We start from the raw sequence: 54,751 nt of genomic DNA on the forward strand, positions 1-54,751 counted from the left end.
TCAGTAACAAGGCGGTGGGATTACTGGAAATCCATTATTTTAAGCGACCGCTGAGCATGGAATATGCGGCGTGGCTGAGGGTGATGTGTGCCGGTTTGTTGTTTATTTTTATCCAGATGGCCCCGGCATTCACGTTTCTGTATACGCTTAAGCTGGTGGCACTGTTAAACTTGGGTGTGCAAACTATGAAGCTTAACGGCGTTTATAAAATGAAACGCACAGGTATGCTGCCGCCGAAAGACGCCCTTCAGGATCTGAACCGGTTTAATCCTTTCCGTAAGAAATAACCCTCAGCAGCGCCCGCATGGGCGCTACTCATCCAGCGCTCCGCGCATGAATTGCGTCATCGCTTTTTTACCAGCTTCAATGTTACGGATATAGCGTGAAACCATCTCCGCGTTGCTCCAGTTACCCATCTCCATGATCTGCAAGAGCGTATACCCGGCATGAGCAAGTTCGATGGCACCGCCTACGCGGACGCTGTGACCGGTCCAGCATCGGGTGCCCGTTTCCTGCGGATGAAGCTCTTCCCAAAGCGCTTCAAAGGCCCGGAGTAGCGTGTTCTTACTAAGCATACCCTCATCCTCGACGGGAATGGGTTCGCCATTTCCCCCGAGCGGGGTTCGGGTAGGCAGATAGGGCATGTTATGGTTTCTCAGCAGCGCATTGATTTCGTTACCCTGGCTTCGTAAACCCCATTCAGGTGGCATATATCCGTTATCCTGAAAGTTAACGGCCTGAAAGAGATAGTCCTTCGGATGGCTGTATTGATCCCTTCCGACCATACCCATCAGCCTTCTCAGTGTGGCTGTGAGGTTAGGGGTCAGATGATAGGTGAGCAGGGTACTGACAGTGGATTTTGTCCGGTATACCGTCAAGGTAAAGCTGCCGGTCTTTTCATCCAGCACAAGGTCTTCCATCCGAATTCGCCTGATCTCCGCTGAGCGAAGCAGTGTTTCAAACCCTGTCCAAATTAGGCAAAGGTCGCGGAGTTTGCGCACCGACTGCGTCGTACTGTGTGCTTTAATCAATGCCTTTAGATCCGTCACCATGAATGGCGTAGCCTGGCGGGTAACTTTCTGCTTTCGGGCTTCAGCCTGTTCGAGGGCCGCAAGAATATAACCCACTTCAGATGTGATGATCCCAGGCTGATCGAGTGCTTTCCTTTGGATACTGTTCAGGGCATGCAGGCACCCTTTAATACTGCTTCGTGACAGTGACTTCTGAAGATGGTCTAAATAGGCCAGCAGTGGAGTTTCAGTCACCGGGAGAGAGCTGGCGGGCCAATCTTCGTTCACCTCCTTTCCTGCATTTGCCTGATACCACTCATTCCAGGAACGCAGCCAATGGAGATACGTCTTAGCCGTATGGTATTTCAGGTGAGAAAAATAGCGGATGAGGCGCATCAGTTGCTTGTCATTAACTTTAACCGTAGACAATTGTTGATGGAGATCGTTGTCTGCAAACCGTCTGGTTACTGGCTGGCTATTCATTGTGTCCACCTGAATACACTGTTTTTATTTACAGCCATTTTAGCATTGCGGTACCTGCTTATGAACAGGTTCCGGGCAACAAAAAAGTGCCGGTGTCAAGTCTTTCGCGCAAATCAAGAAGGACTTGAAACCGTATATGGGACAGTAGGTTAGCTCCTTTCGGGGCCGCTTAGAAGAAGAGCGGCGTTGTCGGCTAGGAGCGACATAGGAGCGTTGGGAGAGAAAGCCGCATCGCACTGTGTAGTGCTGGATTGCCGAGGAACGGCGGGCCTGTCGCATCATCATAGCCCAACAGGCTCGGCGGCATCCAGAATGAAGAACGCGCAGCCTGGGCTGCGCGTTCGATGGATGCCGTTGAATAGCATGCGGTGCAATCATGGCGGCTTCGGTGGTGTGCTGCGGGTCGCCGTGCCCTTCCTGAATCCTCGATCCCCCGCCATGAACGCTTCCAGCATATGCGGGATCAGCGTCGCCGCATCAACGGCCTCGCCATACGCCTGCGCGTGTAGCGCGGCGTAGCGGTCGAGGTCGGCTTTCAAGCTGGTCGGGCAAACGAAAGTCAGCTTGGTGCTCTCGGTCTTCGGCAGCGGGCCGAGCCGCAGCTTCTTGGTCGTGCTCATCGTGAAGTCCCCCGGTTGAAGAACAGCGGCTGGTACCGCCGCAGCACCAGATCCCGGTTGACGATGATGCGAACCGGCAGGCCCGGCCGTTGCGTTAAGGTCGGCTGGATGTTGAGGTTGCGCCGGGTCATCTCCTGGCCGACCTGATTGATGCTGTCCTGCGCGCTGTCGCGCCCAGCGATGATGACGCGATCACCATCCTGCCGGTTCTCCGGCGCGGCCAGCTCGGCACCGACGCCCAGCAGCGTGGTGAGTGCCGCACCGGCAAAGATGCGGCCCCAGTGGTAGTCCACATCGTCCTCCAGCCCGGCATAGCCGGCTGGGTCGGTGCCGGCCAGGTTGTCGAGCGTGAGCGAAGACGTGTCCGGCAGGATGATCCGGTTCCAGACGACTTGAACGCGGCTCTGCCCGTAGCTGACCTGGCTGTTGTATTTGCCCAGGATGCGCGAACCCTGCGGAATCAGCAGGAAGCGCCCGGAGGCTGTGTCATAGACCGGCTCCGTCACCGTGGCGATCACGTCGCCGGGCAAGTCCGACTTAATCCCCGTCACCAAGGCACCTGCGACCACCGTTCCGGCCATGACCTGATACGGCGAAGTTGGCAGGGTCAGATTGCCGGAATTACGGGTTTCAGTGGAGCCACCTTTCAAGAAAGCCTCTTTATGGTCTTGCCGGTTTTGCACCGCTGTCGGGTCAGCAGGCTGGGCCGCCGTGGAGACCGGCCCGGCCGCCAGCGGGTCAAACACCGCATTGGCGGCGAAGCCCGGCGCAGCGGCCACCTGTGTCTGCGCCACCGGCGCCGCATTCTGCCCTCCCGAGCGGAAGAACACGGACGAGGCCGCGGCCGCTTCGGCTTCTTTGCGCAGAGCATCGTTCGGGTCGTGGCCGGGGGCCGCGTAGGCGGCCGTCGCCGGCTGCTGCGACTTCACGATGGCCGGGCCAAGATCGCCCGGCAGCGGCGGCCCCAGTTCGGGAACGGCAGGCGGCAACGCCGGCGGCAGCTTGGAGTAGTCCGTCGGCAGCGCATCCAGTCCTTCAGACTTCGAGACACGATCGACGTTGTAAAGCTCGGTCTGCTCGCCCGCACCGCGCCGCTGAGGTTGCAGCGACCACATCACCGCGCCGAGCACGGCCACCGCCAGGACGCCGGCGAGGATGGCCAGCGTGCGCCGATTCAGGCGCGTGACCGGGCGCGGCTGGGCGCGAAGCGCGACCGCCTCGGGAGCGATCTTGCCCGCCGCCTGCGGCGCGGCAAGGTCGGGAGTGTCATCCTGGCTCATGGTCAGTTCCTCCGCGCAACGCCATCGGTGCGCTCGATCCGCACCACGTCGCCGCCGTCGCCGCCCAGCCGCAGTTCGGCCGCGCCGAACAGGCGATCCACGACGTAGTACGGCGCGCGGAAACGGTAGTTCACCAATTGCCCGTCGCCCTGCGCGCCGATGACAAACAGCGGCGGCAACTCGCCCTGGGCGATGCCCGCCGGAAACTGGATATAGACCTTCTCTCCATCATCGAAGGCGCGTAGCGGCTTCCACGGCGGGTTGCTGCCCGATACCGCGTAGCGGAAGCGGATCTTGTCCAGCGACAGGCCCGTATCGACAGGCGTTGTCGCCTGCGCAGCCTGCGCCTGGCGCTGCAACGCGAGCATCCGGTCTTTCGGGTAGTCCCAGGATACCGACGCCATCCATGCCTTCTCGGTCGAGGTCAGCTCCAGCAGGTAGGTGCGCCGACTGGTGGTGATGACGAGATTGGTTTTCAGGCCGGAACGGATGGGCTTGACCAGCACATTGACGCGCAGATCGGCCCCGCCGCCGCTGGACGTGTCGCCCACGATCCAGCGCACGGTATCGCCGGCGGCGACCGTCACCAGTTCCTCGCCCGGTTGAAGCGAAACCACCGTCACGCGCCCCGGCGACGCATAGACCTGATAAAGCGCGCCATCGGTGAACGGCCACACCTGAATCGCGTTGACGTAGCCCTCACGGGTAGGCGCGATACGCGCTTCTGCATTGGCACGGGAAACGCGCACCTTTTCGTCGGCCGGCTCCGGCGCAACGGGGGCCTCATCGAGTTCCGGCAGCGGCTTCAACTGCGCCGGCAGCGCCAGCGGTTCAGGGACGGCGACGACTTCGACGGGCTTGGGCGGTTCGGGCAATGGCTGGGCCAGCACCGGCTCGTCGAGCGAGATGGACGGCGGCGGCTTGCCCTGCGAGGCGCAGCCCGCGAGGGCCAGCAGCGTCAAAGGAAAAACGTAAAGGCAGAAACGAAGTTTCATGGTTTGGCTCCTTCGGAAGAATCCAGTTCGCGGCTCCATGACAGGCCGTTGACGTAGATACCCAATGGGTTCTTGCGCAAGCGCTGTTCAGTACGCGGGGTTTGCAGGACGGTCGAAAGCACGGCGTTCCAGCGTTCGGTGCCGGCGGGCGCACCGTTGACATAGCGCTGCTCTGTCCAGCGCACGTTGAAAGACGTGTCGCTGGCGCGAACCACGCTGGTGATTTGCACCGTTACCGATTCCTTGCCGATGCGGGCGAATGGGTCATTGGTGCGGGCGTAGTCGTTGAGCACCGCCGCGCCCTTGTCGGTGGTGTAGTCGTAGGCATCGAGCCAGTTCTGCCGCACCACGATGGGGTCGATGGACAGCGAGCGAACCAGCGTCACGAAGCGCGCCAGGTGGTGCGCGATCTGCGCGTCGCCGGGCCGATACGGCGTAGCGGCCTTACCTACAGCGCGCACCTGCCCGGCCTGATCGACCTCGATGACATAGGGCGTCACGATGGACTGCGCCGAGCGCCACACCAGGCCGCCGGCCATCAACAGCGCGAGCACTAGACAGCCGAAGGCCATCAGGCGCCAATTCTTCGCCTGCACGCGGGCGGAGCCGATACGGTCGTCCCACACCTGGGCGGCGGCTTGATACGGGGTGGCAGGCTGCGGCGTATCGGCGTAGCGCACCTGCGGTCGTTTGAATCGCATGGGTGTTCTCCTTGAAGGTTAGGTATCGGAATCCCGCAGGCTCGGGCCTTGCCCGGAGCCGCCGCCGTCGCCCCCGCGCAGCGTGTGGGCGGCAGTGGTCGCGGCATGGGTAGCCTGCTGGCGGCGGTGCATCCGCTTGGCCCAGGCCGGTTGCTCTTGCTTCTGCGAGCCTGCGGTGCCGTCTGCGGTCTGGCCGCGGCCAGCACCGTCGCTGCCGGCTTCTGTGCCGTTCCAGCCAGCGCGGAAGGAGTCGGCCACCTTCTGCCCAACAGCGGAAGCACCAGAGGTGACGCTGCGGCCTGCGGCTTGTGCGCCGGTCTTGGCGACATTGCCGAGGCCAGCCGCCGCGCCCTTGGCACCGCCGCCGGCCGCAGCGGAACCGGCCTGGAACGCCGATCGGGCACTGCCGGCCGCCGAAGTCGCGGCACGCGCGCCGGCACCGGCCAGCTTTGCGGCCGCCGGGGCCATTCGTGCCCCAGCCATGACGGCGCCGCCCACTCCCGTTGCGGCGGCTCCGATGGCAACGCCGGTGCCGACAGCCCCGACCGCAGCACCAGCCATCGCGCCCGCACCAAGCTGTGGCGCACCGGACACCAGGCCGGTGGCGATACCGGGGCCGAAAATGCCCAGCGCCAGCAGCGCGAGCGAGGCCAGCATCACGACCAGCGCGTGGTCGATTGATGGTTCGTCGGGATGTACCTGGAACTCGGCAAACAGCCCGGAACCAATGCCGACGATGACGGCCAGCACCAAGACCTTGATGCCTGACGACACCACGTTGCCTAGCACCTTTTCCGCGAGGAACGAGGTCTTGTTCCAGAGTGCAAACGGGATCAAGACGAAGCCGGCGAGCGTAGTCAGTTTGAACTCGATCAGCGTGATGAAAAGCTGTACGGCCAGCACGAAGAAGCAGAGGATCACCACCAGCCAGGCGATGAACAGAACCACGATAGGGTCGATGTTCACGAACACCTCGGGGAACCCAGCCATGTCCCCGATCTGTTCCAGAATCGGCGCGGCTGCGTCGATGCCGGTCTTCGCCAGCCGGCCCGGCTGAAGAAAGTTCTCCATCGTGATGGCCGAGCCGGTAGCGGTGATTCCCAAGCCGGCGAACGAGCGGAACACGATGCTCGCCAGCCAGTTGAAGTTGCCGATGATGTAGGCGAACGCGCCGACATAGAGCACCTTGCGCAGCAGCTTGGCGATCACGTCGTCGCCCTGGCCGGTGGCGTGGCTCATGGCCCAATACAGGCCAGCGATCGTCATGTCGATGACGATGAGCGTGGCGGTGAGAAATGCCACTTCGCCCTGCAATAAGCCGAAGCCCGAGTCGATGTAGCGCGAGAACGTATCGAGGAAACGGTCGATGATGGTCACGTCGTTCATGGCGAATCCTCGGGCGGAGTGAGCGGAACGGCGCCCTCTGGCAATTCATCTGCGGGCGTATCGAAGCTCGGCGGAATCGGCGGGAGTTCAGCCAGCGAGTTGTATTCATCCGGCCCGGTATGGCCGGCGAAGAAGCGCCGCCGGAAGGCTTCGGCGGCGGCGCGGCAGGCATCCTCGCCCATGGCCTGCCGGTCGACCGCGCATTGCCCGCGCAACGCCTTGAGCCGCACCGGATCTGCGGCCAGGGCGTCGGCCAGGTTCTCGGCCGGCTGCTGGCCGCACGCGGTCAGCAGCACGGCCAGCAGGACGGAAGCGCATCGCATGGCCGCCTCCGGTCAGTTGTTGTAGAAGTTGACGGACTGCGGCGTGTACGGCGTGCCGGTGCCGAGGAAGCGCCGCCGCACTTCGCGGGCGCGCTCCATAGCCGCCGCTTGCCGCGCCAGTTCCAGCGAAGCGGCCCGGTCTTGCGTGATCTGGAGCTGCTGCGCCTGGATCGACTGCTTGGCCTGCAAAGCCAGGAGCTGGTTCGTCGCCTGCATCGCTTGCAGCGCGCCGGTGGCCGACTGGCTCTGGCTCACGAGGTCGGCCAGCGCGCTTTCGTCTTGGGCGAGGTTCTGCGACACCTGCGCCTGCATCCGCATCGCGGTGTGCAGGCCGTTCAAGGTGTTCTGCCAGCGTTCGCGGGCATCCTGTGCCATGCGGTCGCCGCTGATGGTGGAGGCGTACTGTTCCGGGTACAGGCGGGCGAACGTGGCATCCATGCTCTGCACGTCGTAGGCCAAGCCGCGCGCCTCGGCGATCAGGCGCTCGGTGGTGGCGAGCGTCGAGCGCAGGCGGTTGACGATGTTGAAGTCGAGATTTGCCAGGTTCCTGGCCTGGTTCATCAACATCTGCGCCTCGTTCTGGAGCTGGTTGATCTGGTTGTTGATCTGTTCCAGCGTGCGCACGGCGGTCAGCGTGTTCTGCACGAAGTTGGACGGGTCGAACACCGTCAGCGCGGATGCGGGCTGCACGGCCAACAGCGATACCGACAGCACAGCAGCGAGTGAGACAGAGAGCAAACGGGGCTTGGTCATCATGGCGAAACCTCCAGCGGTTGAGAAGCGAGAAAGGAAGCTGCCGCCGGAGCGGACGGCAGCAGGTCGGCGGCCCAGCCGAGGCCGCGATGGCGCAGCCACGCGCCGGCGAAGCCGGGAGCGCCGGCCTGCGTCAGCACGCGGTCAATGTCGCGTTGGTCTTGAGGGGTGGATGCGCTCGCGAATGCGAGCGCGACAGGCCCCAGGTCGAGGTCGAACAGGCGATTGCCGAGGCGCGACTGGTAGTAGTAATCGCGCTTGGGCTGGGCGGTCGCCACGATCTCAATCTGGCGGCTGCTCAAGCCGAAGCCTTCGTAGATCGTGCGAATCTGCGGCTCGGTGGCCTGCGGGTTAGGTAAGAAGATCCTGCTCGCGCAGCTTTCGATGATGGCTGGCGCGATGGTCGAGTCCTTGATGTCGGCCAGCGACTGCGTGGCGAAGATGACGCTGACGTTCTTTTTTCTGAGCGTCTTGAGCCATTGCCGGATGCGGGCCGCGAAGGACGGCTCATTGAGGAACAGCCACGCTTCATCGAGGATCAACAGCGTGGGCGCGCCGTCGAAACGTTCGTCGAAGCGGGCGAACAGGTAGCGCAGCACCGCTTGCACGGCGGCCGGGCTGTGCATCAGTTCTTCCATCTCGAAGCCCTGCACGTCGGCCATGCCCAGCCGGTCGTGGTCAGCGTCCAGCAGCTTGCCGTGTGCGCCGCCCAGCACATAGGGCGCGAGCGCTTGGCGCAGCGCGTTAAACTGCAATAACACCGACAAGCCGGTCATGGTGCGCTGCTCCACCGGCGCACCGGCAAGGCTTCTCAGCGCCGACCAGATGGCAGCCTTCTCGTCCGGGCCGACCGTCACGCCTTCGTGCAGCAGCCGGCCCTCCACCCATTCGGCGGCCCAGGTGCGGTAGCCCTCGTGGGCAATTCGCGCGAGTGGCTGGAAGGCGATGCCGCCATCGGCGCCGAGGTCATAGTGCTCACCGCCAAGGCCGAAGATGGTGGCGCGCATCGAGCGGCCCATGTCGAAGGCGAAGATCCGCGAGCCGAAGTAGCGCCGGAACTGCATGGCCAAGATGGCGAGCAGCACCGACTTGCCCATGCCGGTCGGCCCGGCGACAAGGGTGTGCCCCACGTCGCCGATGTGCGTCACCAGCCGGAACGGCGTCGCGCCATCGGTGCGGGTGACGATCAGCGGCGGGCCATCGAGGTGTTCGTTCTTCTCCGGCCCAGCCCATACCGCTGACATCGGCATCATGTGCGCCAGGTTCAGCGTCGAAACGATGGGCTGACGCACGTTCGCGTATGCGTTGCCGGGGACGGACGACAGCCAGGCATCGACTGCGTTGAGGGTTTCGGGGATGGTCACGAAACCCCGGCCCTGGATGACGCGCTCCACCATGCGCAGCTTCTCGTCGGCCACGGCCGGGTCGGCGTCGAGCACCGTCACCGTGGCGGTGAGGTAGCCGAAGGCGACTTGATCGCTGCCCAGCTCCTGCAAGGCGGCATCGGCGTCGGCGGCCTTGTTGCTGGCATCGGTATCGACCAGCGGGCTTTCCTGCTGAAAGATCGTTTCGCGCAGCAGCGCGATGACGTTCTTGCGCTTGGCGAACCATTGGCGCCGCAAGCGCCCCAATTCCCGTTCCGCCTCGGCTTTGTCCAGGCACAGGAAGCGCGTACTCCAGCGATACGCAAAGCCCAGGCGGTTGAGGTCGTCCAAGATCCCCGGCCAGGTCGAGGTCGGGAAGCCTCGTACCGACACCACGCGCAGGTGCTGATCGCCCAGCATGGGCGCCAGGCCGCCGACCAGCGCGGCATCGGCAAGCAGTGCGTCGATATGGAACGGCACGTCGGGCACGCCGACGCGATAGCGCCGGGTGGAGACTGTGGCATGCAGGTAGGTCAGCGTCTGGCTATCGTCCAGCCAGGCAATCTCCGGCATCACACCATCGAGCAGGTCGAACACGCGATCGGTCTCTGCCACGAAGGAATCAAGCCGACCACGCCAGTCCACACCCTCAGTGGGCCGGTTCTCGTACAGCATCCCAGCCGCACGGGCGCGAGACTCTTGCGGCGGTAGGTGTTGCAACGTGAAGTGATAGACGCTCTCGAAATGGCCATCCGACTCCTCGAACGCCGCGCGTCGCTCCTCATCCACCAGCCAGGACAGTGGTTCGGGAAAGGAGGATTGCGGATAGCTCGATGCCCGCATCCGCTCGGCCTCGATATAGAAGGCCCAGCCAGACCCGGTACGGCGAAGCGCGTTGTTCTGCCGCGCCGACGTGGCAATCAGCTCGCCCTGTGTCGCACTGTCCAAGTCGGGGCCGCGAAACTGGAACGTGCGTTGAAACGAACCATCTTTGTTCAGCACAACGCCCGGCGCGACCAGCCCGGCCCAGGGCAGCCAGTCGGCAAGCAAGGCCGGGCGCTGACGATATTCGGCAAGGTTCAGCATGGCGTCCTCCCCTCACACGTCCAGAAGCGGGCGGTGTTTGATATGCCGCGCGAAGACCTGCATGAACTGCGGATCGACGCGCGCACCCCATACGGCCAGCGAGTGGCCGACGATCCAGAGCACCACGCCGGGAATCCACAGTTGCAGGCCCAGCCCGACGGCGGCGGCCAGCGTGCCGTTGGCAATTGCCACGGTGCGCGGCGCGCCGCCCAGCAGGATTGGCTCGGTCAGCGAGCGATGCAGCGGCACCTCGAAGCCTGGAAGGTCGCTGGCCGTACTCATACGACGGCCCCGCCGGAGAACGAGAAGAACGACAGGAAGAACGAGGAAGCGGCGAACGCGATGCTCAACCCGAACACGATCTGGATCAGCTTGCGAAAGCCGCCGCTGGTGTCGCCGAAGGCCAGCGCCAGGCCCGTGGCGATGATGATGATGACCGCGACGATGCGTGCCACCGGCCCCTGGATCGACTCCAGAATCGACTGCAAGGGCCCCTCCCACGGCATCGAGGAACCGGCGGCTTGCGCCGTTCCGGCCAGCAACAGCAGCAGCGCGGCCAGCAGCAGCCCCTGCCTCGCAGGGCGGGTGAGGCTGCGCAGCCGCGCCAGGCCGGACAGGCGAGGAAGCGGATTTACGGAAAAGCGGAAAGAATCAACGTGCGTCATGGCAGTTCTCCAAGTTGGTTGGGGGACGGGAATGTGCAGCGGCGTCGGCTGCGAGAGGAACCGGCGTCAGCTCGGGAAACGGCGTTTCCAGTGCGTCCGCCAGGCGATAGCCGGTGCCGTCGAAGCCGACGACACGGGCGATGGTTTCGACGTGGCGCTTGCGGCCGCGTCCGGCGATGTTGATGACGACGTTGACCGCCTCGGCGATCAGCGCCCGCGGCGGATTCACAGCGACTTCGAGAATCAACTGTTCGAGGCGCAGCAACGCGCCCAGCGCGGAGCCGGCATGGATGGTCGCAATGCCGCCGGGGTGGCCGGTGCCCCACACTTTGATGAGGTCGAGGGCTTCGCCGCCGCGCACCTCGCCGACGATCACGCGGTCAGGCCGCAGGCGCATCGTGGCCCGCACCAGCTCGGTCATGGTGACGACGCCGGCGCGGGTGCGCAGCGGCACATGGTCGCGGGCCGCGCATTGCAGCTCGATGGTGTCTTCGAGCACCAGCACGCGGTCGCCTGTGGCGGCGATCTCGGCCAGCAGCGCGTTCGCCAGCGTGGTCTTGCCGGTGCTGGTGCCGCCGGCGATTAGGATGTTCTGCCGCTCGCGCACGGCGCGGCGCAGGAACTCGGCCTGCCCGGCGGTCAGGATGCCGTCGGCCACGTAGCGATCCAGGCCGATGATGCTCACGGCCCGCTTGCGTAGCGCGAAGGCTGGCCCCGGGGCGGCCGGAGGCAGGATGCCCTCGAAACGCTCGCCGGTTTCCGGCAACTCGGCGGTCAAGAGCGGCTGGCCGCGATGCACCTCCGCGCCGACATGCGCGGCGACCAGGCGGATGATGCGTTCACCATCGGCCTCGGGCATCTCCACGCCCAGCGGCGAGCGACCCGACGACAGCCGATCCACCCACAGGGTGCGATCGGGGTTGAGCATGATTTCCACCACATCCGGGTCTTCGAGCGCAGCGGCGATCAGCGGCCCCATTGCAGTGCGCAGCATCTGGATGCGGCGATCCTGGGACGCTGCTGCGGATGAGCGAGGTTCGGGCTGGATCTGTGGAACGGCACTCATGACGCACGCTCCGCAGTTCGTTCATGGGCGGAGGCCATCGCTGCTGCGTCATCCATCTGCATCGGATCGGGGTGCAGTTCCTCCACCACGTCGCGCACCAGACTGCGGCCACGCAGAAGGTGGCGACCCAACTGTTCGACGAACTGCTCGAAGCGCACCTTGCCCTGGGCGCGTGCCGCATCCTGATGGGCTTCGGGCACCGGCGTGCTGACGGTCAGGAAGTAGCGGATGAACAGCGCCAGCGTTTCGATCTGGATGTTCTGGTCGCGCTCCAGGCGTTCGGTCTGCCGCGACAGTCGATCCAACCGCTTGGCAATGGCGGCCTCGCGCTGGTCGCCAGCATCGGGCGACAGCCAGGACGCCAAGGCCGCTGCGACGATGGACGACTTGGACACGCCTTTCTTGGCGGCCAGTTCGTCCAGGCGCTGGGCGTGCTCGGGCTGGATGAAAAGATTGAGGCGGTATTGGCTCATAGGTCGATTCCGTCGTTGGGGTCGAGGGAAGCCAGCCGGGCCGTGCGCTGCATGGCCGGGTCGAGCTGGCCGGGAAGCGGCAGCGCCAGGTCGTCGTCATCGAGCAGCGCCAGGTCGTTCGCATGTGCGTCCGGCTCGGGGTCGTAGGCGACGGTTTCGGAGAGTTCGGGCTGGCGGCGTGGGCCGCCGTCATCGGTGCCGCCCAGGCCATCGGCGGATGCCGAGGCCGGCGCCGCAGGTACGGCCGGGATCGCCAAGCCGCTCCAGTCGTCGGGGCGGGCTGGCGGCGCGTCGGCGTACCTCCCGGCTACGAGCGCGGGCGGTGGCAGGACGCGATTCTTGAAATTGGCGTCGGCGTAGTAGCGCAGCTTCTTCGCGCGGATCGGGGCGACGCTGGACACCATGACCACGGCGTCATCAGGTGGAAGCTGCATCACCTCGCCGGGCGTCAACAGCGGCCGTGCAGTTTCCTGACGCGACACCATCAGGTGCCCCAGCCACGGAGCGAGCCGGTGGCCGGCGTAGTTGCGCTGCGCGCGAAGCTCGGTGGCGGTGCCGAGGGTTTCTGAAATCCTTTTCGCCGTCCTTTCGTCGTTGGTGGCGAAAGTCACCCGGACATGGCAGTTGTCGAGGATGGAATGGTTCTGCCCATACGCCTTGTCGATCTGGTTCAGGCTTTGAGCGATGAGAAAGCTGCGGATGCCGTACCCGGCCATGAAGGCAAGCGCGGACTCGAAAAAATCGAGGCGGCCCAGCGCCGGAAACTCGTCCAGCATCAGCAGCAGCTTGTGCCGGCGCGCGATGCCATCGCTGCCGTCGAGCGATTCGGTCAGCCGCCGCCCGATCTGGTTCAAGATGAGCCGGATCAGCGGCTTGGTGCGGCTTATGTCGGAGGGCGGCACCACCAGATAGAGCGATACCGGGTGCTCGGCGGAAATCAGGTCGGCGATGCGCCAATCGCAGCGCGATGTGACTTCGGCCACGGTCGGGTCGCGGTACAGGCCGAGAAACGACATGGCGGTGGAGAGCACGCCCGATCGCTCGTTGTCCGACTTGTTAAGCACTTCGCGGGCAGCGGATGCGACAACCGGGTGAGGCGCATCGCCCAGGTGCTTCGTCGTCATCATCCGGTGCAGCGTCAGCTCGAACGGACACGCCGGGTCGCTGAGGAAGTTGGCGACGCCGCGCAGCGTCTTGTCCTCGCCTGCGTACAGCACATGCAGGATGGCGCCGACCAACAGCGCGTGACTGGTCTTTTCCCAATGGTTCCGGCGTTCGAGTGCGCCATCGGGATCGACAAGAATGTCGGCCACGTTCTGCACGTCGCGCACTTCGTGCGCGCCGCGCCTCACTTCCAGCAGCGGGTTGTAGGCTGCCGACTGCGCATCCGTGGGGTTGAACAGGAGGCAGTGGCTAAACCGCGAACGCCAGCCTGCGGTGAGCGTCCAGTTCTCGCCTTTGATGTCGTGAACGACGACGGATGCGGGCCAACTCAACAAGGTGGGAACGACCAGGCCCACACCCTTGCCCGAGCGCGTTGGTGCGAAGGTCAGGACGTGTTCCGGGCCTTCATGGCGGAGGTACTGGCCGCGATGCAGCCCGAGGAAAACCCCGTCGGGCTGGATCAGCCCAGCTTTGCGTATGTCTTCCGCATCGGCCCAGCGTGCCGAACCGTAGGTGGTGACAAGGCGCGCTTGCCGCGAGCGCCACACCGACATGGCGATGGCGACCACCACGGCCACCAGACCACTTCCACCCGCGATGGCCCCGCCGATATCGAAGACGTGCGGCGCGTAGGCATCAAAGAAGAACCACCACTCGAACAGCCGCCAAGGGTGATAGACCGGGGTTCCAAAGAAGTCGAACCATGGCGAGCCAAGGCGTAGTTGATAGCCCAGGGCGGCGGCTGTCCATTGCGTTGCACCCCACACGCCGGCGATCACGATGCCGAATACGGCGGCGATCTGCCCGAACAGTACGCCCTGAGCTTGCATTGACTGGCCTCCGATTTCCCTGCACTGATTCCTCGTTCAAAAGCGGCACAGGAACGTGCCGCATAGAGCGAGGATCGGTGCCGCGTGGGTGCCCGTCAAAGACCGTTTTGAGCACAACGGTCGAGGGAAAAGAAAGAATGAGCGGCGGGGCGAGTCGAAGACAAACGCCGCAAACTAAAGCACCCTATGGCGCATTTGGAGTTTCCAAGAGGTTGCCCAGAAAAAAATTCTCGCTGGGTCTCGCTCCCCTCATGAGCAGAATCTAGATATCATGGGAAAGAATTATTTATTGAAATCTGGATAAGAATGAAAGATATCAAGAGCATGGATCTCAACTTACTCAAGGCGCTGGACGTATTGTTGGACGAACGCAACGTGACACGGGCGGCAGCACGTCTTGGACTAACCCAACCGGCCTTGAGCGGCATGCTTGCGCGGCTGCGTGAAAGCTTCGGCGACCCGCTGTTCGCGCGTGCGCAGCGGGGCATCGTTCCGACGCAGCGGGCGCTAGACATAGGGATATCTGTCAAACAGGTGCTAGCGGAAATCGACGCGCTGCTCCAGCCACCTTCTTTCGACCCGGCCACCGCACAACTGACCTTCTCCATCGCCGCGACGGACTATGCGCTGCGTGCCATTGCTGTCCCATTTCTATCGGCACTCAAACAGCACGCACCGCGCGTTCGAGTCTCATTAGTGCCAGTCGAGAGCGGACTGCTACAGAACCAGCTTGAGCGCGGTCAAATCGATCTAGCCCTCCTGACGCCAGAGATCACTCCGCCAAATCTGCATGCCCGAGAGCTATTCAAGGAGCACTACGTGTGTGTCCTGCGGGAAGACCATCCAGCGGCTATGGGGCGCAAGCTGACAGTTAAGCAGTTCTGTGCTCTCGACCATGCGCTTGTTTCCTACGATGGTGGAGGTTTCCGCGGCGTCACCGACGATGCGCTAGAACAGTTGGGCAAACAACGAAGCGTCACACTGTCGGTCAAGAGCTTTCTGATCTTGCCAGACATCCTGCGTGCCAGTGACATGGTCGCGATCTTGCCGAGCCGCTTGGTCGCCGGTATGGACAAGCTGGCTATCTCCCTGCCGCCGATGAAGATACCGGGGTTCACCAAGACGGCTGCTTGGCACGAACGCACCCATCACGATCCAGCACATCGCTGGATACGAGCACTGCTGTTCACTTCCTGTGCTAACAACAAGTAGGCAAGATGGCTCTCATCGTCATGCTCAGCACAACTCTGCCTCGCACTACAAATATGCAATCAGCCGGCTCAATTGGAGACGGACCCTTTCGTAGCACCGCTGCGAGATAGCCTTGTCGGCGGATGGCAGAACCTAGACGCTGATATCAAATTATATGATTTCAAAAATAAAAAATTAGGATTTCACTTATTTCACAGGGAGGCTCATGATTGCTCTATGACCACTTGAATGACGCAGCCACCCCTGTTGCGTCATTGACATTTTGTGAAGGAGCTTCGATATGAGCAAGCAACAGAACGCCATCCTCTGGCCCGAAGGCTACACGCCGGGCTTTACTGAGAATTTCGCCTCTAATGAGATCATCGCCGCCGGCTTGAGCGCGGCCGACGTATGGCCGCTACTCGTCACACCATCGCTGTGGCCAAGCTACTACGCCAACTCGGCTAACGTGCGCTTTCATGGCGGCAAAGGCCCGGTACTGGCCGACGGCGATCGATTTTATTTCGAGACCTTCGGCTTCCCGGTAGAGGGGCAGTGCAACGAGTACGTGGCACCTGCGGATGGGCAACCCGGCCGCGTGGCCTGGCACGGCTGGTCCGGCGAGGAAGGCACAGATACGCGCCTGGATGTGCATCACGCCTGGCTGGTCGAGAACCTGGACGGCGGGCGCGTGCGCATCCTCACGCAGGAAACGCAGAAGGGCAAGCCGGCCGAGGAGCTGCACAACGCCAAACCCAACCCGATGATCAACGGCCATCAGGACTGGCTCGACAGCTTGGTCGAGACAGCGCGCAAAGCCAAGCAGGCGTAATGGTCGCTGGCCGCTTGATCCCAAGCGTCTGAACTGAGAAAACCATGATGGGAACTCCCCTCGAGATTCTGCTGGTTTTGACTTCGCAGGCAACGATGGGCGACGACCCGCGCCTGACCGGCGTGTGGTTCGAGGAACAGTCCACCCCGTACTACGCCTTGGTCGATGCAGGTGCCAATGTGGATATTGCGTCAATCGCCGGCGGCGAGATTCCGGTGGATCCTCATTCCATAGCGAGCGAAGGCATGAACCCGCCGAGCGTGGAATGCTTCCTCGATGACAAGGTGTCGATGGACAAGCTCGAAGGCTCGCTGAAGATCGACAGCATCGCCCCGGAAGGGGGTGCGGTGATGTTCCTGCCCGGCGGCCATGGCACCATGTGGGACTTACCCGGAGCGGGGCGCTCGTCAATCTGCTGTCGGGCGCTTGGGCTGACGGCAGGGTGGTCGCGGCGGCCTGCCACGGCCGAGCCGGACTGGTTAATGTCAAGGAAGCGAATGGCCAGCCGCTGGTTGCCGGCCGTCGCGTCAGCCCCTTTGCCAAACGCATGAGCCGCGAGACTGGGCTACCTGTGGCAGTGAGTTGGGGCATCGACGATCCGCGAATGGCCGAGCACGTGATCGCTGGCAGGTAGATGGGTTTGGTGATTCTTGGCCGCGCCATGCTAGCCAACCCACACTCTTTCTCCACCTTTGCAGGAGCTGAAGGTGGAGCACCCGGAATGGCTGCTCCACCGCCTTACGCGCACTGGCTCGAACTCTCCCGAGGCTGCGGCAAGCTCACCACATATAACGACTAGGAGGAGGTGACCGTGCGAGTTCCCAGAACCCGATCCAGTCTGTGTCGCAGGGTGTCCCAGTGACTACGCTATCAAAGGAGCTAGTACTCAACTCGATAACTTGAGCGTGATAACGCCCAGGATGATCAGCGCCACGCCAAGGTATCGCATCAGGGAGGTTGGGTCGCCATAGAAATGAATTCCGACTAAGAACGTTCCCGCCGCTCCGATACCCGTCCACACCGCATAAGCAGTCCCAATCGGTATCTGACGCTGAGCAAGCCATAGGAAGGCGCCGCTAATTGTCATGAAAGAGACGGCTACTGCGACCCCACTCCAACGCGATGTTGGCTCTTGCGCCATTTTCAGCCCGACCGGCCATCCGATTTCAAACAATCCAGCCAAAACAAGATAGATCCAGCCCATTGCAATTCTCCTTCAAGTTTTTCATATCCGGCATACATACTCCAGCGTGACCACCAGCTTAGAACTTCGGCGGCTCTTTAGGTGTGGTGTAGGGCACATCGCCATCTTCGTAAAAGCGCTTTCGCGTAGCCTCGGCAACCCGGTTACATAGTTGGTCGCCCAGCATAGGACGATCCAACTTGCATTGCTGGCGCAACTTTTTCAGCCGCTCAGGATTGAGCGCTAATTCATCGACCGTCGGAAGGTTGCCTTTATCTGGTTTCCCGGATGGGCTGCAGGCTGCCAGTGTCGAGGAAAGCAATATGAGAGCAATCTTCTTCATGGTTAAGTTTCCTTGGGAGATTGTGTGATGGTTTACCGCCGACTTTTGGCGTCTGGAGATTTGATCGAATGAACGCGTTCCATGAAGCGAGTCAGTATTTCTGACGGCTCGCTGGCCGGTCGTAGCAGATAGGTCGTGAGCATGGGCGAACCTCCAGTCAGCGGCCGTGCGACCACACCCTGTTCCCTGCTGGCAGTAATATGCGCACCTCCTGTGAGGCCTAGTGCAAGTCCCGCCGAAACCAGGACCATCATTAGATCGCTGGAAGTCACGCGTTCGGCAATTAGAGGCTCAATGTCCACGCGACGTAGCACCCGTTCAACTTGCCGAGCATGGCCCTCACACGCCACCGCGTCGCAGAGCACCAGCGGATACCGCAACAGCTCTTCCAGGGGAATCTGTTTGTGGGATAGCAAGGGGTGCCGTGCGGGCACAGCTACCATCAGAGGGTCACTCCACACCGGCACGGCGATGATGCCTTCGCCGACTTCATCCGATTGAGCGAAGCCGAGATCGTACAGTTCGCCACACAATCCCTTGATTTGCTGTGACAAAGGCACTTCGAAGAAGCGAACTTCCACTTCCGGCTCTTCCTGCCGGCAGAGCGCCAACAACGCAGGCAGGCGCGATGGCGTGATTCCATCAGACAATGCAATACGGAGCTGGCAATGAAAGCCATTGGCTGCGGCGTTCACACTGTCGCGCGCCTGCTGCAAAGCTGCGAAGACACGGGGTACGCTCTCAAAGAAGAGTCTGCCTGCACGAGTCAAGCGGGTGCTCCGAGTGGTTCTCGCAAATAGCGCTACGCCCAACTCCTCTTCAAGCTCTTTGATGGCGCGCGACAGCGGCGATGTCTCGATGTGGAGGCGCTCTGCGGCTCGGGCAAAGTGCAGTTCCTCTGCCACCGCTAGAAAGTAGCGCAGATGCCGAATTTCCATGTTCGCATTCCTCCTCACTTAGGCCTCACCACCTTCGCCTTGCGCCACGCTATCTAGCCTTCGCAAGCTGCTCCAGCAAGCTTCCCCGATCAAACAGGTGGGCCGGATAGTGCTTTTGCCAGCACACCCCATTGCACGGCTGTCTCGGCCCGCGTGCGGATCAGCGAAGCCTGCGCTGACATCACCCCCGCCTCAGCCTCGGCCACCACCGTGGCGTCCACTTGTCCCGCCTCAAACAGACGGCGGCTGCGATCGAGCTGACGCTCCGCGACTGCGACCCCCTCGGTCTGATGCTCCAGTGCGGCGTGCTGCGTATGCCAACCGAGGTATGCGTTCTCTACGTCCTGCAATGCACTCAACAAAGTGCGCTCGAACTCCGCGCGCGCAGCTCGGCTGCGCGCCTCTCCGGTCTCGATGCCGGCACGGATCGCGCCACCATCGAAGATCGGCAACGAAACCCCGGCCCCAAGTGAAAAAATGTTGCCGGTAATGCGCGTCCCCGCACTCTCAACGCGCTGCCGTCCGCCGCTCAGGTCCAACACCAGCTTAGGGAAGCGTTCGCCTTCGGCTGCGTTCCAGCGCGCGGTTTCGGCTGCGAACTTCGCTTCGGCGGCGCGCACGTCGGGCCGCTCACTCAGCAGGTCCGCAGGTATGCGTGTCGGTGTCCAATTGGGGGCGGCGAGTGAAGCAAGAGTCGGAGAAGCTGCAGACGCTCCGGGCGTTTGTCCCGCTAGTACATCAAGTGCATGCGTCGCCTCGCCGCGCGCACGCCGAAGTTGCTCTTGCTCCACACGCAGTGCGACGACGCCGGAGCGGGTTCGCTCGATGTCGAAGCCGGTAGCTTGTCCGGCCTCGAACTTCCGTTGTGTCAGCAAGACGAGTCGCTCGGCGGATGCCAGCCGCGCCGTGGCGAGCGCTTCGAGTTCACTGGCTTGGCGCTGCTGCACAGCCGCCGACACTGTTTCAAACGCGACCTGCCAACGCGTGGCAACCCACGCTTGTTCGGCTGCCACCGCATCCAGGCGCGCACCTTCTGCTGCCTGCGAAAGCCGCCCCGACAGGTCTGCCTCCCACGATGCAGACAACGTGGCGCGGCCATCATTGCCGATCGCAACGTTCTCTGAATAGTCGCGTCCTCGAGTTGCCTGCGTGCCCGCGGACAACGAGGGGAGCAGGGAGGCCCGTGCTCGCCGCGTGGCGGCCGAGGCCTCGTCGACGCGCGCGCGCGCAATCGACAGTTCGGTGTTGCGCTCCAGCGCCGCCCGGACTAGGACATTGAGCTGTGGATCGCCGTAGGCCGTCCACCAGTCGACGGGAAGAGTACGGCGGGATGATTTGTCCAGGATGCCTTCACCTCCCTCTTCATTTGAGAAATGGGCCGGTACATCCAGGCGAGGCGGATCGGCAGAGTGCGGAGCATGGCTGCAAGCCGCAAGAAGCATTAGCGGCGAAATCATGGCCATGAGGCGATAGCGTTCAAGAATTTGAGACATGGCAGGTCCTTGCATTCCGAAAAAGTCTTGACGGACTGTTTTACGCCTTCTACTATACCGTCTGGACTGTATATGACTCAAGCTTTTTTTGGAGCACGACCATGCCGCCTCGCGCGAAAACAAAGTTGCCCCCCCCGTCCACCGCCCATAGCAGCACCGATGCGCAGCCCGTTCTCCAGCAAGGAGCCCAGCTAACTCGCGAGCGCATCCTGCAGGCCGCTCGCGAACTGGTGCTGGAGGAAGGCGCCAGTCGTCTGACGCTGGACGCCGTCGTCGTGCGGGCCGGGTTGAGCAAAGGGGCGTTTCTCTATCATTTCAAGACCAAACGCGATTTGTTCGTGACACTGATCGACGAGATGATCCGGGCGTTCGACGCGGTACAAGCCAATCACGAGCGCAGGTTTGCCGGAGATTTGTGGCTCGCGCTCAAGCGGATTCCGATCAGCGCGGCCTCTGCAGCCTGGGCAGGAATCGGGCTACTTGGAAACTTGGGTATCGGCGCCCTCTTGCTAGGCGATCTCGCATCAGTGACGCGCTGGTCTGGCACCGCCCTCATCGCAGCAGGCATTGCCTGTCTTAGTTTCGTTTGATCAAGGAGACCCATTATGAAGAGCAAAACTGCATTGATCCGCGGCGGCATTTTTTTTTGCGTAGCAGCCGCGCTCTCTGGATGCGCGACCAACAGCATGACGCGCTCCGGATTTCTCGGCGACTACGAGAAGTTATCGCCGACACGATACGAGAACGTACTGATGTACCGCGCAGCGGGATTCGAGCCCAAGCGTTATGCCGCTGTCGTGGTGGAAGATGCGCAGATCAAGACCGCCTCGGGTCGCATCGATGGGCTCGATGACGCGCAGCAGCGTGAAGTGCTAGACCATGTGACGAGCGAACTGAAACGCCAGGAAGGCAAAAGTCCCGCCACCCCAGGTGGCACGGGACAGGTTCGGGTGCGTGTAGCGGTCACCGAACTGCAGACACCGAATCGGGCAGTCAATGCAATGACGACCCTGCTGGTTGGACCCGTGACGACGGGCGGTGCCAGCCTAGAGTTCGAAGCAGTCGATGTAAGTACGGGACGACGCGTTGCTGCCGCCAGTTGCTTCGAGCGCGGCAACGTCATTAAAGAGTTCGCCGGTTCGTACACATTGCTGGGTCATGCCAAAGCGGCGATCACGAACTGCATCGAGCGCATCGACAGCGCTTGGCGGGACACGCAGCCATGAGCAACGCTTCACAGGCTTGGCTCCGGCAGGATGCCATGGTCGGCGGTGATCACAAATGGCTGGCGGGTGGCGACTGGACGATAGAGCACTACGCCAGTCTGGCAAAATCCGTGTCCGCCGCCCGCATCAGCCATGCCGAGGGGTACGCCACTCCCTTGCTCGACTGGACGCAAGTCCAGAGACTGGACACCGCCGGCGCGGCTCTGCTGGTGGAAATTCTCGGGCCAGACTCGATACTCGACCGGCCGGAGGCAGCTCCAAATCTGTCCCCGGATCGCCTCGCCCTAATGAAAGCGCTTGCCGCCGCTGCTACCGCTCAGCAGAAGACGGACAAAGCAGCGGTGAGCGGGAATCCTCTGCTCCGCGGTCTGGGACGCATAGGCCTGACCGTGGAACAGGGCTGTCGTGCGTGTCTTGGTCTGGCCGGGTTCGTGGGTCAGATCATCGAAACATGGAGCCGTACCGTTCGTCACCCGCGTCGCTGGCGCACGACCTCGGTGATCGCTCAAATCCAGCGGTCAGCGGTGGACGCCATTCCCATCGTGGCGCTACTGAGCTTCATGGTAGGAATGGTGGTGGCGTTCCTGGGCGCAACGGTGCTGGCCAACTTCGGTGCGAGCATCTTCTCGGTGCATCTGGTCGCCTTCTCGTTCATGCGCGAGTTCGGAGTGCTGCTCCCGGCCATATTGATTGCAGGCCGTACCGCAAGCGCGTATACCGCCCAAATCGGTTCGATGAAGGCAAATGAAGAGATCGATGCGCTTCGCTCCAACGCGCTCGACCCCATCGAGTTGCTGGTGCTGCCACGCGTGCTGGCGCTTCTTGTGTCCTTGCCACTGCTCACATTAGTAGGCATCTTGGCTGGCATTGTGGGCGGCGCCACTGTATGCGCACTGAGCTTGGAGATTCCTCCTGCACAGTTCCTTGCCATCGTGCAGGAAAAAATCGAGGTGCGCCATTTTCTTGTCGGAATGAGCAAGTCCCCGCTCTTCGCGGTGATGATCGCCGCTATCGGCTGCCATGAAGGGTTCAAGGTCGCCGGTAGCGCTGAGTCGGTAGGCGACCACACGACTTCTAGTGTTGTGCAATCAATCTTCATGGTGATCCTGATCGATGCCATCGCTGCACTGTTCTTCATGGAGATGGGCTGGTGAGCGCGGTGAAGGAAGACACCGACAACGGTGTGCGACACGCTATTGAAGTGCGCGGCCTAGACAACAGGTTTGGAACCCAGCAGGTCCATCAGGACCTGGACCTGGACGTGCGACGCGGGGAAATCCTTGGCGTGGTGGGAGGATCAGGCACCGGGAAATCCGTGCTCTTGCGTAGCATCGTCGGGCTGCAGAAGCCGCATTCGGGCGTGGTCCGTATCGGGGGGCGCGACCTACTGCGAGCCCAATGGCTTGCACGCGCGCGTATGGAGCGAAGGTTCGGCATTCTGTTCCAGAAGGGCGCGTTGTATTCATCGCTGACCGTCTTGGAGAACGTCGCTCTTCCTTTAATCGAGCATGTCGGTCTGGCGCGGCCTCTTGCCGAGCGTTTGGCAAGAAGCAAGCTGGGCTTGGTGGGGTTGCCTGCCGGAGCGGGAGACAAATATCCGGCCTCGTTGTCCGGAGGCATGGTGAAACGAGCAGCACTGGCGAGAGCCTTGGCGCTTGATGCGAACATCCTGTTTCTTGACGAACCCACCGCAGGACTGGATCCAATCGGGGCTGCATCTTTCGACCAATTGATTCTGACCCTGCGCAATGCACTGGGTCTCACGGTGTTTCTGGTAACCCACGACCTCGATACGCTGTACACCATATGCGACCGTGTCGCGGTCCTGGCGAACCAGAAGGTACTCATCAACGACGGCATCGAGGCAGTCGAGCGATTCAAGCACCCGTGGATACAGGAATACTTTCACGGCCCCCGTGGCCGTGCGGCCGCACAGGCCACTGGTGCTTCCAGCCAAGAGACGCAGCCATGAAACCCTTCCGCATCTGCATCATTCTTCCGTCGCGCACGCATTGGGCTGGGCGCACGCAATATTTACACTCTGAAAACGAGGTGGTCTGATCATGGAGCCACGTGCCCATCATGTATTCATTGGTCTGTTCGTCGTGCTGCTCGGTGCGATTGGTATCGGCTTCGCGCTCTGGCTCAGCGACACACGTTCCGACCACGATTACCAGTATTACCGGATCATGTTCGATGAGCCAGTGACCGGGCTTACGCCCGGCAGCCAGGTTCAGTACAGCGGAATCACGATTGGCGAAGTCGTTGCACTTTCTCTTTCGCCGCCTGACCCAAGGCGGGCGATAGCGCGCGTGCGTATCAATGCCACCATCCCGGTCCGGCAGGATACCCGCGCTGAATTGGTCATCACGGGAATTACCGGCAACGCGGTGATCGAGTTGAGCGACGGTGGGCCAAACGTGCCATTGCTGGATCGGAAAGAGGACGAGGAACCGTTGATCCTCGCGCCACGTTCGGCGATGGCATCCCTGGTCTCCGGCGAGGGTAACAGCATGACGACACTCAACGGCATCTTGCTGCGCACGCAGGAGTTACTGTCGAAGGAGAATTTGGCTCTTGTGCACCGCAGTCTAGTGAATCTCGAACAGACTACGGGCGCGGTCGCTGACCAGAGGGCCGAGATCGCGACGTTAATCAGCAATCTGACCGAAGCAAGCAGAGAATCGACAGCTGCCGTGCGCCAAGCAAATAGCACTCTTCGCGATGCCAACCTGCTACTAAATAACGATGGTAAGCAAATCATGGTGAACACGCGTGATGCAACGGCATCCCTCGAACGCGCCGCTTTCAGGGTTGAGACGCTACTGCAAAACAATCAGGAATCGCTGAACCAAGGCATGGCCGCCACAGGCCCTGCCATGCACGAACTCCAGCAGGCGCTGGCCAATCTAAACACCGTGCTGCGCCGACTGGATCGCAATCCGGCGCAATACCTGCTCGGTGGAGAGAACATTGAGGAAACCAAGCCGTGAACACTTCCGCCAGGATGATTCCCGTCGCTGCCGCGACTATGACGCTAGTACTCGGCTTGTCCGCGTGCAGTGTGCTTCCCAAAACAGCTCCAATGGTCACCTACAAACTGCCCGACTATCACATCGCCCAGGCGGAGAGTACGCCACGCGCCGTTCCTGGACCTGGGGCGCTGCGCGTCTACGCCCCTGAGAGTAGTCGCGTCCTGGATTCGGAGCGGCTTTTCATTGCGCAGCCCGATGGTCGCTTGTCGGCTTGGCAAGGAGTGCGTTGGGCCGACCCCGCACCGGTGCTGCTACGCGACCGAATCGTCGAAGCCTTCATGCGCGATGGGCGGTCGACTTCGGTGATTACCGATAGCACGCCAATGAGCGCCGATATGGAGTTGCGCAGTACGCTACGGGCGTTCCAGCTCGAATACCGCGGCACTGAAGCGATCGCCGCGGTTCGGGTTCGGCTCGATGTGCAACTGGTCGATCCGGCCAAACGGACTGCTATTGCCAGTAGACGCTTCGAAGCAATCCAAGCTACAGGCAGCAAGCGAGAGGCAGATGTGGTGAGCGCGTTCGGTGTCGCGACGGACGTGTTGGCCGGGCAGATCGTTGAATGGGCAGTTCAGGTCGGGGCAGCGCGTTTGCGAGTTGCACCGGAATCGGCAAGCAACCATGCACCCACAGCGTCGGCGATAAGCACAGACTAGTCGCCTTAACGGAGCACAGAAGCTAGGGCCAGAACGCTGCTCGACACCTTAACTCGGTACGACAGCCTACGGCCCCTATCCAATCCCAGGACCTCGTTGCCGTCCAACCTCCCATGACACACCGCCGCCGCGTACAGTCGCGGCGATCTGCTGCCCCAGTCGTGGCTCGATTATCGGCCGCCAAGGCACCAGACTGAACCCCATGCCGTCATCGAGCAGCGCATAGCGACCGCTGGCGAGAATGACCGAGCGCCGGTAGATGCCGGCTACGCGCTGCCCGTCTGTGACGTGCCGATGCTCCAACCCACTATCGGCGGCAATGTGCTGGGCGGCCTGCGCCAGCTCCCGATTGCGCAGCGTTTCCAGCAGATTCCGGGAGAGAATCACCCGCTGCCCACGCCGCTGGGCCAGCCCCTGTTCTTCGAGGAAGTCGGCGCGCTGCTGCAAGGCTTGCTTGGCATCGCCACCAAAGCCCAGGTCGCCCAATCCCCGGCCGCCGCCGATCAGTTGCTGGTCGAGCCAGGTGGCGCCGATCACGCGGGCCTGCCGCTCGATCGGCAGGTGAGATTTCAGGTCCACGGCCACGCCGCCCAGTCGCTGCGCATCGTACTGGCGCCCACGCTCGGATAGGTCGTCCGGCACTTTCCATAGCCCTTCCGCCACGCGCTCCACGATGCCGGCCCGGCGCAGGGCTTCCAGCCGTCGGACGTGGGCCGCGACGACTTCCTGCGGGTCGCGGCCGGGCTTGGCTCGGCCTTGCTCGATCGCCAGGTGATGATCGGTACGGTACAGGCCATCGCTCGCCAGTGCGGCGATGTTCTTGTCCGCCGCCCGTACCTCGGCGGAACCACGCACCTCCACCACCGCGCCGGTGGGGTAGCTCGCCAGTTCGTCGCGGGCGTTCAAAGCGACGTAGTGGGCCTTGCCGTCCACGCCGTCGATGACCAGATAGCCGCGGTCGTGCAGCTCGTCGGCCAGCCCCTTGGCGGCCACGCGGCCGACGAGGGTACGGCCGTCGTCGGCCGGCTCGAATACCGCCAGCTCGCGCGGCTGGCCGCTCATGGCGCGCTGCATGGTGCGGATGATGTCGCCACGCTCGCCCAGGGCACGCAGGGTCTTCTCAGCGTCGGCATGGATGGCCCAGGTGCTGGGCTGCACCTCGTCGGCCAGGCCGAGCCGCTGCAAGCGTTGCAGCCGGCCGATCAGTAGCAGGCGCTGGCGTTGCAACGTCGGTTCGTTGAAGCGTTCGATCCGCACCCGGTCATCCTCGCCGACCTCGCGCTGCAACGTGCGGTCGAGGCTCGTCCACCGCTCTTGCTTCACCTCGCGCTGCCAGGTCTGCTGGATCTCCAGTTCGGTGCGCGGCCCCAGCCATTCCGTCGCCAGCTCGGCGGCGCGATGGCGGAAGCCGTGGGCGATGTAGTCGCCCGCGATGACGAGGTCTCTGCCGGTATCGTCGCGTCCGCGCACGATCAGGTGCGTGTGCGGGTTGTCGGTGTTCCAGTGATCGACCGCCACCCAATCCAGCCGCGTTCCCAGGTCGGCCTCCATGCGGTTCATCAGGTGCCGGGTGTAGGTGCGCAGGTCGTCCAGCTCGGCTCCGTCTTCCGGGGAAACAATGAAACGGAAATGGTGTCGGTCGTCCTGGCAGCGTTCCTTGAAGGCATCGAGGTCGGCATGGTCGGTCTGCGGCCCGTAGGCACGGCCCGGCTCGCCGTCCCGGCCGGCACCGTCGCGCTCGATGTAGCGCAGGTGCTTGGCGAGCGACTGCGGGCTGGCGTTGCGCTGGTTGACCAGCAGCGTCTTGACGGTCACGCGCCGTGACATGGGTGTCAGCTTTGCACCTGCGAAGCGCGCTGCCGTATGGCCGCGCCCAAGCCGTGAGCCGGGCCGCTGGCCCGCGTGCTGGCCGCTCCCGCCAGCGACAGGACGGCGCACCGCCGACTTGCCGCCGCTGGCTTTGCCAGCCCGCTTGAGCACCTTGGAAACGAAGCTCTGGCCCTGGCCTTTGCCTCGGTTCTTCGGCGCGCCAGGGCGCACCCGGAAATCGTCGTCGCGGCGGTCGGTCATGGCAGCGCCCCTGGCAAGCTCCGGCGTCTCCGGGCGTGCGAAGCACGCGGACATGCCTGCATTGGCGCGGGCCTCGCGCCCCACGCGGCACGGCGGCAAAGCCGCTCCGTGCCGCGCCACCCCCATGTGCAGACAGGCCTTCGACGCGGCCCGGTGCCGCGTCCTTTTGTCTTGCCTTCCGCCTTTGCCCCTCGCTCCCGCTCCGGGCATCGGCGGCCCGGCGGCGCTGCTGCACCAGCAGCCAGCCCGCCGGCGAACACGCCAATGGCCGCAGGCCAGGCGCGTTCGAGGCAAGACGCCTGCACGTTGGACGGCTGCGCCGAAGGCAGCGCGAAGTGCGGTGCGAATGCACCCGCACTGCACGTGCGATGACAAGGCGACGAACAGTAGAACGACATGCCCGATGGCACGATGAGAGGCGCGGCAAAGTGCAGCGAATCGGCGGCCATCATGGACGTGTCTCCAGCCAGATCGGATGCGCAACGCCGATCGCGGTGGATGCACTGACCGGCCCGAAATAGCGGCTGTCGAACGACGCTGGGTTGGTCACGCTCAAGAGGAACAGTTCGCCCGGTTCGAGACGGCGGCAAAGCTGCAAGGATGGCAGCGGTCGGCCCTGCCGGTCGGCAGGCAGGGCGGCGGCCACCGGCACGCCGTCGATGCGAACCTGGCCGGCGACGATGCAGACGTGTTGTGGCGCGACTGCGCCCACACGTTTGAGCAGCGGAACGCGGGTCGGTAGGTAACTGCGCTGCGCAGCCAGCATGGCGGCCCTGTCGGGCAGCGGCACCAGCACGATGCTGTCCACGGACAGCGGACGTGGCCGCGAGGCGGTGCGCGGGTCGAACGGTTCGATGCGATACCAACCGACCGCCACGCTGTCGGACGGGTTGTAGGCCATTCGCGGCAGGGGCTGCACGAACGCAGCCCAGGCCAGCGCAGCGAGGCCGACGGTGGCGAAGCCTGCCAGCACGAGGCGAGTGCGCAGGCGCGAGCGAGGATGCGGCACGGGGCCGGTCGTGGAAATCGTGGTCATGGCAATGCCCTCCCTGCCAGCCAGGCGGCGTGCCGTTCTGTGGTGTATGTGGGTAACGCCGAGCGCGCTGCGAGCCGGTTCGCGAGCGTGCGCCAGTACGCGGGCGATGTGTCTGCGGCTGCGATGCCCAGCGCCTCGATGTCGTCGATGCGTTCCAGCACGGCGCGAACGTTGGCATCGCCTTCGGCGTGCAACAGCAGACGCGCGCCCGGCTGCACGCCGGGGATGCGTTGCACGGCGTCCAGCGGCGTGGCGGTCTGCATCACCATGAGCTGCCAGCGGATCGTGCCGTAGTCGTTGGCCTGCCAACGGATGCGGCACAGAACCGCGTTCGGCAGGAACACGGCGCAGCGCCGCCAGCGGTCGAGCTGGAGCGTGCGCGCCGGTTCGCCGAAGCGCAGGTAGAGCTTGAAGCGGGGTTCGATGTAGGTCAGCGCCACGCGCGTCAGCGGCACGTTGCCGGCCTGGCCGGCGAGTGTCGAAGGCGCCGGCGGCGGTGCAGCCGTGGGCGCACTTGCTTTGGGGGTGTGGGCGGTCGAAGCGGATGCGTTCACGGCGTGCCCTCCGGGGGAAACTCCCGCTCCAGCAGGCTGCGCAGCAGTTCGGCTACGGTCACGCCTCGCGTGAAGGCCGACACCTTGATGCGCGCCCGCATGGCGGGCGTGATGTCAAGCGTCAGTCGAGCGGTGTAGAGGTCGCCTTTCTGCGAGGCATCTGCGTCGCCCTGGCGAATCCACGCTTCGGCGTGCGGATTCGCTGGGGGACGTACACCGATGCCGACGCGCTTGCTGCGTGGTGATGGCTTTCCAGTCATGTCGGCCACCGCAGCAGTTCGTCGGTGAGCGCGGCGATCTCGCGGGCAGCGGCGCTGTCGGGCGCGGTTTCGCGGGCGAGCCGGCCAGCGGCTACGCTGTCGGCAAAGACGATGCGCTGGTGGATCTCCGAGCGCAGCGCGGGCAGCGGCTGTTCGGCCAGCGATTGCCGTGCCTCCCTGCCGATGATGGTGGTGCTGACGCGCCGGTTGATGACGAAGGCCGCGCGTAGCGCTGGCCGGAACACCTGTGCTTCGCGGATCAGTGCGACCATCTCGGCAGAAGCCCATACGTCGTAGGGGCTGGGCTGCACGGGGATCAGCACGCGCTCGGCCGCCAGCAGCGCGGAGCGCGCGAGGGCGGCGATGCGCGGCGGGCCGTCGATGATGATGTGATCGGCCCGCCTGGCGAGTTCTGGCGCTTCCTGATGCAGCGTTTCGCGGGCAAGGCCCACGGCGCTGAACAGACGGGGCAGGCCCTGCTGGCTACGCCGCTGCGTCCAGTCGAGCGATGACCCCTGCGGGTCGGCATCCAGCAGGATGACATGCAGGCCGCGCATCGCCAGTTCGCCGGCGATGTGCGTGGCGAGCGTGGTCTTGCCGACGCCGCCTTTCTGGTTGAGAAACGCGAAGATCATGGCGCGGCCCTCCGAGCTGGAAAGCCGGCCTGGGCGTGCCATTTCGTGGTTGTCCACCGAAACGGCGCGCTTCTACTAAAAGTTATGTATTTCTTGTTAGGTAAGTTAGAGGGAACGCAAACCCGCGCCGTTGTTGGCTTTCCGGCGTTTTCGTACTCCTGATAGCACGAGGGTCGTACTCCTGATAGCACGATACCCGGTACTCCTGATAGCACGAGGCCGTCCACAGGTTCTCCCGCAGTTATCCCCGTGCCGCGTGCGGCACGGGCCGGAAGGTCAGCAGCTCGGTGTTGTCGTCCGGCATCCGCTCGATGCCGAGGACGTAGCCGGGCAACGACTGCCGCGCCACCAGGGCGCGCACGTCGTAGGCGAAGTCCGAGAAGCGGGCCGCGCTGCCGGATTTGCGGTACAGGTGTCGGAAGTCGAATTGCCAGCCGTGCTCCTGCCGCCCGCCATGCTTGCGCACCAGGCGGTACAGCCAGCGTTCGATACCGCCTTTCAAGCGGAAATAGGCCGGGTCGATGGTCAGCACCAGGGCGGCGTCGAGCACGCCGGCATAGAACCAGTCCGGCAAGATCAGCTCGATGCCCAGCGGGGTGCCGCTGGCGTCGGCGAGTTCCTTCCACTCGTTGATCCACGAGAAGCGATGCAAGCGCCTTCCCGTGGTTTCGCGGATGGACGTGGCCACCGTGGTCGATTGCAGCCGGTCGAGGGCGGCCTTCAGGCGCTGGTAGTCGTTGAGGGACGTGCCGCGCCCGATGAAGCGCAAAATCTCGTAAGGCGTGGCGCGTATCCAGCGCGACGGGCGCAGGCCCGCGTCGCGCGCCTCCACGATCTGCGAGGCGGCCCATATCAGCACGTCGGCATCCCATATCGTTGCGATGCCGTGCTCCTGCGTGCCTTCCACGCGAATGGTGACGTTCCCGCTGCGGAAGTCGATCGGCGCCGTGCGCCGCGACTTGGCAAGCGAGAAGAACGGAAAGGCCATCAAGTCCTGGGAATCGCGTGGCGCCATGTCGCCCGGCAGCGCTCGGAACAGATCGAGCTGTTCGCGCTGCGGCAAGGCTTGCCCTGGCGGGCTGGACATGGCGAAGGCCACCCACGCGCCGACGATCAGCGGCCATCACGGTAGTCGCCCGCGTGGCGCTCGGCGTATTCGGGATCGGACGTGGCCTCGTAGCTGCGCTGGTCGGCCCAGGCATCGAGGTCGGACACCGCGTACATGACGCGGCGGCCGAACTTGCGGAACTTGGGGCCGCCGCCGATCACCCGCTGCTTCTCCAGCGTGCGCGGCGACAGCCGCAGGTAGTCGGCGGCTTCGTCGTTTGTCAGGTAGCGTTGAGGCTGCGAGGTCGCAGTGACGGCAGCGGCGGCAGGCCGCGAGGGAGCAGGTCGCATGGGATGTACCTCCATCAAGCCCGGCCACACCACGCGGCCGGATAGAGGCACTCTCAAGAAAGCAAGGCTTCTTGCTAAGGGACGATTCGCACGGGTCGAGAAACGTCCCCCCTAATGCGACGGGAACATTGGAAGCTGCGCTAGTCGGCGGTAGCCGCCGTGCATCAGCTCATCGCCGCGGCGTACCAGCCGCCGCACGCGGGCACGCAATGCACTGTCTTTGTGCCAGTCGGCCGCGACGGCATCCGCGCCGAACAGACCTTCGGCCACTTCGCGCAAAGAGGCTCCCGCGAGGGTCGCGTCGAGCGCTTGCAAGGTATGCAGTTCCAGCAGCGCGGCGGGCGTGGGGCGAGAGCGGGCTGTTGCCACAGGCGCGGCCACGGTTGCGGCAGATAGCGCATCCAGCTTCGCAGCGAGCGTGCGGTAGCGCGCACAGGGCGTGGCGCAGGCGCGTGTGGCGTAGAGATAGGCCGAGCCATCTTCTAGGTCGGGTGCGAGTGCGAGCCGAACGCAGCAGCCTGGCCAATGCGATACAAGCACCAGGCGCTTGCCGTCGTGGGTCAGTTGCTTGCGCCCAGGAATGCGCCAGAACTCGAAGGTATGCGCATCGGGTGGTGGGTCGGCGTCGGGGTATAGCTGCACCACGCCGTCGTGATCGGGGAACCAAGCAGGATGTGCATCGCGCGCATCCAGGCCGGGATCTTCCAGCAGGCGCAGGCCCCAGGCCTGCGCCGCATCTGGCTTGCGACGCCGGCGTAGCCAGTCGCGCCGGTAGCTTGCATTCCTGCGCAAATACTCCCAAGCCAGCGCTGGGCCATCGAGGTGCAGCGTGTAGAGATACGCGGCCGTGGGATACCAGTGTTGGCTGCTGCGGTCAGTCATGGCGAAACCTCCCTGTTTCTGGGAACGTCGCCACAATTCCGCTGTGCGGGAGCTATCGAATCGCCATCAAGTGGTCATCAAACTCGGGTTACGCTTTAACTGCTGGTGTCAAGACAGATTCGCTCCAGTGCATTGCCGAAATCGTCTAAATGCGACGACTGCACCGCCCGGAAATGGGGTGCAGCATTGAACACCGTGCCGAATCTCGCGCCTGGCATCATGACTGTTTTGGTCAGGAGCGCACCACCCTGGTGCAAGCATGCGGATCAAGACTTGCCAGGTCTTGGCTAAGACCGAAATAGTCACAATGCGATACTTTTTGCCTGGTCGCGCTGGAATGCGTCAATCGGTGATCGAACCGTTTTCCTGAGCCAGTCGAACGTATTCCGACAGCGGCCGCGTCGGCTGGAAGTACCGATCTCGTATCACGGGCTGCTTGAGCGGCCCGACGATGGACGCCAGATCGGACAGCTTCACCGTCGCCAGGGCAGGCATCCCGATCCCGAGGTCGATCAGGCCGTAGGCCGTATCGCCATCGGTCGGATCGAGCGCGGCCAATAGCCAGGTCGCATGTGCGTCCGGTGTGAACAGGCGCACCACGGGCAGCGGGTCACATTCCTGGCCTGCGGCGCGGGTGAGGCCGTGGGCCAGTAGGTGCACCCGGTCTTCCTCGGTGACAAGCGTGGTCAAGGCCGCGCCCCTTCCACGAACACACGCAATCGCCGAGGCGCATCTGTGCCTGCGGACGGATGCACGTATGCGCAAGCGCACGAAGCCGCAAAAGCGGAGAGGCACGAAGGCGTATTGGTGGAAGTCAGGAAAGACACGGACGCGGTTCCCTGGGTCTGAGGAAATCCGCAGATGCGGATCTCCGTAAAAGCACGGAAAAGGAAAACATCACCACCAAATGAACACTATAGATTGTAGTCCTATAGGGCGCAATGGGCTGTCATCTTGGTTTTTTGGGGAAACCATAGGTGGCAGCGAAGAACTCATTGGCAGCGGCGATTCGGACGGTAAGGAAGGCGCGTGGTTTGAGCCAGGAAGCGTTCTCCAACGTGTCCAGTCGCACCTACATGAGCACGCTGGAGCGCGACCTGAAAAGCCCAACCATCCAGAAGCTGGCCGATCTGTGCGAGGTCATGGAAGTGCATCCGCTCACGCTGCTCACATTGGCTTATGCCGGTGACAGCACCCGCGAAGCTGATGAATTGCTGGCACAGGTGCGCCAGGAACTCAGGGCGATATTGGAAGAGCCCGACACGCCGTAGCGCGTTGGCGTGTGGTACTGAATTGCAGCAAGCGGAGCGCGCAGCGCCGCAGGCGCGAAGGCGTGAGGGATTGAAGCCGGATGGCCGTGACGGCTTGCCGGCACGGGGCGAAGCCCGAAAGCCCGGCGGCGCTTACAGCGCCGACACGCCACACACCGCTCGTTGACACGGATTGCGAGCCACAAGGCACGCATGCAGGCCCGCGGTGACGGGCGTATCCAGCACGCGGCAGCAGCAGAAATCCTGCGCGTGCGGTGCTGCGATCAGCAGCATCGCGCCCCGCCGCAGTGGGCGGGACGCGGTAAGCGGCTGTCAGGCCGCCTTCGGCTTGTTGCGCGACCAGATCAGGTCGTGCGTGCCGTCCTCGTTCTCGATCAGGCGGGCATAGACCGTCGCCGGGAACGAAGGGTCGTCGATGGATACGGACAGGTATTCCCGCCCGGCCTCGCTGGTCTTCTTCCACGCTGCGCCGACTTCGTGGCCAGCCGCTTGCAGGTGGAAGTCGGGGGCGTTCTCGGTGTCGCCCTTGTCGTTGGGAACCAGCTTGACCTTGACGTTGAGCGTCAGGGTGCGAAGCGTGCCGGTGAAGCCGTCTTTCTCTGCGGTGAAGGTGCCGATGTTAGCCATGATGTTTCTCCTTTCGGGTTGAACAAGGTCGCGCCAGTGCGTCCTTGTTGTGATCCGGCCGGCGGGGGATGGGCTGGTCGCACCGCGCAGCGGTCGCAACAACGTGGAGAACCTGGAAGCGAAAAGAATTTGTCCCGCGAGGAATGCGCGCAGCGCAGGGGAAATTGTTTTCGCTGCAAGGTTGCGGCCATGAAGCCCAAGGCGCAGCCGCGCCACCGCCAGGATTCACAACAAGACAAGGACGCACAGGCCGCCCGCTCCCGAATGGAGACGTGGCCAACTCGGCATCCCCGCGTGACGGCTGCACCGGCTTGCGCCCTGACGCGGGCCAGGTCAATGCCCCGACGACAAGGCCAGAGCGCCCCTGCCGCAGCTCACGGCCACATACTGAGGCGTGGTGTGGAAGCTCCATAGAAGCGAGGCTGGGCGGCGTGTCGGTGAACCGTCTTTCGTGACGTACAGACAACGAACCGCCAGCGTCGGGGACGGCACGCTTTCGTGCAACCTGCCGCAGCAAGCCGGGGCGTAGCCACACCAGCCCCGCCCATTGCGGCGGGGCTCGGTCGAATCGTTGGCGGCGCGATGCGCCGCCACACTTGCTGGCTTCGTGGATTTCGCGCACGAGCGCCCTTGTGCGTGGCCCCATCGCCGCCGACCGAAGGCGGCGATGGGGCTTTTTTTTAGCAGTGAAACCGGGCGCGGCCACCGCCGCGCCCGGAGTTTTCGACCACCGGCCCCAAGGCGGCACGGCTTGGGGCCGGTGCGGCTCGTTATTTCTTGGTTTCGATGATCCACCACACGGCGCGCGGCAAGGCGCGGCCCGTGAGGGGATGCAGATCGGTCAGGTCGGCGCGGGCCGTCCAGCCACGCGGCGGACGGTAGCCGCGCACGTCGCCGTCGCCGTGCCAGCGGCGGGCGCGCACCGTGCCGGAGGCATAGGTCGCAGCCATACGGGGGCGGTTTGCGGGTTGGTGGGTCATGGCAGGCATCCTCAATATGAAGCGCCCCGGCCGGAACCGGGGCGCTATCTACGGTGCGAAGTCACGCGGCCAAAGCCTCGGCCTGCGGCTGGACATCCGCCACGGCGGCCGCTTCTTCCTGTGCTTCGGCTTCGCCATCCGCCGGCGCGTCCTGCCCGGCCTGCTGCGGGCCTTCGGTGCGGAAGATGGCGGGCATCCAGCCGGTGCCAGCGGCGAGCCGTTCGGCTTCGCTGGCAATGTCGCCCTTCTTCAACTTCGCCAGTCGGGTGACGTGCGAGGGCGCGAACCCGCCAACGGCTTCCAGAATCGCGGCCTTCGGCACATGCCGGAAGTAACCCTCATTGGTGGGCTGCCACCACGCGGCCATATCCAGCCCCACGGCCTGCGCCAGTTCCGCGCCGGGCTGGTGCGGCGTGGCGCGAGGCGTCACCACGTCCACCGTGGAAGCTAAGCACACGGCCAGCAGCCGCACCAGTTCATCCTGTGATTTCGCCAGCAGCGCGGCGAACAGTTCGGCGCTGTCCTCCGGCAAGGTTTCGCCTGCCACCTGTTGCAGTTCGCGCAGCGCCACGGCGGCGGGTGATTCCGGCCAGTCCGGGGCCATGCCTTCCAGCCGGTCTTGCACCGTGAGGCGCACGCCCAGCGGCAGGTCGTGGCCGTAGTGGCTTTCCTGCAAGACGGTCTGCACCATGCCATGCACCACGGCGGCCAGCGCGGCTTGCGGATGCCGGGCCACTTCGATTTGCAGCGCGGCGGTACGGTGCGCGCTCAACCGCTGCGCCAGTCGGTCGGACATGGTGGCGGTCTTGGGCTGCTCGTCGTCCTCGCCTTCGTCCTCGTTTGCGGCTTCGCCTTCGCTGCCGAAACCCTGCCGCAGTCGTTCCAGCGTGCGCAGCGCCTTGGCTTCGGCTTCGCGCAGCAGCCCGCGATGAATCGCGGCCTGCCCGTCGCGGTCGATGGTGACGATGGCACCGGCTGCGGCCTTCACATTGGCCGCATAGTCCAGCAAGCCTTCTTCCAGCGCCTGCAACTGCTCGCCCAGGCGTTCGCCTTCTTCCTGCAAGGCATCGGCCTTTTCTTCGTCTTCGTCGTCCAGCGCGGCATCCACGGCTTCGGCCAGTTCGTGCAGCTTGGTTTGCAGCTTCTCGATGCGCTGCGCGTCGCGCTTGTTCGGACTGCGGCGTTCCCTTGGCGCACGCTGGAAGGCTTGCAGATCGGCATGGGTCATGCCCGGCGTGGCATCCACCCACGCCCAGCCCTCGGCCTGCACCTTGGCGGCGATACCTGCCAGCTTGTCCTGCGCCAGCCGTTCCAGCAGTGCGGCATCGGTCAGATACACGCCTTTGTCGCCCTCCGCGAACAGGTCGCGGCGGATGCCACCGCCTTCCTGCTCGTAGCCGTCCAGCCCGACAAAGCGCACCAGCGGATGCCGGTAGGCGTCGATTTCGCGTTCGGTCAGACGGTCGCGCAGGTTGTGCGGGCTGCGCTGCCATGTCGGCGCATCGTAGAACGCGGCTTCCTGCGCGGCGTGGTCGTCGGTGATGGCAAGGGCCATCAACTGGTCAAGGCTCACGGCCTCGGCGCGATAGTCGGCCAGCAGGCGCGGCGAGACGTTGGCGAGTTTCAAGCGGCGCTGCACCACCAGCGGCGTGACGGAAAAATTCGCTGCGATATCCTCGATGCTGCGGCCTTCGGCCACCAGCGCGGCGAACGCCTCGAACTGGTCGGCGGGGTGCATGGCTTCGCGCTGCACGTTCTCGGTCAGGCTGGCCGTGCGTGCGGTGCCATCGGCCACCTGCAGGCAAGGCACCTCCCATTCCTTGCTGATGCGGTGCTTCTTCGCCAGCAGCTTCAACGCTGCGAGGCGACGGCCACCGGCCACGACTTCGTAATGCTCGCCGTCGGCGGCGGCAATCACGATGAGGTTTTGCAGCAGGCCGACACGCTGGATGCTGGCGGCGAGTTCGGGAATGGACATGCGCGGGGTCTTGCGCACGTTGCGGCCAGTGGGGCGCGACACCAGCCGCGACAGCGGAACCAGAATCAGGTTCTTGGTCGGGTCAGCGGCTTCCAGCGGGATAGCGGCGGCGGTGTTGATGGCGCGGGCTTCGGTTTGGGTAACGGCGTTCATGGTGATAACTCCTATCGGTTCAGGAATGCAGCAGCGAAGAAAGCGACAAGGGCTGCTGCCTGCCCCTGCCGCGTGGGGATTCAGGCTTTCAACTGGCGCATGCCATCGGCCAGCAGCCAGAGGGCGCGATTCAGTCGGATGTTTTGGTCGATGCCCTGCACCGGGCGGGTTTGCTGTCGGCGCCCGTTGGCGCTGCGGCCACGCAGCCCGCCTTGGGTCAGGTTTTCTTGGGTGCGGTTGAACACGCTCCACAGGTCGGGGCGGCGGTCGTCGAAGCGGCGCGGCATCAGGATTTGCGATTCCGTGATGGGCGCGGGCTTGTCGGGGTCGTCGTACTTGAGGGCGAGCGCGGCGCGGGCGAACACTTCGGATTCGCCATCGTCCAAGGTGATGCCGCGCATGGCATCGCGCGATTCCTTCACCCGATCGAAACCGCTCAAGACTTCGTAAGCGCCCTCAATGACCAGACCGGCCACGTCGCCTTTATGGGGCACTCGCACATCGGCCACGGTGTTGCCGCAAACAAGGCCATTGCTGCACACGAACCGGAACATTCCGGCCAGCATCTGATAGCTGCTGGTGCCGTCGTGCGAGTTCAGCAGCACGATTTCGTTGGCCTCCGCGCCGTTGATCTGGCTGGCATGGCGCAAGCGAATCATGTGTTTGGTGTGCTCGCGCTTGCCTTCGTCGCGCACGCGGGTTTGCGTCACCATGAAAGGCTGGAAGCCTTCTTTGCGAAGCTCGGTCAGCACGGCGGCGGTGGGGATATAGGCGTACCGCTGCGAACGGCTCTCGTGCGGGGCATCCGCGAAGATGGACGGGGCCACGCGGTGAATCTGGTCGTCGGACAGCGGGTAATCGCTGCGCAGCGAGGGGGAGCGGAAAGCGAAACGGGATGCGAGTTGCATGGTCTTTCTCCTGACAAAAGAGGTTTGCTGTTCACACCGCACACCGGATTTCTAGATTCGGAGCCCAGCCTTTCGGCTGTTTGGTGCGGTCGGCACGAGGAACCCGGTTGGCCCTGTTGCCACCGTCTTTCCTGAGTTCATCGCCCGCGGCCAAAGGAGCGCGCGGACGGGGGCCGTCAAGGAGCCAAGCGCAGGGTGGGTGCGGCCCGCAGGCGCAGCCGAGGACACGGCCCTGCGCGCCTTGACGGCACACGGGCGCGGGCTACGGTCGCGGGTAAGGTGATGAAGTCAGGGGAGACGGCTGGACAAGGCAACGGCCATCCCTTTGTGCTGACCGCACGCAAGCGAAGCGCGCAGGCCCGAAGCTGGAAGCCGGGCCGTAGGCGTCAGCGATGCGGAAGGCTGGCGAAGCCAGTCCCGCCAGGGATGAGCGACTAGCGAACCTGGAGCAGCGCGATCCGCGAAGCGGAGACGCAAGAGGACTCTTCGTTTACCATTTGTTTCGCAAGCTAATGATGGGAAAGCAAGAACACGGAGATCTAGAGATGATTGTCTGCATCAACCGCCTCAAACAGTTCGGAATCTTCAGCGACTTCAATGGAACGAAGATCCAAAAGTTCGGCCGGTACAACCTGGTCTATGGTTGGAATGGAACAGGCAAGTCAACGTTATCGAATCTATTCTCTTGCTTTGAGCTTCGCTCGATGGTTCCCCGCTTCAGCACGGGCCAATTTTCAGTAGTTCTGGAGGATGGCTCAACGATCACGGAATCCACACTCCACTCATCCCAATTGAATATTCATGTTTTCAATCAACGCTTCGTGCATGAGAACATTGATTGGGACAAATCCGTAAAGAGCATCCTTCTTATTGCGAAAGAGAAGATTGATGACTTGCAGAAGCTGGAGAAGCTGAAGAGCGAGCTTCAGTCGAAAAAGAAGGCTCACGACGACAAGCAAAGCGATATCAAGAAGCAGCGTGAGGCATTAGAGAAGTTCCTGACCAATGCTGCCAAGAAAATGAAGCTTGGACTTCAGGCGATTGATACGAGCGACAGTTATTACTTGAATTACGACCGCCGCAAGCTCTCCAACTTCATACAGAATAACGGCGAGACAATTATCAAGGCGGAGTCGGTTCTTCCAGATGAGAGGGTTATCGACCTTACGAATGCCGCCAAGCCAGATCAGCTTCCAAGCATTGCTTTCGCCTCAACGGCCATTGAGCCGGACTACTTTAAGAAAGCGGCGGGCCGCATCAGAGATTTGATTGGGACTACGGCGGTCAATCAAGCAATCCAGCGGCTTACCGATAACCCGGACATCCGCGAATGGGTTCAAGCAGGCTTGGAAATCCATAAAAACCACGACTCGCAATCCTGCGAGTTCTGCGGCTCTCCGTTCGCCCAGCTTCGTGCCGAGGCGCTTGCTGCCCACTTCAGCAAGGAGTTCACGGAGTTTCAGAGCCGACTTCAGAATGCGGCGACATGGATTGAATCTCAAGGCGCTCCAGCTAATCAGTTTCCCGCATCGACCGAGTTTTATAAAGAACTATCGGCCGAGGCAGAAAAGCTTCAAAAGGACTACGCAACTGCTGCTGAAAAGATCGACCAGCAAATGGACGCCTGGCGGGAAGCCCTGAAGGCCAAGATCACAGACCCTGGGAAGACAGACATTCAGATCTCGGATGTGGTTGAAGACGATGTCACCAATTTCAATGACATCCTGAAGTCGATTGTTGCTCTCGTTGGAAAGCACAACAATAAGACTTCAAATTTCAAATCTGAGACCTCAAAAAGCAAGGTGGCACTGGAGCTTCACTTTGCTGCGGCTGAGGTGCAAGAGTTTGACTATGCTGGAAGTGAGAAGAAGTGCAATGACCTTGAGTCAGAAGCAAAGAACGACCATAAGGAAATTGAAAAAATTAGTCTAGAGGTCGGAGCCATAGAAGCGGCGCTCTCGAATGAAACGGTCGGGGCAAAGGAGTTCAATGACATCCTGCATCGCTTCATTGGCCGCTCTGAGCTTTGCCTGAACTTCAATCAGAAGAAGAAAGGCTATGAGATCATCAGAAACGGGGTTGGTGAGCACGATGGGAATTTGAGCGAAGGTGAGAAGACTGCGATTGCATTTGTCTATTTCATCACGAAGCTCAAAGAAAATGGAAATAACATCAAGGATACGATCGTCGTCGTTGACGATCCGGTCTCAAGCTTTGATTCTAATCACTTGTTTCACGCCTACTCGTTTTTGAGAACGCAATGCACTGAAGCCAAGCAACTTTTTGTGCTGACTCACAACTTCACTTACTTTAAGCTAGTGAGAGACTGGTTCACTGGCACCAATAGGAATCGAGTCAAAAAAGGCAACGCCGAGAATTGCTTCTTTTATCGCCTGGATGCGCCACCTGGCTCCCCTCGTCACTCCCTACTTGTGGATGCCGACGACTCACTCAAGAACTACGGTTCCGAGTACCACTATATCTTCAAGAAGCTTTACGAATATAGGGCGCACACGACACTCAATCGAGATGAGGCGTTCTTGACCGCCAACCTCGCCCGAAAGCTTGTTGAATCGTTTTTTACCTTCAAATATCCAAGGCGGCGAAGCGACATTAGTCAATTGATGGAGGCTGGCCTAAAAGATTGCACCATCACGACACCAGAGCTTAAAGAAAAAATCTACCGCTTTATCAATAAGTATTCACATAGCGACGTTATTGAGATAACAGAGGAATCCGCAGAAAACTTGGCAGGCGAAAGCCACAGCGTCATCGGGAACATCTTCCAGTGGCTGGAAGAGGTGGACAAGAAACATTACGACGAGATGATTCAGGTTGCGACGGCCTGAGCATCAGGCCGCGAGGGCCATAGCTATGCCACCAGGCGCAGCAAAAAGGGGCCGAAGCCCCTTGGGCTAGATCAGCCCATGCTCGGCGAACGATGCCGTTTCGTTGCCCGCAACGATGATGTGATCGAGCACGCGCACGTCCACCAGACCCAACGCTTCCTTGAGCCGCTGGGTCAGCGCCCGGTCAGCCGCGCTCGGCTCGGGGTTTCCGCTCGGATGGTTGTGCGAAACGACGACCGCCGCCGCATTGAGCCGCAGCGCCTCCTTGACCACTTCGCGCGGATACACCGACGCACCGTCAATAGTGCCGTGGAACATCTCCCTGTATTCGATCAGACGATGGCGCGTATCCATGAACAGCACTACGAACACCTCATGCTCGAAGCTGGCCAACTTTGTACGCAAGTATTCCTTGACCGCCGCCGGCGAAGTGAACTCTGCTCCGCGCTGCATTTTCCGGTCAATGACCTGGCGCGCAGCTTCCAGAATGTCGTCGGCCGATGCCGGTAGATAGCGCCCGTGCGCGTCGCGCACCAGCAGACAGGAATCGAACGAGGGAAAGGACAGTTGCGACATGATCGTGCTCCGGTTGCTCGGGCGGAATTGCCCGGAACCGGCGGCAGCACGGCGCAGCGCAAGCAGTCAGGGGTCGCAGACGGCCGCCAGGACGCAAGCGCGCATGGCGCGCGCCGCCCTTGACGGCGAGAACGCCGTGATACGGTGAAGGGAACAGCAAGACCGCCCACACCCGCCCACTGCACAGAGTCGATTTTTGGCAAGCGGAGCGCGCAGGCCCGGATCAACGAGCCGGGACGGAGGCGTCAGTGATGGAAGCCCGACAGGGGCGAGACTCGCGCAGCGAAGCTCGATGCGCAGCACGACAGCGCGACGGCGGCACGCCGGGACGCCCGACTGCTTGGGACAGGACTACTCGTTGTCCGTCTTGCGCTGCTCGATTTGCAACTGCGCCCGTTGCGTTGCCTGTTGCAGCCGCTCCACCAGCACGCCCCTCGGCGGCAAGGCGGTCAGATACTCGGCAACGTGGATGCCGGACTTGTCCAGCTCCAGCAATTCGATCTGCTCGCGCTTCTTGCCGGTGCAAAGGATGATCCCGAGCGGCGAGGCTTCCTCCGGCTCCCGTTCGTGCTTGTCTAGCCACCGAAGGTAAAGCTCCATCTGCCCTTTGTAGGCCGCCTTGAAGTCACCTACCTTCAACTCCACCGCAACCAGCCGCCGCAGCTTGCGGTTGTAGAACAGAAGGTCAAGGTGGAAATCCTCGTCGTCGATCGGAATGCGCTTCTGCCGGGCGACGAATGAGAAGCCCGCGCCCAGCTCCAGCAGGAAGGACTCCATTTCACGGATGATCGCCGCTTCCAAGTCGCCTTCCTGCCAAGTGTCCCGCAGGCCCAGGAAGTCGAGGATGTACGGGTCGCGCATGACCAGGGCCGGCGACATGCGCTGCGCATCGCGCAGGGTCGCCAACTCCTGCGCTATGGTTTCTTCCGGCTTTTGGGAAAGCGCCGTGCGCTCGTACAGCATCGAGTCGATACGCTCGCGCAGCGTCCGCACGCTCCAGCGTTGGGTGCTGGCCATCTGTGCGTAGTAGTCCCGCTGGAGCGGGTCTTTCAGCGGCATCAGGGCGATGAAGTGCGTCCAGCTCAATTCTCGTATCAGTGATACGAGAATTCGCTCGTCGGGGAAGGTGGCGGCGAACTGCACCATGCGGCGCAAGTTCTGCTCTGCAAAGCTGCTGCCGTACTCCTCCACCAACTGCGCAGCCAAGGTGGGCAGAACTTCCTTGCCGTAGGCGCCCCGGCGCCTGTCCAAGACCTGCGTGTGGATGCGTTGGCCGATGCGCCAGTAGAGCATCGTAAGCTCGCTATTCACCGTCGAGGCGGCGCGCTTGCGCGCCGCCTCGATCAGTGCCCGAATGTCGCCCAGCAGCGCCGCGGGCGCTGCGAGCGATGCTGCTGATGGCCGGCGCCCGTTCATGCCACCGCCTCCGCAAGCTGCCGCGCGCCCGTGATGGCTTGGCGGCGGCTGGCCACCAGCTCGGCCGCCTCGCGCACCGGCTTGTCCTCGGTGTGGACGTAGTGCATGAACATCGCCACGGTCTTGTGGCCCGTCAGCTTCATTCCCACTTTGGTCGGCACACCGGAATTGGCAATGTCGGTGGTCGAGCGATGACGGATGCCGTGCGTGCCTACGTGCGGCACGCTGGCGGCCTTGAGCGTCCGGCACCAGCCGCCATAGTGCTCGCCAAAGGTCAGGTGCTTGGCCGGGTCGTTCGGCGACGGCAGGACGTAAGGGCAGCCTTCCAGACGCGGCGCCGTCGAAAGCAGCCGATAGGCTTCCTCGCTCATGGGCTTGGAAATGCCGCCAACCTTGCTGTCGGGCCACACCACGCGCCGGTTCTCGAAGTCCAGCCAGCTCCATTCGAGCGGGCAGATTTCGGAGCGCCGCGCCGCAAACTCGAATTGCAGCCGGATCGCCAACGGGATGACGTAGTTCTCCAGCCCCTCCGCCTCCAGTTTCTCCAACTGGCGGAAGATCCGCACCATTTCCTCGTCCACGATGAGCCGGGTTTCCTTGCCCGGCGGGTACATCGGGACGTGGCGGCACGGATTCGTACCGTCCGGGCGGAAGCCCCAGACTTCGGCCAAGTTGAACATCTTGCGCAGCACGCCGAAGGTCTTGTTGGCCTCGGTCGGCTTGTAGGCCAGCTTTTCCATGAGCCCCGCAATGTCGGGCCGCTTCACGTCATGCACCTTCTTGCGGCCCAGCAGCGGGATGATGTTGCGGTCGATGACGCCCTGGTAGCCGTCCTGCGTGCTGACCTTGTTGCGCTTCTTGGAGTAGTCCTCCATGAACTTTTTGCACAACTCGGCCATCGTGGGCGCCTTGCGCGCCTCGGCCTTGGCACCGCCGGGATCACCACCCCGGCGAACCTCGGCCAGCCAGTCCTGCGCTTTGACCCGCGCCTGTTCGACGGTTAGCTCCCCGTAGAGTCCCAGCGAGGGCTTGCGGGGCTGGCCAGAGTTCGTGCGGTACTGGAGCATGAACACCCGGCGTCCCGTCGGGGTAATCTTGCAAAGGAAGCCGGGCACGACGGTATCCCGTAGTTCGATGTCCTTCGCCTGGGGTTGCGCCGACTCTACGGCGGTCTTGGTGAGCTTGATCTTTGCCATGATGACTCCTTGGAACGACCCGGATTCCAGGAGCCAGATAGGAGCGGCGCGAGGGAGAACCGGGTCAAGTTTCAGAAAGCACCGGCATATGATGGACGCGCGTAAGCTATTGATAAACCTGTTGTATCGGGCTACGTCGCAGTCCAGCGAACTACCGGGCTGGAGTCATCGTGAAACAAAAAAAGGGGGCCCGCCAGTTCAGCAACGAGCCGGAGTTATACGTCAAATAGTTGCAAAAAAAATTAGATTCCCGGAACAAATCCACATAAGATTGGGATACTGTACTTTTGCTGAAAATAACTTAAGGTTGACCATGTCCGAAACTAAACAGGCGTATTTGATGAAATTTCGTAAGTGCTCTTCATTTGACACACTGGAAAAAGTATTTGAACGACTCTGTGAAAAGAATGTTGGTATAGTTTCACTAGAAATTTCCGGGGCATATGACCATCGAAAAGCTGAACTGACAATGAAAAAACTCTACGATAAAGTCCCCGCCAGTGTATGGACCCTGGTTCGTCAGTAAAATGAAAATCCCGGGAACCATTATACAGCCGACGTTTAACAAAAAGAGGTTTATGAAATCGTCTGTTGAACATATAAATTTATTAAATTATTTATTACCACCTCTGGGAATTAGTTTAATCAGAAAAGTAATAACTTCACTTAAAATGCTTTACTTGCTCTGTTGTGGTAAAACGCATGGGAATTAAACCTTTATTAATTTTAACTCTTCCATTCATCTCCTTTTATTTAAACGCGGCGAGCCTAAACGAGTTCAGTCAAAAACTGGATGAAGGTTACCGTTACGCCTGTAACGCAACTCAGACGGGCAACGCAGAGGTTGCCTCTCTGGCGCTTGAGAACTACAGGGCAAATTTCACTACCTCAGACCCAAAAGTTGGTTTCAGCCAGATAATGAATGATGAAATAAACAAGGTTGTCTCGAATTTTTTCAGAATGGGCATGATCCAGGGGAACACCAGTACTGCGGCCTGCGAGACGCCTTCGGAGTTGCTGAGTCAGACCGCTTTGGCGGTATATTCCCGACAGGAAAAGGCGGCGTTGGCATCGAGCCTTGATGCTGTCCGCTTCACTGAATATGCGGCGCAGGCCTACCCGATTTTTGATTCAATCCGGAGTACAAGCATCAGTGAGGATGAAGTAATTAATCAGATTAATAAAATTGGGAATAATGCAATTATAAATGACAAGAATGCTATTGACGCCAGCAATGCGACAAGTGCGATGAAAAACGTAGTGACTGTACTTTTTTCTGCCCGGAGTGACCCGGAACTTATGCAATTTATGATGGGTTATATTGATCAACACAAACTGCATTGAATGTAGGGTCCAGTATTTATATTAAATCAGCTTTCGTCCTGAAAGTGAGCCCACTGTTGGAATGCTCACTAATTCCGGTTCCGTCCGTATTAATAAGTCTCACTGCTGGTGGAGGGACGGGCAACCGGAAAAGTAGCTTTTTACCAGCATAGAATTGCCATCGCTTTATCCATTTGCCCCTGCCACAGTAATAAAAGCAACTTAAAAACTCATGAAAAAAGACCTCTTATCGAAATGTCATACTGCTTTCGTCCGATATAGTGAATGTCTGTATGCTGCGGGGGAAATAACATGCGAAAGAGCTATACCTATGGGATTCCTTTCGGACTCCATCGCGAAACTGGACGGTATCTGGACATCACGGAAGTAAGCAGAGGGAGTGCATGCAACTGTATCTGCCCCGGGTGTCGTACGGATTTGATCGCCAGGCAGGGTGAGGTCAAACTCTGGCACTATAGCCACACCACGGACCTCTTCGGTGATTGTGACGGCTTGATGGAGGCGATTCGGGGAAAAATTATTGAAGTTGTCCGGGAAAGACATCTTCTCGGTTTCCCGCATCTTCTGGCCGGTTATGAAGGCGGGAAGGTGCCACTTGATGAGGTAAGCGGCAGCGGAAGCATGTTCGGCGCCACGGCAGATCTGTTTGTGAAGGTTAACGACCTCTGTGTCGCCGTGTTTCTTGATACCGATCGCAGCGTGGCCGGGAAGCTGACGTTCGACCATCTCCATCCCTCGGAAATGGTAGCAGCATTACGTATCGATCTGCCGGATATAGAATACGAAATCAGTCAGGTACAACTTGGCAGGCGAGATGGAACCTACAGCGAACGTATCGAGAAAATTATCATTGATGAGACGGAGTCACGAGAGTGGTTGTATCATCCCATGATGCAGGAACTGGGGACTGAACCCCTGAAGGTTTATCAGGGCCGTGAGCCTGCGGAAGCAGGACCACTTCTCCAGCGTCTTTCCGACTGCTACATGAAGCTGCCGGACATCTTACCCCAGAGCATGAATACGCTGATAAGAATGCAGCAGGACACCATCGTTTGTTTGTGTCGGCTCACCGTCAGAGCATCCAATATAGCCCAGACTGATGAATTTCCGCTGTTTATACGTTACTTCCGTCTGCATTGTCTCGACACCAGTGAGCATGTGAATTACGAGAAATTGCTGAACTGGCAGGACATGATCACAAAATCACAGGAAGGGCAGTCGCTAACGATGGAGGAACGGGATTATCTCCAGGAAATCGCCCGTATTGGCCTCTACAACCACCGACTTAAAAGTGTCTGCCTGACGGCCTGCGAAGACAGTAAGGTGGCAACAACTGAAGGACCAACAAATTTCTCATTGCTCTGAAGGGGGCTGGTGAGTTACGGGCCTGGCGGGCATGGAAACGTAAACAAAATCTACTTGCTCGCCTTAAGCAGTAATGGGTTGTTCATTTCTTACATGGTCTCAGAGTACCTATCATGATCAGTCCGGTAATATAAACTGGCACAGCCATCATAACAGCCCAACGCTAATGGACATACATTAGCGTTGGGCTGTTATGGCCGAAAGACTGGATCAGGAGTTCCGGATTTTTGCGCGGTAGGTGTGTTTGATCCTTTCAATCGTGGCAAGAGATGCATTCCAGTAGCGTTCAGCGTCGGGGCGATATTGGTCATCGAAGATGCAAAGATTCAATAATAGTGTAATTAGCGTCTCCTGGCGGCAAAGTCAGTCGGCCGGAACTGGTAAACTGTATTCCACCTCACCCGGGCTGGCGGGCGACTGACGTCTTGCCGGTTCATAGCCGGTGGTCGCGTCTGACAATGCGGTGTCCTGCCGGTAGTGACGCTGGCAGGGAGGTTTGCCAAATATACCCTACAGGGACTTCAGGAATGAATACGTTCGAACAGTTTAAAGCACAGGTCACCCAACATGCCTGTGGACTCGGTCCGGAACAACTGGCCGGGTACTGGGGGCGGTCCACCAGCGGCGAATGTGTTTCGCCATCGTATGAAGTGTTCAGGGGTTATCCGACCCGCCATCCGCTGGCGGAGTTTGTGGAGATGGCTGCATCCCGCAACGGCATCAGGCCGGATGACTACCTGGGTGATTTACTCCGGGGGCCGCATGAGGTTGTCGGCTCCCTGACGGATGACAGCACGTCACCCGCCGCCAGCCTGCCTGTCTATTTCTTCCCGGGTGCCGGGATTTACGCTGCGGCGGTCAGTGATACCGAGGTGCTCGATGTCTGGATGAGCTGGCCTTGCTACCCGGAAAACTGGTGAACATCCGAAACCGGGTTAACCGGCCGGGGATGATTTCCACGACAGTTGGTGCGGACGTGATAACACAATTGCATGTCCTCATCCCTCAAGCCCCCTGCCAGGCCCCAACGTGCTGTCAGGCTTCGCCTGATTCCCGATCTGCGCCGGTACTTCAGCCGATAACTTTTTGTTTTCTTTTTATTTTCTCCCCATTTCCTCAAAGTTCGCGGGCGGCGTGGACAGGGCACCATTGCCGCATGTGGGGTCTTAATAAGGGCAGGGTGGTCAGGTTTGCTCGATGCCGGGGGTAGGCCCTACCCTTTATGGGATGAGGACATGCAATTCACTAAATTAATCGACAGCACCGGTGGTGACTTATCTGTAACGGGTCAGTTTTGATACGGGGAATGTTTCAGGGTTAAGATCTGGAATCATAAAAATATACGCTCCCGTTCAGGACATACGACTTGAAATGGATAATGCCATTAAAGGAATTCCAGCCTTTCGTCGATAACAGTTTCTGACCATCGCCATAACCATGTCATGGAGGAGACTAACCGTGTTTCAGAGGTGAGCTGGTGCCTGGCAAAACATACAAACTCAAATATCAGGAAGCGAGTTTAGTTGTTTATAACATGCAGCCGTGTAACTGATTAGGTACCGGCAAAAGGAGGAAATAATGTTTGAAAACTACGTTTGTAAAATCTATGTAAGCAATGATCCTCATTTTAGTAGCCATCTCGAAGCAACTGCGTTTGGTTTCGATAATGGTCAGCAGCAAAAGATTCTCACCGCAGCCCATGTTGTTACCAATGCTCTTGGAAAAATTTATCCCGTCAGCAATACACTTAAACTTTACGTCAAATTTCTTAACCATCAAGGACTGGTGAACGAAGAGCCTGTTCTAGTCGATTTCATTCTCAATGAGGCTAATGACAGGGCAGACTTTAAAGACGGCATTCCGTTTGTTGACAGTGCAGAAATCGTATTACCAGCTGGAATACAACAGCCTGTAAGTAGTTACTTTAAGGTCCTGGCTCCCGCAGCTGGCATGGGTACATTGGGTGTCGGATATCCAATGAATGAGGCAACAATTTCGACATTCCCTGGTGAAGTTTCAGGCATTTGGCCTTTAAATTGCTCAAATCATTCTCCCCAACATCTCACAACTCGCTTTGTAATAGCACATTTCAACACCGATGGTTGCTCTGGTGGACCCTATGTCGTCTCCGAGAATGACGAGCATTTTGTCATTGGAAGTCTGGTTGGAATAATGTCTGGAACCTGCCCAGATTCAAATCCACACATGTCTGTTCAGTCCGCTACTGATTTTTAGCAAAGTCAGTTCCAAAATGACGCTGGCACGATAGTTATTTTGGGTCTGCCCGATATGGCGTCTGCCCTTACTAACAGCAACAGCATTGAAACTGACAAACATGAACTCGAAAGTGCCACAATAGTAAGTCATGATTTCTTCATCACTTTTATGGTGCTCTTTTTCACCTATCACACAGCAAGTTATGAATACGAGGCCTGTAATGGACGCTACCGAAACTGAAGAGCTCGAAAAAATTCGCAAGAAGGCAATGGATGAAGTTACAAGTGCTCTTCAGGCGCTTGAAAATAAGTTCCCGGGTATTACTGAGGGCGCAGCAGCTTTGGCGGGGTCAGGCGTAGGCGCAGCGGCTTCCTTCGGTGCTCTCTATACGCTTGGTACAACGGGAGTGTCAGCAGCAGGCATAACCTCCGGGCTCGCTACAGCAGGGTCTATCGTCGGTGGCGGTATGGTTGCAGGCATTGCGGTATTGGCCGCACCTGTAGCTGTGTTAGGGATTGGCGGGTACGCGATAGTGAAACACAAAAAAAATGCGAAACTGACAGCCGCCCTTAGTCAGGCCATCCAAAAGCTCTACGAAGTTCAGGAAAGGTTGATGTCGAATGCGGAATATTTTAAGGCAGAAATTGCTGGCATCAAGGCAACAATCGACATGCTTACTAAGAAAGCTCCAAAAGGTAGCCTGGTCGCGGTGAGGTAAACACATGAGTCAGTCTCCTTATGATGATGAGTTCAGGGCCATCCGTTATATTCAGCTCCGTGGTCAGGATATCGCGAACGCTCACGAGACAATTAACAGTGATATAGAGAGCCTTAAGGCACAGTTGACCGGGCTAATCAGCGGCACTGAACTTGATGAAGCGGAGCATCTGGCGCTTAAAGAACATCATCTGCGAGAAATGACCCCTTCAGATACTGCCATGCATTCTACTGGTCTCAAGACTATATATAGCGAGGCTAACCAGCGTGTATGCGGTGATATTGGACTGGCCACAATACTCTCCACGGATGACTTGGCTGTTGTAGATGCCCGGATCCAGAATCATATTAAAGAATTTAATGATCGCTACGCACTCGACGCCTGGGATTATGCTATTGCCTGCGGATGCGGGCTCATAGCATCCATGCTGGATTTACTTTGCGTCAGAGCCCCGCCAAAACCTACGGTGAGCTTTACGGCAGAAGTGGATGGTATTTTCAATAAACAGGTGCAGAAAGCCTTCAATGCCATTTTGCCGGAGGACCTGAGTACAAAACTCTCAGATTTGTTCCCTATAGGGGCACCAGACAGTTCGATCAGCAGCGATTTAGTGGGTGCGGCCGGTGGCGTTTTGTCTCCCACAAATCACCGCTTAAGAGCTTTGTCACACGATCCCGTACTGGGCATTATTTTCGGTATAAAGGATATGCTGAACGGGACCTGTACGGTGGTTCAGAATGGACAGATCGTGGTTTATCCTTCCAGTAAAGGCGTTACAGACGAAACCAATATTTTCAGGCTCATCGCCAGAATGTTTGGACACCTGGCATCGGATGTTAATGCCCCCTCAGCAAAAGGAAACCGTGGCATGGGGTTACCGGCTCCTTTTATGGGGCTACTTCGTATGCTTGAGGGGATCCCTGTGGGGAGTTCTAACTTCGGCAAACAAATAGAGTACATGTATGTCAACGGGTATGACTTTCGTCAGTTTATCGTGACAAGTATTCCGATGAGCATAATGGAAGTTTTGATGCGGGTTTTCTATGTGGCGAAACAGGTATCGCTGGGAAAAGGAGCTTTTGGGGAGACCTTACTGGATACCATGCCGTTGCGGCTAAATCCACGCTTCCGGATGATGCTTGCCCTGGGTTATGGAACTTCCAGTGCTGTTAACGCAGGTAAAATGTATATCACCGGCAATATTCTCAATGCGAATTACGCCTCCTGGATGGGGTTGGCCTGGAATGGTTTTCACTCACTCAAGTGGTCCCTTTATCAGCGACACTTAAAGCTTTGGGCCGGTATTGAAAAGGCAGAACTGGAACGGCTTCAGAACAATATAGACAGCATCGAGGCATTGACCATCAGAGCAGGAAACTTGCCAGTCAAGTAACATTCACCGGAGCACCTCCGGAACCCCATAGCCCACCAGCTGCTAAAAATGTCTGCCTTTGCTTTTAATACTCTCTCTGCCTCCTCCCCGAGGCAGAGAGTAGCTCGTAGTTATTTATACAGCTCACAACAGGGCCATAAGATACTCCGCTTCTCGTTTACCGATGATCCTGATCTGTCAGCTCTCTTACCGGATGCTGTACGAGCGTAACGGCTTATTATTGATAGTTCTCTCATATCAAACCTCATAAAGATTTATGCTGCCACTTAGTAACAGCCTAAAGGTTGTACTCTCTATTTAACAGCTTTTAGGCTGTTAATTTGATATTACAGCTTTTAGGGTGTATGTTTAGAAAACAGCGTACAAGGTGTATCAGAGGAACTACTGAGGCCAGCTTATGATCAATAATGATTACCCGTTAAACACGCTCAACCAGTTGCGTCCCTTGCTCATTGGTTTTCGCAAGGCGAATGGCCTGACGCAAAAAGACCTGTCCGAAAGGTTAGGGGTCACTCAACAGACATACTCACGTCTGGAAGCCAACCCTGCCAGTGCGAGCATTGAACGGCTATTCAAGGTGTTTTCTATCCTGGGCGTAAAAATCAGCTTCTCCTCGACAACCGCCTCTTCAGAGGGGAAGCAGACGGAAGAAATGCTTAAATCAAACTCACCTGCACGACAGGAGAAATGGTAACGATATGAGCCGGAAACAGCAGCGTCTGGCAATCTGGATGAACGGAATCAAAGTCGGATACTGGGAAAAAAGTAAAGGGGTAGACAGCTTACAATACCTTCCTGACTGGAGTGCAGACGAACAGGGAAGGCCGCTGTCATTGTCCCTTCCTTTTACTCCCGGGAACCAGGTCTGGCGTGGAAATGTGGTACGTGACTATTTTGATAATTTACTCCCGGACAGCGAAGGCATACGCAGACGTCTGGCAATGCGTTACAAGGCCGATAGCCTGGAGCCTTTTGATCTTCTGACGGAGCTGGGAAAAGACTGCGTGGGCGCGATACAGCTGCTTCATGACGGAGATGAACCCACAGATTTATATTCCGTGAAGTATCACCCGCTTACTGAATCAGAAATTGCGGCAACTTTGCGTAATACCACGGAGACATTGCTACCGGGCAGGCCAGAAGATAACGACGACTTACGTTTATCTATTGCCGGTGCTCAGGAGAAAACAGCCCTACTGTGGCATGAAGATCGGTGGTGTATGCCGGAGGGTAATACACCAACGACGCATATATTCAAGCTACCGCTCGGACTTGTGGGGAACATGAAAGCCGACATGCGCTCGTCGGTTGAAAATGAATGGCTCTGCTCGGTACTTCTCGAACAGTACGGGCTCCCCGTGGCAAGAACGCAGATTGCTCACTTTGAAGATCAGAAAGCGCTGGTGGTAGAACGTTTTGACCGAAAATGGTCAGGAAACGGACAATGGATCATTCGTTTACCCCAGGAGGATATGTGTCAGGCCCTGGGCATTTCGCCATTACGAAAATATCAGGCGGACGGCGGGCCAGGTATATCGGAAATTATGGAAGTTCTGAGTAATTCAGACCGTGCTGAGCGTGACAAAGCGCAGTTTTTTATGACGCAGATAGTTTTCTGGATGATGGCCGCAACAGATGGCCACGCTAAAAATTTCAGTATTTCTATTGGGCCACAGGGACGTTATCACCTTACACCACTCTATGATGTGTTGTCGGCATGGCCGGTGATCGGTCATGGGAACAATCAGATATCCTGGCAGAAGTGCAAACTGGCGATGGCCGTACGTGGCAGTAGCAACTATTACCAGATATATCGAATACAACGACGCCACTGGATCAGGCATGGTGAGATAACCGGCCTGAGTAAACAGCAGACAGAGGCGATGATAGAGGAAATCATCGCCAGAACCCCGGGTGTCATTGAACGTGTTAGCGGGCTTCTTCCGGACCAGTTCCCCCAGCAGCTTGCGGAAAGTATTTTTGATGGAATGAGGCAGCAATGCAGGCGCCTGGCTGAGAAATGACAGCCGCAATTTATAGTGTGCATGTTTTCAGAATAGCTGATGTAAGCGTGAGGATTCAGTATGACTGAAGAACAAAAAAGAATAGAGCGGGCTATTGAGTTGGCTTGTCGTTACGGCGGAACCGATGAAATGCATCATCTGCAATGGGTCGTGGATCAGATGGTAAGAGAACTTGCTGGAGAACGTTATGCACAGATTGTAGCAGATGCCACCAGCGGAGAAGATGGGCCTGATACTTACAAATGGAGTGTTGGGATCGCGCCTTAGCATCTGTCAGTCTGGGGATGAAAACGTACTTAACATCCAGCGAATTCCCAGACTTCACATTAAGACTAGAGTAACGGCCGCAATCACGTGAGAGAAAAAAATGGCAATTTTAGCAATCATTGCAGTTATCGCCCTGGGTGGGTACGCCTGCGGGTTTATTAAAGCCCGTGAGCTGAGCGCTTTGCGTAAAGAAATGAAACTATACGTGGATCGCATGGAAGCGGCGGAGCTGGACTTACACGCAATCAGAAGTGTAGCGGAGCACCGGTTGCACGGTGCAGGTAAACAGTTTGCCGACCTTTACAGCCGTATCGACGGTGCAACTGTGACGCTGACACCCGAAGATCAGCTGTTACTGGCAACGATGCCATTTAATATTCAGGATGTAGAAGACATCGTAAACGAGCGCGGTCCAAAGACAATTAGCGGCCGTCCATTCTGGGAAGTTGAGCCAGGCCCGCATGACTATGAATATGGCCCGCAATATCCGTATTTCCCAGACCAGCGCTAGGAAGAGATCAAGATGAGAGAGCCAAGACCCCGCCATACCTTGCAGGTCATTCGAGTGCCTTCTCTGGAGGTTCAGGATCTGGGGCTGACCAGCTTTGATAGCTGGCTTGACGAGAACGGTTATGACAAAACGAATGCCAGAAATAACCGTACCATCTGGGCGAGAGAAGGCGGATGGCATCTGAAACGTTGCAGAAATCTGGAAACTGGCACGGACGATTTCTGGTTTATCGCTTTCGATGGTAAAGGCGGAAAGATATACCCGCTGAAAACCCAAAGAGACTACCGGGCTGCATATCGTAAGCTGGAAGCAGAAGGTTATGCACCTGCGGTCATCGAGCAAATGACCACAGGCGCAGCATATAACCTGGCCTATCCACGTTCCACCCTAAAACAAGCTGAGACGGCCACCAGCGAACCAAAGCGGAAACCTGACGTAGATATCCAGGGTGAGCACTGCGAGCGCGTAGTGACGCAACGTAGTGGCGTGGCACAGGGTAAATTTAAAGCTCTGCTCATCGAGAATTTCGCGGGCCGTTGTGCGGTAACCGGTTGGGTTAATGGCGGTGTCCTGGATGCGGCACACATTGAACATGGAACCCGGTACAATCCGTCTAATGGCATCCTGATGACTCCAACAATGCATGCTCTGTTTGATGCCGATCTTATGGGCATAGATCCGGCCACCCTGACCGTTCATTTTAAGCCAGGCATTGAGCTGGGCGAGCTGTTTGAAGGCCGTAAAATCACACCGCTGGTGTACGATCTGGACTTAGAGCGGCTGGCCGTACGCTGGGCAGGATACCAGGGCCTGGCTCATGAACAATGATGGGTTACAGCCGGGATGTGTGAAAACCCGTCAGTGAAACCTGCATGCGCCATACCTTTAAATTTAAACTCAAGAGCCAGGCTCAAGATAAAACCGAAATGAAAAGGTAAAATCCGGTGCACCAGATCTCTTAGGTTTAATACCTGAGCCGGTATACTGGCAGGCGCAGGCATGTGGGTATTATCCAGTCCATACATCT

Annotated in this window: 60 protein-coding genes (2 of these 60 only partly in view); 25 read left to right on the forward strand and 35 right to left on the reverse strand. The window is 60.1% G+C overall.

Annotated elements, in window-relative coordinates; translation table 11 throughout:
- A protein-coding gene (locus ACQG11_RS23340; protein WP_022652181.1) for a hypothetical protein crosses the window boundary here: on the forward strand, window positions 1-7 show its end. The gene continues 902 nt to the left of window position 1, outside the view; only the last 7 of its 909 coding nucleotides appear in the window; its start codon lies beyond the left edge, outside the window; it ends in the stop codon at window positions 5-7.
- Window positions 1-287, forward strand: the 3' portion of a protein-coding gene (locus ACQG11_RS23345; protein WP_015063150.1) for a hypothetical protein. Its footprint begins 58 nt before the window's first position; 287 of the gene's 345 nt are visible here — the last part of the coding sequence; the start codon falls outside the window, past its left edge; the stop codon is at window positions 285-287. The genes ACQG11_RS23340 and ACQG11_RS23345 overlap by 65 nt, the downstream gene beginning before the upstream one ends.
- A gap of 24 nt (window positions 288-311) precedes the next feature.
- Here the strand turns inward: ACQG11_RS23345 and ACQG11_RS23350 are convergent, their stop codons facing one another.
- From ACQG11_RS23350 to ACQG11_RS23415, 14 genes are all read right to left on the reverse strand, one after another.
- Window positions 312-1,493: a tyrosine-type recombinase/integrase gene (locus ACQG11_RS23350; protein ID WP_015063151.1), complete on the reverse strand. Its 1,182-nt coding sequence runs from the start codon at window positions 1,491-1,493 to the stop codon at window positions 312-314.
- A 374-nt stretch (window positions 1,494-1,867) separates the two neighbouring features.
- Entirely contained in the window at window positions 1,868-2,113 is a 246-nt protein-coding gene (locus ACQG11_RS23355) for a DUF2274 domain-containing protein (RefSeq protein ID WP_006378741.1), read from the reverse strand.
- Window positions 2,110-3,393 (reverse strand): TrbI/VirB10 family protein, encoded by a 1,284-nt coding sequence (locus ACQG11_RS23360; RefSeq protein ID WP_016487820.1) that lies wholly within the window; start codon window positions 3,391-3,393, stop codon window positions 2,110-2,112. The genes ACQG11_RS23355 and ACQG11_RS23360 overlap by 4 nt, the downstream gene beginning before the upstream one ends.
- 2 nt (window positions 3,394-3,395) lie before the next feature.
- Window positions 3,396-4,388 carry a P-type conjugative transfer protein TrbG gene (gene trbG / locus ACQG11_RS23365; RefSeq protein ID WP_016487821.1) on the reverse strand — a complete coding sequence of 331 codons (993 nt, stop codon included), beginning with the start codon at window positions 4,386-4,388 and terminating at the stop codon, window positions 3,396-3,398.
- A complete protein-coding gene (gene trbF, locus ACQG11_RS23370; RefSeq protein WP_006378793.1) occupies window positions 4,385-5,089 on the reverse strand; it encodes a conjugal transfer protein TrbF in 705 nt (234 codons plus the stop codon). The genes trbG and trbF overlap by 4 nt, the downstream gene beginning before the upstream one ends.
- A gap of 18 nt (window positions 5,090-5,107) precedes the next feature.
- On the reverse strand, window positions 5,108-6,475 hold the full coding sequence (gene trbL / locus ACQG11_RS23375) for a P-type conjugative transfer protein TrbL (protein WP_006378795.1): 1,368 nt from the start codon (window positions 6,473-6,475) through the stop codon (window positions 5,108-5,110).
- Window positions 6,472-6,798, reverse strand: coding sequence for a hypothetical protein (locus ACQG11_RS23380; protein WP_006378798.1), 327 nt, complete (start codon window positions 6,796-6,798; stop codon window positions 6,472-6,474). Before ACQG11_RS23380 ends, trbL begins: the two co-directional genes overlap by 4 nt.
- A 12-nt stretch (window positions 6,799-6,810) precedes the next feature.
- Window positions 6,811-7,554 carry a P-type conjugative transfer protein TrbJ gene (gene trbJ / locus ACQG11_RS23385; protein WP_006378800.1) on the reverse strand — a complete coding sequence of 248 codons (744 nt, stop codon included), beginning with the start codon at window positions 7,552-7,554 and terminating at the stop codon, window positions 6,811-6,813.
- Window positions 7,551-10,001, reverse strand: a complete 2,451-nt coding sequence (trbE, locus tag ACQG11_RS23390; protein ID WP_006378801.1) for a conjugal transfer protein TrbE — start codon at window positions 9,999-10,001, stop codon at window positions 7,551-7,553. The genes trbJ and trbE overlap by 4 nt, the downstream gene beginning before the upstream one ends.
- 12 nt (window positions 10,002-10,013) lie before the next feature.
- A complete protein-coding gene (locus ACQG11_RS23395) occupies window positions 10,014-10,283 on the reverse strand; it encodes a VirB3 family type IV secretion system protein (RefSeq protein WP_006378802.1) in 270 nt (89 codons plus the stop codon).
- Window positions 10,280-10,666 carry a TrbC/VirB2 family protein gene (locus tag ACQG11_RS23400; protein WP_006378803.1) on the reverse strand — a complete coding sequence of 129 codons (387 nt, stop codon included), beginning with the start codon at window positions 10,664-10,666 and terminating at the stop codon, window positions 10,280-10,282. Before ACQG11_RS23400 ends, ACQG11_RS23395 begins: the two co-directional genes overlap by 4 nt.
- Window positions 10,653-11,732 (reverse strand): P-type conjugative transfer ATPase TrbB, encoded by a 1,080-nt coding sequence (gene trbB / locus ACQG11_RS23405; RefSeq protein WP_022652184.1) that lies wholly within the window; start codon window positions 11,730-11,732, stop codon window positions 10,653-10,655. The genes ACQG11_RS23400 and trbB overlap by 14 nt, the downstream gene beginning before the upstream one ends.
- The gene (locus ACQG11_RS23410) at window positions 11,729-12,205 is read right to left on the reverse strand and encodes a CopG family transcriptional regulator (RefSeq protein ID WP_006378865.1); all 477 of its coding nucleotides are present in this window, start codon (window positions 12,203-12,205) and stop codon (window positions 11,729-11,731) included. The genes trbB and ACQG11_RS23410 overlap by 4 nt, the downstream gene beginning before the upstream one ends.
- Window positions 12,202-14,199, reverse strand: coding sequence for a conjugal transfer protein TraG (locus ACQG11_RS23415; RefSeq protein ID WP_016487822.1), 1,998 nt, complete (start codon window positions 14,197-14,199; stop codon window positions 12,202-12,204). The genes ACQG11_RS23410 and ACQG11_RS23415 overlap by 4 nt, the downstream gene beginning before the upstream one ends.
- A gap of 306 nt (window positions 14,200-14,505) precedes the next feature.
- Here ACQG11_RS23415 and ACQG11_RS23420 point away from each other — a divergent pair, with 306 nt between their 5' ends.
- The 3 genes from ACQG11_RS23420 (at window position 14,506) to ACQG11_RS23430 (ending at window position 16,773) form a co-directional block, all read left to right on the forward strand.
- The gene (locus ACQG11_RS23420) at window positions 14,506-15,411 is read left to right on the forward strand and encodes a LysR family transcriptional regulator (protein ID WP_006378991.1); all 906 of its coding nucleotides are present in this window, start codon (window positions 14,506-14,508) and stop codon (window positions 15,409-15,411) included.
- Window positions 15,412-15,691: 280 nt separating this feature from the next.
- Window positions 15,692-16,222, forward strand: coding sequence for a polyketide cyclase (locus tag ACQG11_RS23425; RefSeq protein WP_016487823.1), 531 nt, complete (start codon window positions 15,692-15,694; stop codon window positions 16,220-16,222).
- Window positions 16,223-16,266: 44 nt separating this feature from the next.
- Window positions 16,267-16,773, forward strand: coding sequence for a hypothetical protein (locus ACQG11_RS23430; protein ID WP_006378996.1), 507 nt, complete (start codon window positions 16,267-16,269; stop codon window positions 16,771-16,773).
- A 335-nt stretch (window positions 16,774-17,108) separates the two neighbouring features.
- Here the strand turns inward: ACQG11_RS23430 and ACQG11_RS23435 are convergent, their stop codons facing one another.
- The 4 genes from ACQG11_RS23435 to ACQG11_RS23450 form a co-directional block, all read right to left on the reverse strand.
- Window positions 17,109-17,426, reverse strand: coding sequence for a DMT family transporter (locus ACQG11_RS23435; RefSeq protein ID WP_000539741.1), 318 nt, complete (start codon window positions 17,424-17,426; stop codon window positions 17,109-17,111).
- Between the two features lie 58 nt (window positions 17,427-17,484).
- Window positions 17,485-17,748, reverse strand: coding sequence for an EexN family lipoprotein (locus ACQG11_RS23440; RefSeq protein WP_016487824.1), 264 nt, complete (start codon window positions 17,746-17,748; stop codon window positions 17,485-17,487).
- A gap of 32 nt (window positions 17,749-17,780) precedes the next feature.
- Entirely contained in the window at window positions 17,781-18,686 is a 906-nt protein-coding gene (locus tag ACQG11_RS23445) for a LysR family transcriptional regulator (RefSeq protein WP_006378999.1), read from the reverse strand.
- Between the two features lie 89 nt (window positions 18,687-18,775).
- A complete protein-coding gene (locus ACQG11_RS23450; protein WP_016487825.1) occupies window positions 18,776-20,179 on the reverse strand; it encodes an efflux transporter outer membrane subunit in 1,404 nt (467 codons plus the stop codon).
- Window positions 20,180-20,280: 101 nt separating this feature from the next.
- On the opposite strand from ACQG11_RS23450, the gene ACQG11_RS23455 reads away from it, so the two are divergent.
- The 6 genes from ACQG11_RS23455 (at window position 20,281) to ACQG11_RS23480 (ending at window position 25,096) form a co-directional block, all read left to right on the forward strand.
- The gene (locus ACQG11_RS23455) at window positions 20,281-20,769 is read left to right on the forward strand and encodes a TetR family transcriptional regulator (RefSeq protein ID WP_022652185.1); all 489 of its coding nucleotides are present in this window, start codon (window positions 20,281-20,283) and stop codon (window positions 20,767-20,769) included.
- Between the two features lie 15 nt (window positions 20,770-20,784).
- Window positions 20,785-21,405 (forward strand): DUF3313 family protein, encoded by a 621-nt coding sequence (locus tag ACQG11_RS23460; RefSeq protein ID WP_016487830.1) that lies wholly within the window; start codon window positions 20,785-20,787, stop codon window positions 21,403-21,405.
- Window positions 21,402-22,559: an MlaE family ABC transporter permease gene (locus ACQG11_RS23465; protein WP_016487831.1), complete on the forward strand. Its 1,158-nt coding sequence runs from the start codon at window positions 21,402-21,404 to the stop codon at window positions 22,557-22,559. Before ACQG11_RS23460 ends, ACQG11_RS23465 begins: the two co-directional genes overlap by 4 nt.
- Window positions 22,556-23,377, forward strand: a complete 822-nt coding sequence (locus ACQG11_RS23470) for an ABC transporter ATP-binding protein (RefSeq protein WP_016487832.1) — start codon at window positions 22,556-22,558, stop codon at window positions 23,375-23,377. Before ACQG11_RS23465 ends, ACQG11_RS23470 begins: the two co-directional genes overlap by 4 nt.
- A 91-nt stretch (window positions 23,378-23,468) precedes the next feature.
- Window positions 23,469-24,398: an MlaD family protein gene (locus ACQG11_RS23475; protein ID WP_016487833.1), complete on the forward strand. Its 930-nt coding sequence runs from the start codon at window positions 23,469-23,471 to the stop codon at window positions 24,396-24,398.
- A gap of 92 nt (window positions 24,399-24,490) precedes the next feature.
- Window positions 24,491-25,096, forward strand: a complete 606-nt coding sequence (locus ACQG11_RS23480) for an ABC-type transport auxiliary lipoprotein family protein (RefSeq protein WP_223231737.1) — start codon at window positions 24,491-24,493, stop codon at window positions 25,094-25,096.
- A 75-nt stretch (window positions 25,097-25,171) separates the two neighbouring features.
- Here the strand turns inward: ACQG11_RS23480 and ACQG11_RS23485 are convergent, their stop codons facing one another.
- The 9 genes from ACQG11_RS23485 to ACQG11_RS23525 all read right to left on the reverse strand — a co-directional run bounded on the left by ACQG11_RS23485 (window position 25,172) and on the right by ACQG11_RS23525 (window position 32,621).
- Complete coding sequence (locus tag ACQG11_RS23485) at window positions 25,172-27,166, reverse strand: relaxase/mobilization nuclease and DUF3363 domain-containing protein (RefSeq protein WP_016487835.1); 1,995 nt, start codon at window positions 27,164-27,166, stop codon at window positions 25,172-25,174.
- Window positions 27,167-27,614: 448 nt separating this feature from the next.
- Window positions 27,615-28,202 (reverse strand): S26 family signal peptidase, encoded by a 588-nt coding sequence (locus ACQG11_RS23490; protein ID WP_006379345.1) that lies wholly within the window; start codon window positions 28,200-28,202, stop codon window positions 27,615-27,617.
- A complete protein-coding gene (locus tag ACQG11_RS23495; RefSeq protein ID WP_006379346.1) occupies window positions 28,199-28,756 on the reverse strand; it encodes a DUF2840 domain-containing protein in 558 nt (185 codons plus the stop codon). Before ACQG11_RS23495 ends, ACQG11_RS23490 begins: the two co-directional genes overlap by 4 nt.
- Window positions 28,753-29,016: a chromosome partitioning protein ParB gene (locus tag ACQG11_RS23500; RefSeq protein ID WP_426728910.1), complete on the reverse strand. Its 264-nt coding sequence runs from the start codon at window positions 29,014-29,016 to the stop codon at window positions 28,753-28,755. The genes ACQG11_RS23495 and ACQG11_RS23500 overlap by 4 nt, the downstream gene beginning before the upstream one ends.
- Entirely contained in the window at window positions 29,013-29,651 is a 639-nt protein-coding gene (parA, locus tag ACQG11_RS23505) for a ParA family partition ATPase (protein ID WP_003092312.1), read from the reverse strand. The genes ACQG11_RS23500 and parA overlap by 4 nt, the downstream gene beginning before the upstream one ends.
- A gap of 241 nt (window positions 29,652-29,892) precedes the next feature.
- Window positions 29,893-30,714: a replication initiator protein A gene (locus ACQG11_RS23510; protein ID WP_022580213.1), complete on the reverse strand. Its 822-nt coding sequence runs from the start codon at window positions 30,712-30,714 to the stop codon at window positions 29,893-29,895.
- A gap of 50 nt (window positions 30,715-30,764) precedes the next feature.
- Window positions 30,765-31,049 carry a helix-turn-helix transcriptional regulator gene (locus ACQG11_RS23515; RefSeq protein WP_001247107.1) on the reverse strand — a complete coding sequence of 95 codons (285 nt, stop codon included), beginning with the start codon at window positions 31,047-31,049 and terminating at the stop codon, window positions 30,765-30,767.
- A gap of 111 nt (window positions 31,050-31,160) precedes the next feature.
- Window positions 31,161-31,931, reverse strand: coding sequence for a DUF2285 domain-containing protein (locus ACQG11_RS23520; RefSeq protein ID WP_006379424.1), 771 nt, complete (start codon window positions 31,929-31,931; stop codon window positions 31,161-31,163).
- Window positions 31,932-32,273: 342 nt separating this feature from the next.
- Entirely contained in the window at window positions 32,274-32,621 is a 348-nt protein-coding gene (locus ACQG11_RS23525; protein ID WP_016487838.1) for a DUF2958 domain-containing protein, read from the reverse strand.
- 287 nt (window positions 32,622-32,908) lie between these two features.
- Here ACQG11_RS23525 and ACQG11_RS23530 point away from each other — a divergent pair, with 287 nt between their 5' ends.
- Window positions 32,909-33,202, forward strand: a complete 294-nt coding sequence (locus tag ACQG11_RS23530) for a helix-turn-helix domain-containing protein (protein WP_006379425.1) — start codon at window positions 32,909-32,911, stop codon at window positions 33,200-33,202.
- Between the two features lie 132 nt (window positions 33,203-33,334).
- On the opposite strand, the gene ACQG11_RS23535 is transcribed toward ACQG11_RS23530, so the two are convergent.
- From ACQG11_RS23535 to ACQG11_RS23555, 5 genes are all read right to left on the reverse strand, one after another.
- Entirely contained in the window at window positions 33,335-33,475 is a 141-nt protein-coding gene (locus ACQG11_RS23535; protein WP_001641504.1) for a hypothetical protein, read from the reverse strand.
- Between the two features lie 39 nt (window positions 33,476-33,514).
- On the reverse strand, window positions 33,515-33,829 hold the full coding sequence (locus tag ACQG11_RS23540; RefSeq protein WP_001273857.1) for a DUF736 domain-containing protein: 315 nt from the start codon (window positions 33,827-33,829) through the stop codon (window positions 33,515-33,517).
- A gap of 770 nt (window positions 33,830-34,599) precedes the next feature.
- Window positions 34,600-34,809, reverse strand: a complete 210-nt coding sequence (locus ACQG11_RS23545; protein ID WP_016487839.1) for a hypothetical protein — start codon at window positions 34,807-34,809, stop codon at window positions 34,600-34,602.
- A gap of 61 nt (window positions 34,810-34,870) precedes the next feature.
- Window positions 34,871-36,940, reverse strand: coding sequence for a ParB N-terminal domain-containing protein (locus ACQG11_RS23550; protein ID WP_426728911.1), 2,070 nt, complete (start codon window positions 36,938-36,940; stop codon window positions 34,871-34,873).
- A gap of 80 nt (window positions 36,941-37,020) precedes the next feature.
- Window positions 37,021-37,848, reverse strand: coding sequence for a DUF932 domain-containing protein (locus ACQG11_RS23555; protein ID WP_003092327.1), 828 nt, complete (start codon window positions 37,846-37,848; stop codon window positions 37,021-37,023).
- A 392-nt stretch (window positions 37,849-38,240) separates the two neighbouring features.
- Here ACQG11_RS23555 and ACQG11_RS23560 point away from each other — a divergent pair, with 392 nt between their 5' ends.
- Window positions 38,241-40,697, forward strand: coding sequence for an ATP-binding protein (locus ACQG11_RS23560; protein ID WP_016487840.1), 2,457 nt, complete (start codon window positions 38,241-38,243; stop codon window positions 40,695-40,697).
- A gap of 66 nt (window positions 40,698-40,763) precedes the next feature.
- On the opposite strand, the gene radC is transcribed toward ACQG11_RS23560, so the two are convergent.
- The 3 genes from radC to ACQG11_RS23575 all read right to left on the reverse strand — a co-directional run bounded on the left by radC (window position 40,764) and on the right by ACQG11_RS23575 (window position 43,885).
- Complete coding sequence (radC, locus tag ACQG11_RS23565) at window positions 40,764-41,273, reverse strand: RadC family protein (protein WP_016487841.1); 510 nt, start codon at window positions 41,271-41,273, stop codon at window positions 40,764-40,766.
- Between the two features lie 351 nt (window positions 41,274-41,624).
- Entirely contained in the window at window positions 41,625-42,689 is a 1,065-nt protein-coding gene (locus ACQG11_RS23570) for a PDDEXK nuclease domain-containing protein (protein WP_016487843.1), read from the reverse strand.
- Complete coding sequence (locus ACQG11_RS23575; protein WP_014603550.1) at window positions 42,686-43,885, reverse strand: tyrosine-type recombinase/integrase; 1,200 nt, start codon at window positions 43,883-43,885, stop codon at window positions 42,686-42,688. Before ACQG11_RS23575 ends, ACQG11_RS23570 begins: the two co-directional genes overlap by 4 nt.
- A 313-nt stretch (window positions 43,886-44,198) precedes the next feature.
- On the opposite strand from ACQG11_RS23575, the gene ACQG11_RS23580 reads away from it, so the two are divergent.
- From ACQG11_RS23580 to ACQG11_RS23635, 12 genes are all read left to right on the forward strand, one after another.
- A complete protein-coding gene (locus tag ACQG11_RS23580) occupies window positions 44,199-44,411 on the forward strand; it encodes an Hha/YmoA family nucleoid-associated regulatory protein (protein WP_022652191.1) in 213 nt (70 codons plus the stop codon).
- Between the two features lie 176 nt (window positions 44,412-44,587).
- Window positions 44,588-45,229, forward strand: coding sequence for a hypothetical protein (locus ACQG11_RS23585; RefSeq protein ID WP_015063153.1), 642 nt, complete (start codon window positions 44,588-44,590; stop codon window positions 45,227-45,229).
- A gap of 291 nt (window positions 45,230-45,520) precedes the next feature.
- Window positions 45,521-46,594, forward strand: a complete 1,074-nt coding sequence (locus ACQG11_RS23590) for a hypothetical protein (protein WP_022652192.1) — start codon at window positions 45,521-45,523, stop codon at window positions 46,592-46,594.
- Between the two features lie 527 nt (window positions 46,595-47,121).
- Window positions 47,122-47,514, forward strand: a complete 393-nt coding sequence (locus tag ACQG11_RS23595; RefSeq protein WP_022652193.1) for a hypothetical protein — start codon at window positions 47,122-47,124, stop codon at window positions 47,512-47,514.
- Window positions 47,515-48,172: 658 nt separating this feature from the next.
- A complete protein-coding gene (locus ACQG11_RS23600) occupies window positions 48,173-48,829 on the forward strand; it encodes a trypsin-like serine protease (RefSeq protein WP_134390572.1) in 657 nt (218 codons plus the stop codon).
- A gap of 202 nt (window positions 48,830-49,031) precedes the next feature.
- On the forward strand, window positions 49,032-49,529 hold the full coding sequence (locus tag ACQG11_RS23605; protein WP_000340139.1) for a membrane protein: 498 nt from the start codon (window positions 49,032-49,034) through the stop codon (window positions 49,527-49,529).
- A 4-nt stretch (window positions 49,530-49,533) separates the two neighbouring features.
- On the forward strand, window positions 49,534-50,922 hold the full coding sequence (locus ACQG11_RS23610; protein WP_000083579.1) for a hypothetical protein: 1,389 nt from the start codon (window positions 49,534-49,536) through the stop codon (window positions 50,920-50,922).
- A 400-nt stretch (window positions 50,923-51,322) separates the two neighbouring features.
- Window positions 51,323-51,616: a helix-turn-helix transcriptional regulator gene (locus tag ACQG11_RS23615; RefSeq protein WP_012477377.1), complete on the forward strand. Its 294-nt coding sequence runs from the start codon at window positions 51,323-51,325 to the stop codon at window positions 51,614-51,616.
- Between the two features lie 4 nt (window positions 51,617-51,620).
- Window positions 51,621-52,946: a type II toxin-antitoxin system HipA family toxin gene (locus ACQG11_RS23620; protein ID WP_000088044.1), complete on the forward strand. Its 1,326-nt coding sequence runs from the start codon at window positions 51,621-51,623 to the stop codon at window positions 52,944-52,946.
- A gap of 60 nt (window positions 52,947-53,006) precedes the next feature.
- Window positions 53,007-53,213: a hypothetical protein gene (locus tag ACQG11_RS23625; protein WP_000134171.1), complete on the forward strand. Its 207-nt coding sequence runs from the start codon at window positions 53,007-53,009 to the stop codon at window positions 53,211-53,213.
- 100 nt (window positions 53,214-53,313) lie between these two features.
- On the forward strand, window positions 53,314-53,724 hold the full coding sequence (locus ACQG11_RS23630; RefSeq protein WP_000985909.1) for a hypothetical protein: 411 nt from the start codon (window positions 53,314-53,316) through the stop codon (window positions 53,722-53,724).
- A gap of 12 nt (window positions 53,725-53,736) precedes the next feature.
- Window positions 53,737-54,552 (forward strand): HNH endonuclease signature motif containing protein, encoded by an 816-nt coding sequence (locus tag ACQG11_RS23635; RefSeq protein WP_001641519.1) that lies wholly within the window; start codon window positions 53,737-53,739, stop codon window positions 54,550-54,552.
- The last annotated feature ends 199 nt before the right edge of the window (window positions 54,553-54,751 follow it).

Origin of the sequence: Enterobacter cloacae complex sp. 372C4 (assembly GCF_050030615.1) — a bacterium.
In the GTDB taxonomy this organism is placed as follows: domain Bacteria; phylum Pseudomonadota; class Gammaproteobacteria; order Enterobacterales; family Enterobacteriaceae; genus Enterobacter; species Enterobacter intestinihominis.

What these genes read in the sequence shown, in the direction of transcription:
- ACQG11_RS23350 (WP_015063151.1), bottom strand. Translation starts at nt 1,493, where the DNA reads ATGAATAGCCAGCCAGTAACCAGACGGTTTGCAGACAACGATCTCCAT.
- ACQG11_RS23355 (WP_006378741.1), bottom strand. Translation starts at nt 2,113, where the DNA reads ATGAGCACGACCAAGAAGCTGCGGCTCGGCCCGCTGCCGAAGACCGAG.
- ACQG11_RS23360 (WP_016487820.1), bottom strand. Translation starts at nt 3,393, where the DNA reads ATGAGCCAGGATGACACTCCCGACCTTGCCGCGCCGCAGGCGGCGGGC.
- trbG (WP_016487821.1), bottom strand. Translation starts at nt 4,388, where the DNA reads ATGAAACTTCGTTTCTGCCTTTACGTTTTTCCTTTGACGCTGCTGGCC.
- trbF (WP_006378793.1), bottom strand. Translation starts at nt 5,089, where the DNA reads ATGCGATTCAAACGACCGCAGGTGCGCTACGCCGATACGCCGCAGCCT.
- trbL (WP_006378795.1), bottom strand. Translation starts at nt 6,475, where the DNA reads ATGAACGACGTGACCATCATCGACCGTTTCCTCGATACGTTCTCGCGC.
- ACQG11_RS23380 (WP_006378798.1), bottom strand. Translation starts at nt 6,798, where the DNA reads ATGCGATGCGCTTCCGTCCTGCTGGCCGTGCTGCTGACCGCGTGCGGC.
- trbJ (WP_006378800.1), bottom strand. Translation starts at nt 7,554, where the DNA reads ATGATGACCAAGCCCCGTTTGCTCTCTGTCTCACTCGCTGCTGTGCTG.
- trbE (WP_006378801.1), bottom strand. Translation starts at nt 10,001, where the DNA reads ATGCTGAACCTTGCCGAATATCGTCAGCGCCCGGCCTTGCTTGCCGAC.
- ACQG11_RS23395 (WP_006378802.1), bottom strand. Translation starts at nt 10,283, where the DNA reads ATGAGTACGGCCAGCGACCTTCCAGGCTTCGAGGTGCCGCTGCATCGC.
- ACQG11_RS23400 (WP_006378803.1), bottom strand. Translation starts at nt 10,666, where the DNA reads ATGACGCACGTTGATTCTTTCCGCTTTTCCGTAAATCCGCTTCCTCGC.
- trbB (WP_022652184.1), bottom strand. Translation starts at nt 11,732, where the DNA reads ATGAGTGCCGTTCCACAGATCCAGCCCGAACCTCGCTCATCCGCAGCA.
- ACQG11_RS23410 (WP_006378865.1), bottom strand. Translation starts at nt 12,205, where the DNA reads ATGAGCCAATACCGCCTCAATCTTTTCATCCAGCCCGAGCACGCCCAG.
- ACQG11_RS23415 (WP_016487822.1), bottom strand. Translation starts at nt 14,199, where the DNA reads ATGCAAGCTCAGGGCGTACTGTTCGGGCAGATCGCCGCCGTATTCGGC.
- ACQG11_RS23420 (WP_006378991.1), top strand. Translation starts at nt 14,506, where the DNA reads ATGAAAGATATCAAGAGCATGGATCTCAACTTACTCAAGGCGCTGGAC.
- ACQG11_RS23425 (WP_016487823.1), top strand. Translation starts at nt 15,692, where the DNA reads ATGAGCAAGCAACAGAACGCCATCCTCTGGCCCGAAGGCTACACGCCG.
- ACQG11_RS23430 (WP_006378996.1), top strand. Translation starts at nt 16,267, where the DNA reads ATGATGGGAACTCCCCTCGAGATTCTGCTGGTTTTGACTTCGCAGGCA.
- ACQG11_RS23435 (WP_000539741.1), bottom strand. Translation starts at nt 17,426, where the DNA reads ATGGGCTGGATCTATCTTGTTTTGGCTGGATTGTTTGAAATCGGATGG.
- ACQG11_RS23440 (WP_016487824.1), bottom strand. Translation starts at nt 17,748, where the DNA reads ATGAAGAAGATTGCTCTCATATTGCTTTCCTCGACACTGGCAGCCTGC.
- ACQG11_RS23445 (WP_006378999.1), bottom strand. Translation starts at nt 18,686, where the DNA reads ATGGAAATTCGGCATCTGCGCTACTTTCTAGCGGTGGCAGAGGAACTG.
- ACQG11_RS23450 (WP_016487825.1), bottom strand. Translation starts at nt 20,179, where the DNA reads ATGTCTCAAATTCTTGAACGCTATCGCCTCATGGCCATGATTTCGCCG.
- ACQG11_RS23455 (WP_022652185.1), top strand. Translation starts at nt 20,281, where the DNA reads ATGCCGCCTCGCGCGAAAACAAAGTTGCCCCCCCCGTCCACCGCCCAT.
- ACQG11_RS23460 (WP_016487830.1), top strand. Translation starts at nt 20,785, where the DNA reads ATGAAGAGCAAAACTGCATTGATCCGCGGCGGCATTTTTTTTTGCGTA.
- ACQG11_RS23465 (WP_016487831.1), top strand. Translation starts at nt 21,402, where the DNA reads ATGAGCAACGCTTCACAGGCTTGGCTCCGGCAGGATGCCATGGTCGGC.
- ACQG11_RS23475 (WP_016487833.1), top strand. Translation starts at nt 23,469, where the DNA reads ATGGAGCCACGTGCCCATCATGTATTCATTGGTCTGTTCGTCGTGCTG.
- ACQG11_RS23480 (WP_223231737.1), top strand. Translation starts at nt 24,491, where the DNA reads ATGGTCACCTACAAACTGCCCGACTATCACATCGCCCAGGCGGAGAGT.
- ACQG11_RS23485 (WP_016487835.1), bottom strand. Translation starts at nt 27,166, where the DNA reads ATGACCGACCGCCGCGACGACGATTTCCGGGTGCGCCCTGGCGCGCCG.
- ACQG11_RS23490 (WP_006379345.1), bottom strand. Translation starts at nt 28,202, where the DNA reads ATGACCACGATTTCCACGACCGGCCCCGTGCCGCATCCTCGCTCGCGC.
- ACQG11_RS23500 (WP_426728910.1), bottom strand. Translation starts at nt 29,016, where the DNA reads ATGACTGGAAAGCCATCACCACGCAGCAAGCGCGTCGGCATCGGTGTA.
- parA (WP_003092312.1), bottom strand. Translation starts at nt 29,651, where the DNA reads ATGATCTTCGCGTTTCTCAACCAGAAAGGCGGCGTCGGCAAGACCACG.
- ACQG11_RS23515 (WP_001247107.1), bottom strand. Translation starts at nt 31,049, where the DNA reads ATGCGACCTGCTCCCTCGCGGCCTGCCGCCGCTGCCGTCACTGCGACC.
- ACQG11_RS23520 (WP_006379424.1), bottom strand. Translation starts at nt 31,931, where the DNA reads ATGACTGACCGCAGCAGCCAACACTGGTATCCCACGGCCGCGTATCTC.
- ACQG11_RS23535 (WP_001641504.1), bottom strand. Translation starts at nt 33,475, where the DNA reads ATGCTGCTGATCGCAGCACCGCACGCGCAGGATTTCTGCTGCTGCCGC.
- ACQG11_RS23540 (WP_001273857.1), bottom strand. Translation starts at nt 33,829, where the DNA reads ATGGCTAACATCGGCACCTTCACCGCAGAGAAAGACGGCTTCACCGGC.
- ACQG11_RS23545 (WP_016487839.1), bottom strand. Translation starts at nt 34,809, where the DNA reads ATGACCCACCAACCCGCAAACCGCCCCCGTATGGCTGCGACCTATGCC.
- ACQG11_RS23550 (WP_426728911.1), bottom strand. Translation starts at nt 36,940, where the DNA reads ATGAACGCCGTTACCCAAACCGAAGCCCGCGCCATCAACACCGCCGCC.
- ACQG11_RS23555 (WP_003092327.1), bottom strand. Translation starts at nt 37,848, where the DNA reads ATGCAACTCGCATCCCGTTTCGCTTTCCGCTCCCCCTCGCTGCGCAGC.
- ACQG11_RS23560 (WP_016487840.1), top strand. Translation starts at nt 38,241, where the DNA reads ATGCGGAAGGCTGGCGAAGCCAGTCCCGCCAGGGATGAGCGACTAGCG.
- radC (WP_016487841.1), bottom strand. Translation starts at nt 41,273, where the DNA reads ATGTCGCAACTGTCCTTTCCCTCGTTCGATTCCTGTCTGCTGGTGCGC.
- ACQG11_RS23570 (WP_016487843.1), bottom strand. Translation starts at nt 42,689, where the DNA reads ATGAACGGGCGCCGGCCATCAGCAGCATCGCTCGCAGCGCCCGCGGCG.
- ACQG11_RS23575 (WP_014603550.1), bottom strand. Translation starts at nt 43,885, where the DNA reads ATGGCAAAGATCAAGCTCACCAAGACCGCCGTAGAGTCGGCGCAACCC.
- ACQG11_RS23580 (WP_022652191.1), top strand. Translation starts at nt 44,199, where the DNA reads ATGTCCGAAACTAAACAGGCGTATTTGATGAAATTTCGTAAGTGCTCT.
- ACQG11_RS23585 (WP_015063153.1), top strand. Translation starts at nt 44,588, where the DNA reads ATGGGAATTAAACCTTTATTAATTTTAACTCTTCCATTCATCTCCTTT.
- ACQG11_RS23590 (WP_022652192.1), top strand. Translation starts at nt 45,521, where the DNA reads ATGCGAAAGAGCTATACCTATGGGATTCCTTTCGGACTCCATCGCGAA.
- ACQG11_RS23595 (WP_022652193.1), top strand. Translation starts at nt 47,122, where the DNA reads ATGAATACGTTCGAACAGTTTAAAGCACAGGTCACCCAACATGCCTGT.
- ACQG11_RS23600 (WP_134390572.1), top strand. Translation starts at nt 48,173, where the DNA reads ATGTTTGAAAACTACGTTTGTAAAATCTATGTAAGCAATGATCCTCAT.
- ACQG11_RS23605 (WP_000340139.1), top strand. Translation starts at nt 49,032, where the DNA reads ATGGACGCTACCGAAACTGAAGAGCTCGAAAAAATTCGCAAGAAGGCA.
- ACQG11_RS23610 (WP_000083579.1), top strand. Translation starts at nt 49,534, where the DNA reads ATGAGTCAGTCTCCTTATGATGATGAGTTCAGGGCCATCCGTTATATT.
- ACQG11_RS23620 (WP_000088044.1), top strand. Translation starts at nt 51,621, where the DNA reads ATGAGCCGGAAACAGCAGCGTCTGGCAATCTGGATGAACGGAATCAAA.
- ACQG11_RS23625 (WP_000134171.1), top strand. Translation starts at nt 53,007, where the DNA reads ATGACTGAAGAACAAAAAAGAATAGAGCGGGCTATTGAGTTGGCTTGT.
- ACQG11_RS23630 (WP_000985909.1), top strand. Translation starts at nt 53,314, where the DNA reads ATGGCAATTTTAGCAATCATTGCAGTTATCGCCCTGGGTGGGTACGCC.
- ACQG11_RS23635 (WP_001641519.1), top strand. Translation starts at nt 53,737, where the DNA reads ATGAGAGAGCCAAGACCCCGCCATACCTTGCAGGTCATTCGAGTGCCT.